This is a genomic window from Microbacterium sp. M1A1_1b, from assembly GCF_053345565.1.
This window is the reverse complement of record NZ_JBKFAJ010000002.1, coordinates 732486-790156: the sequence shown is the minus strand read 5'-3', so window position 1 is coordinate 790156 and position 57671 is coordinate 732486. Positions and strand designations below refer to the sequence as shown.

Here is a 57671-nt window from a genome sequence, read left to right as displayed (position 1 = left end):
GGTCCGGCCAGCAGGGCTGGTCCGGGCCGCAGGGTCCGTCCGGCCAGCAGGGTCCGTCCGGCCAGCAGGGCCCGCCGCCGTCGCAGCGTCCGGTCATCCCGCTGCGTCCGCTCGGGTTCGGGGACGTACTGGCTGGTGCGTTCACCGTCTTCCGCCGGAACCCCCGCGTGCTGGTCCTGTGGGCGGTGCTGCTGTCCGGCGTGCTCGGGCTGGTCTCGACCCTCGTGACGACGTTCGGGCAACGCTCGCTGCAGTCCCGGATGCTGTCGGCGTTCGACGGTGGGGACGACGGCACCAGCATCATCGCGGGCAGTCTGACCCTGTACCTGGTCCTGGCCACCGTGGTGCCCTTCCTGGCCTACCTCGGCCGCGGCTTCCTGGTCGCACCGGTCGCCGTGGACACCGGGCAGCGTGTGCTCGGACGTCGCGGCACCTTCCGCGGACTCTGGTCGCTGCTGGCCGGGCGCCGGTGGAGCGTCGTGTGGTGGATCCTGCTGCAGCTGGCGGCCGGCATCGTCGTCGCCGTGCTGTTCCTGCTGGTCGTCGTCGGGCTGGTCGGTGCCGTCTCCGCGGACAGCGGCGGCACGATCGCGGCCTTCGTGCTCGGCATCATCGGCATGGCGCTCGGGTTGTTCGTCCTGCTGGCGTTCCTGAGCACCCGGTTCGCCTTCACCGTCCCCACCATCGCGCTCGAGGGCCGCGGCGTGTTCGCGGCGGCCGCGCAGTCCTGGCGGCTCACGCGCGGCGCGTTCTGGCGCACGTTCGGCATCCTGCTGCTCGTGCAGATCGGGTTCGGCATCGCGGCGGGCATCGCGGGCATCCCCCTGTCGCTCGGAGCGAGCCTGGTGTCGGGGGTGTTCGACCCGCTCGGCCAGACGAGCACCGGACCGGGTGCGTCGGTCGGAGCGGTCGTCGCACTCGTCGTCGGCAGCCTGCTGGTGATCGCGGTGCAGTGCGTCACCGACGTGCTCAGCGCCGCTGTCACCACCTTCCTGGCGATCGACCGGCGCATCCGGACCGAGGCCCTCGACCAGCGCATCGCGTCGCACCTGGAGACCGGGTCGCCGAGTGACCCGTTCGCCCCGGCCGAACCCGTCGCACGCCCGCCGTGGGGCGGACCGCAGCCGAGCCAGCAGCAGTGGCAGCAGCAGCCGGGCCCGTGGCCGCAGCAGCCTCCGCAGCAGCAGTGGCCCCAGCCGCCGCAGCAGCCGGGCCCGTGGCCCCAGCAGCAGCCGCCGTGGGGACCCCCCGGTGACGGCGGGCGCGGATGACGGGCGTCGACCCGGACCAGGCTCGCCGACTGCTCGAACGCGAGCTCGCCAAGCAGGACTACAGCGGCGCCCACGTGACCTGGTGGGACCGTGCCTCGCGGTCGTTCCTCGACTGGCTCGGTTCGCTGCGCCCGGACGGGCTGGGCTCCGAGGGCTTCGGCCGCACGGTGCTGGTCATCGCCGTCGTGGTGCTCGTGGCGGTCGTCGTGCTCGTCGTCGTCGCGCGCGGTCTGCCCCGGCGTCGGGCGCGGCTCGCTGCCGAGGGTCCCGGCGGGGTCTTCGACGGCGACGACCAGCGCAGCGCCGCCACCATCGCGGCCGCAGCTCGCGCGGCACTGGCAGCGGGCGACCTCGACCGGGCCGTGCTCGAGGGCTACCGAGCGCTGGCGCGCGGCCTCGGCGAACGCGACCTGGTCCCCGACGTCCCGGGAGCCACGGCGCGGGCGATCGCCGTCCGTGCCAGCACGCCGTTCCCGGCGCTCGCCGATGCCGTGCACACCGCCGCGACGACGTTCGACCGGGTCCGGTACCTCGACGAGCACGCCGACGACGCCGCGGCCCGCCAGGTCCTCGAGACGACACGCGCGGTGCAGGACGCCCGACCGACACGGGTCGACGGTCCGGTGGTGCCCGCATGAGCGCGCCGACGGTCGCACCCCGACGCACCGACGAGCGGCCACACGACACCGAGAGCGCCGAGGCGCCGGTGCGGGCGGGCCGTGGACTGCGCATCGTGTCCTGGGTCGCGATCGTCCTGATCGGGGTCGTGCTCGCCGCGCTCACGGCCGCCATCGGCGGCGGCACGGGCCCGACGGACACACCGCTCGACCCGACCTCGACCGCGGCGAGCGGGTCCCGCGCGCTCGTCCGGGTCCTCGAGCAGCAGGGCACCGACGTCGACGTCGTCCACGACGCCGACCGGCTCGGCGCCGACCCCGGCACGGTGTTCGTCGACGACTCGGCCGGTGTGCTGGCCCCGTCGGTCGCCCGGCGCATCGCCCGCACCGTGCCCGACGTCGTGCTCGTGACGACGGACAGTGCCGTGCTCGAGGCCTTCCGCACGCGGGCCACCCCCGCCGCACAGGTCGAGTCGGACGACACCGTCAGCACCGCGTCGTGCGGCATCCCGGCAGCCGGCTCGGCGCGCCGGGTGTCGACCACCGGGGTCGCCTACAGCGTGCACGGGAGCGGTGTGGTGCGCTGTGCCCCCACCGGGACCGGGAGCGACCGGGCGTGGGGACTCGTCCAGGCGTCGACGCCTGCCGGTCAGGTCACCCTGGTGGGCACGACCGGTGCCTTCCGGAACGACTCGATCACGACCGCCGGCAACGCCGCCCTGGCGCTCGGACTGCTCGGTGGCGACGACCGGCTGGCCTGGTACGTCCCGACCGCGGGCAGCACGGACGCGGCGCCCTCGCTCGGCGAACTCGCACCGCCGTGGGTCCCGAGCGCGATCGCGCTGCTGGCAGCCGTGGCGGTCGCCGCCGGGATCTGGCGGGGCCGTCGGCTCGGCCCGCTCGTGGTGGAGCAGCTACCGGTCGTCGTCCGTGCGTCGGAGACCACCGAGGGTCGCGCTCGCCTGGCTGCGCGGACCCGCGACCGCACCCACGCCCTCGACACCCTGCGGATCGCGGCGGTCCGTCGCCTGGGTCGTGCGCTCGGGCTCCCCCGCTCCGCCCACGTCGACGAGGTCGTCCGACGGGTCGCGGCGGCCACCGGTCGTCCGGCCGACGCGGTCGGGGCCGTGCTCGTCGGTGGTCCGGCCACCGACGACCGGAGCCTCGTCGGCGGCGCGCGGGCACTGGACGAACTCGAGCACGCCGTGACGCGCGCCGTCGCCGGGGACGCACCACGGGCCTCCCGTCCGACCGACCACACGACCGGACCACCGCAGCCGGAACCGCCGACCGACCCCCGACCAGGAGGACGACCATGACCGACCTGCCCACCACCACCAGCACCACGGACCTGCGCGACGCCTTCGGCCAGGTCCGCGCCGAGGTCGGCAAGGCCGTCGTCGGGCAAGAGGGGGCGGTCTCCGGCATGATCGTCGGCCTGCTCGCCCAGGGCCACGTCCTGCTCGAGGGCGTCCCCGGCGTGGCGAAGACGCTGATGGTCCGCAGCCTGGCCGCCGCGATGTCGCTCGACACCAAGCGGATCCAGTTCACGCCCGACCTGATGCCCGGCGACGTCACCGGTTCGCTGGTCTACGACGCCTCGACGGGGACGTTCCCGTTCCGCCAGGGGCCGGTGTTCACGAACGTGCTGCTGGCCGACGAGGTGAACCGCACACCTCCCAAGACGCAGTCCGCCCTGCTCGAGGCGATGGAGGAACGCCAGGTCAGCGTCGACGGGTCCCCCAAGCCGCTGCCCGACCCGTTCTTCGTCGCAGCGACCATGAACCCGATCGAGTTCGAGGGCACCTACACGCTGCCCGAGGCCCAGCTCGACCGGTTCCTCATGAAGCTCACGCTCGAGATCCCGCCGCGGGACGTCGAGTGGCAGGTGCTCCGCCGCCATGCCGACGGTTTCGTGGCACGCGACGTCCGGTCGGCGGGCATCACCCCCGTGGTGGGTGTCGACGAGGTCCTCGCCGCACAGCGCGCCGTCCGCGCCGTCGGAGCACGCGACGACGTGCTGGCGTACGTGGTCGACCTGGCCCGTGCGACCCGCGCGGCACCGTCGGTGCGGGTCGGCGTGAGCCCGCGCGGCGCGACGGCGCTGCTGGCCGCCGCCAAGGCCTGGGCGTGGCTGACCGGCTACGACGCGATCACGCCCGACCACGTGCAGGCCATGCTGCTGCCCGTGTGGCGGCACCGGATGCGGGTCGCCGCGGACGCCGAACTCGAGGGAATCGGCGCCGACGGCGTCCTGCAGCAGGTGCTCGAGCAGGTGCGGGTGCCGATCTAGTGGCGATCTCCGGCCGGTTCGTCGCGCTGCTCGCGGTCGCGATCGTCCCCACCGTGCTGCTCGGCAGCGGGTGGGGGGCTCTGGCGTGGGTCGGTGTCGTGCTCGTCGCCGCGGCGGTCGACGTCCGGCTGGCTGCCGACCTGCGCTCGGTCCGCGTCGAGCGACGGATGCCCCGGCTGGCCCGGCGCGACACCACCGCCGAGGGCACGCTCGTGCTGGCGAACGACGGCGGGCGTCCGCTGCGTGCCCTGGTCCGCGACATGTGGGAGCCGTCGGCCGGGCACACCCCGAACCGGATGCGCCTGACGGTGCCGCCCGGCGAACGACGGACCGCACGCATGCGGTTCGCGCCGTTCCGCCGCGGCCGTCGTCGGAGCGCCGGGGTCGCCGTGCGCGCGTTCGGTCCCCTCGGGCTGGCCGCACGGCAACGCGTCCTGGTCGCTCCCGCCGAGCTGGTCGTCACGCCGCCGTTCCGGTCGCGCCGACACCTGCCCTCGCGGTTGGCACGGCTGCGCGAGCTCGACGGTGAGACGACCCTGCAGCTGCGCGGGCACGGCACCGAGTTCGACTCGCTGCGCGACTACGTGCGCGGCGACGACGTCCGCTCGATCGACTGGCGGGCCACGGCGCGGCGGCAGGACCTGGTCGTCCGGACCTGGCGACCCGAGCGCGACCGCCGCGTGGTGGTCGTCGTCGACGCCGGTCGCGCGGGTGCGGGCCGGATCGGTGACGAACCCCGGCTCGACACCGCGATCGAGGCCGCGCTGCTCATCGGGGCCCTGGCCGCGGCGGCGGGCGACCGGGTCGACCTGGCCGTCGTCGACGACCGGGTGCGTGGCCGCGTGCACGGCGCCACCCGCGTCGACGTCGTGCAGCGGTTCGGCGAGACCCTCGCGCTCGCCGAGCCGGGCCTGGCCGCGACCGACTGGGCCGGCGTGCCGGCACTCGTCGACGCCGTCACGACGCAGCGTTCCCTGGTGGTGCTCGCCACGAGCCTGGACTCCGTCGGGGCCTCGGGCGACCTGCTCGCGGTGCTCCCGACGCTGGCGCGGCGGCACGCCGTCGTCGTGACCGCCATCGAGGACCCGGCCGTGACGGCGATGGCGAGTGCCGGCGGCGGCGCGGGGCGGGTCGGGGCTGCACCGGGCCTCCCGACCGCTGCCGGACGTGATGTCTACCGCCGGGCCGCCGCCGCACGCACGCTGCTCGATGCGGACGGGGTGGCCGACGTCGCCCGCCGCGCGGGCGCGGAGGTCGTCAGCGGCACGCCGGAACAGGTGCCGCCGCTGGTCGCGGACGCCTACCTGCGGGCCAAGGCGGCCGGGAGGCTCTGACCGGCCCCGGTACGCCGGCTGCCGGCCGGGCGCGGGGACGGGTCGTGCCGTGTCGCGCCCCGCTGCGGACGTCGCGCCCCGCTGCGGACGTCGCGCCCCGGTGCGCGGGGGCGCGATGTCACCCAGGGGGTGCGATCCCCGGCGGACCGCTCAGCCGGCGACGATGGCCGACGCGCCGCGCTCGAACTCCTCGACGTCGCCACGCTCGCCCGCCCGGGCCGCGCGCCCGCCGATCACCCACTGGTAGTACAGGACGAGCGCCAGCGCCACGGTGCCGATGCCGATCTTCACGGGCCAGGGCCAGTCCTGCCGCGTCACGGTGCCCTCGACGATGCCCGAGAGCAGCAGCGTCAGCACGAGTCCGGCGGCGACGGCGATGAGCGCTCGACCGTCCTGCGCCAACGCGTCGGCGCGGGTGCGGGCACCGGGTGCGACCCACGACCAGAAGATCATCAGCCCCGCGCCACCGGCCAGGAAGATCGAGTACAGCTCGAGCTGCCCGTGCGGGGCGATGTACAGGAAGAAGTCGCCGAGCCGGCCCTGCGAGTGCATGATCGACGCCGAGACGCCGAGGTTCAGCGCGTTCTGCACGATCGAGTACGGCACGAACAGCCCCGTGATCCCGAACGCCACCATGCTCGCGGCGATGTACGCGTTGTTGGTCCAGACCTGCGCCGTGAACGCCCCGAGCCCGTGGGCGGAGTAGTAGTCGACGAAGTCCTGCGTGGCGTACTGCCGCAGCGCCGCATCGGTGCCGAACGTCGCCACCGCGCCGGGGGTGGTGCTGATCCAGACCGCGGTGATGCCGGCGATGGCGAACGTCGCCACGGCGACCCAGATCGTGACCCAGCGGATCCGGTGGAGCGCCGCGGGCAGCTGTCGGCCGAAGAACGTGGTCAGCACGGTCAGGGGGTCGGTCGGGGTCCCGGTGAACCGCAGCCGGGCGCGGTGCAGCGTCAGCGAGAGGCGGTCACCCGTGGTCGAACGGGGCGCGACACCGCGGATCCGCGCCAGGTCGGTCGCGGCGGACTGGTACCCGGCGACCAGGCGGTCGACGTCCTCGCCCGTGCGGGGCCGCCGCGCGGCCAGCGCGTCGAGGTCCTGCCACGCGTCGCGGTGCACCTCGGAGTACGCGTCCAGGTCCATGCGGCTCCCCCTCGTGCGCTGTGCGGTCCTTCCGCCAGTATGGTCCCATGCCGAAGCGATCGACGCCCCGTGACCTGACGGACGCCCGGTTCGTCCGGGCGCTCGACGACGCCGGGGACGAGCTCGTCGTCGGCGAGGCCGTGGCGCTCGACGTCCTGCCCGCCGGCATCGTGCTCCGCCTGGCCGCAGCGCTGCTCGACGGCCTCTGCCTGGTGGTGCTGTACGTGATGCTGCTGCTCGGGCTCGCCCGGCTCTGGCCGCGCGGGCTCGACGACGCGTGGCTGGCGGCGGCCCAGATCGCGTCGCTCGTCGTCGTGCTCGTGCTGGTGCCGGCGGCGGTCGAGACCGTCACGCGCGGCAAGAGCGTCGGCCGGTACGCGTTCGGCACCCGGGTCGTGCGGCTCGACGGGGGTGCGGTGTCGTTCCGGCACGCCGTCACCCGGGCCCTCGTCGGCCTGCTCGAGCTGTGGAGCACGTTCGGCTCGGTCGCGCTGCTGGTGGCACTGTTCGGGTCACGGCCCCGGCGGCTCGGGGACCTGCTCGCCGGCACGGTCGTGCAGCACGAACGCCTCCCCCGCACCCGCGACCCGATCGTGCTGATGCCGCCGACCCTGGCGGGGTGGGCCTCGGTCGCCGACGTCCGGGCGCTCCCCCAGGGTCTGGAGAACCGGCTCGGGGCGTTCTTCCGCGGGGCCGCGACGGTGCAGCCCGCGCTCCGCGACGCCACGGCCCGGTCACTGGCCGCCGAGGTCGCCGCCTACGCCCACCCGGTGCCGCCGGTGCCCGCCGAGGAGTTCCTGGCCGGTGTCGTCGCGCTCCGCCGCAGCCGCGATCGCCGGGCGTTCGAGACCCGCGCGCGGGTGCTCGCCGACGCTGCCGTCACCGCCACGGCCCGCCCGCCGGGCTTCCCGCGCTGACGCCGGGGCCACCGCGGGGCCGGCCCGCCGTCAGTAGCGGTAGTGGTCGGGCTTGAAGGGGCCCTCGACGGGGACGCCGATGTAGGCGGCCTGCTCCGGGCGGAGGGTGGTGAGCCGGACGCCGAGCGCGTCGAGGTGCAGGCGCGCGACCTTCTCGTCCAGGTGCTTCGGCAGCACGTACACGCCGGTCGGGTACTCCGACCGCCGGTTGTGCAACTCGATCTGCGCCAGGACCTGGTTCGTGAACGAGTTGCTCATCACGAAGGACGGGTGCCCGGTGGCGTTGCCGAGGTTCATCAGCCGGCCTTCGCTGAGCACCAGGATCGACCGGCCGGTCGGCAGCCGCCACTCGTGCACCTGCGGCTTGATCTCGACCTTCTCGGCACCGGCCAACGACTCGAGCCCCGCCATGTCGATCTCGTTGTCGAAGTGCCCCACGTTCGCCACGATCGCCAGGTGCTTGAGCGCCAGCATGTCGTCGACGCCCACGACGCCGAGGTTGCCCGTGCACGTCACCACGATGTCGACCTGGTCGGCGACGTCGGCCAGCCGCGCGACCTGGTAGCCGTCCATCGCGGCCTGGAGTGCGCAGATCGGGTCGACCTCGCTGACGATGACCCGGGCACCCTGGCCGCGCATCGCCTCGGCGGCACCCTTGCCGACGTCGCCGTAGCCGACGACGAACACGACCTTGCCGCCGATCAGCACGTCGGTGGCGCGGTTCAGGCCGTCGGGCAGCGAGTGCCGGATGCCGTACTTGTTGTCGAACTTCGACTTCGTGACCGAGTCGTTCACGTTGATCGCCGGGAACTTCAGCTCGCCGGTGCGGAACAGCTCGTACAGCCGGTGCACGCCCGTCGTGGTCTCCTCGGTGACGCCCTGCACGTCGGCGGCGATCCGGGTCCAGCGGTCGGGCGACGACGCGAGCGACGCGGCGATCGTGTCGAGCACGATCCGGTACTCGGCGCTGGCGTCGGGGCCGGCGTCCGGCACACGACCGGCGGCCTCGGCGTCCGCACCGGTGTGCACGAGCATCGTCGCGTCGCCACCGTCGTCGAGGATCAGGTTCGGGCCGGTCCAGGACGCCCCGGCCGCGGCGGCCTCGGCGCTCCAGTCGAAGATCCGGCTGGTGCACCACCAGTAGTCCTGCAGGGTCTCGCCCTTCCAGGCGAACACCGGCACGCCCGCGGGTGCGTCGGGGGCGCCGGTCGGTCCGACGGCGACGGCCGCGGCTGCTTCGTCCTGCGTGGAGAAGATGTTGCAGCTGGCCCACCGCACCTGGGCGCCGAGCGCCGTCAGGGTCTCGATGAGCACCGCGGTCTGCACGGTCATGTGCAGCGACCCGGCGATGCGGGCACCGGCGAGCGGCTGCGTGGGGCCGAACTCCTCGCGCAGGGACATCAGCCCCGGCATCTCGTTCTCGGCGAGGCGGATCTGGTGACGACCGGCCGCGGCGAGGCCGAGGTCGGCCACGCGGAACGGTGCGGCCTGGGTGTCGGTGGTCATGCCGCAAGTCTGGCACGGGCACCGTGCCGGGGGCCCTGGACTGCGTGGGATGACGGACAGGAGGCCCGTGGCGGGCCCGGCCCGTGCCTCCCGTCCGGCCGTGGCCCGGTCCCGGTCCGGCAGTCCGGCCGTGGCCCGGTCGCGGACCGGTCGTGGCCAGGTCAGTCGGCGGTGCGCTCCTCGCGCAGTGGCGCTCGGCGGATGACGTGCCAACCCTGCGGGACGCGCAGGCCGGCGGCGTGCCGTGCGCAGAGGTCGTAGCCGTGCGGCTCGACCCGGGTGGAGAGGGGCCCGACGACGACCATCGAGTCGCCGTAGTCGTACGTCAGGGTCGCCGATGCACTCGCGCCACACGCGACCTTGCTGCAGATCCGTACGTCCATCCCGACCTCGACCCTACCGGCCCGGCCTCGGCGCGCCCGCCGCGTACGATGTGGGGATGCGCCGCAAGCCCCGACTCGTCATCCCGGTCGACCGCGGACGCGGACGCTCCCGTCACGGCCGCGGCTCGCGCTCGAGCGTCACGGGGCCCGAGCTCGCGCCGATCATCACGCGGGCCGAGGCCTTCGACCGCATCGTCGGCGACACCGCCCACTACCTGCTCGGGCTCTGGCCGGAGGAACTGCACGGCGTGGTGTTCCAGGTGGCGGACATGCCGACCGACACCGCCGTCCCGGACGCCATGCCCCGATGGCGGGTCGAGCACGACGAACGCCGTGTGACGGTGTTCCGGATCCCGGTCGAGCGGGTCACCCGGTCGCCGGAGAAGGACGACACCGATCGTCGGGTGATCGTCGAGACCGCGGTGTTCCGCGCCGTCGCCGAGCTGCTCGACAAGGACCCGTGGGACCTGGCGCCGGACCGCTACCGCCACTGGTGACGACGCGGTTCCGGGCCGGAGAGCTCCGCCGTGTCCGCCCCGTGCAGGACGACGGCGTCGCGGGTCAGGGGTAGACGCGCAGGGGGGTCGAGACCTCGCTGGCCGGCCGGACCGGGAACCCAGCGACCCCGTCGCGTCCGGAGTAGGTCACCCCGACCGAGAGTCCGCGCGCTCCGGTGATGACGAGCTGCTTCGACGTCGGCACGGACACCGACGCGGTGGACTGCGACGGCACCTCGACGCGCTGTCGGTCGTCACCGGAACGGATCGTGACCTGGGCGTCGCGCGTGGTCGGGTTGACCAGGTTCATCCGGCTGGTGTCCCCGGGGGCGACCGCCGTGATCACGCGGCTACCGAGGGGCTCGGCCGATGCGAACCACCCCACGTCGGTCGCGCCGTCCTCGGTCGGGGTCGTGGTGCGCGCACCCGTGACGACCGGCTCGGTGGAGCTCACGGTGAACGAGTACCGACCGTCGGGGAAGTCGTCGAGCGCGACGTCGGTGACGACACCCGGCTCGGCGGTGGTGTTCACGGTCGTGCCGCCGCCGTCGGCCGTGGTGATGCCGAGGGTGACCCGCGCCGCGGTCGTGCCCGGCACGAAGATCCGGACGACGGGCGCGGCGTCGGCGGTGTCGTCGCCGCGCTGGGACTCCTGCGCACCCCGCAGTGCGACCGCGGGGATGACCTGGTTGCGTGACGGTGCGGCGCCGCCCGAGACGATGTCGAACCCGCCGGGGGTGAGCGTGCGCACGACGCTCTCCTGCATGTGGGCGACGATCTGCCCGCCGGACGAGGTGACGTGCACCACCGTCGAGCCCTGGTCCGAGACGAAGCCGGACAGCGGCACGACCTTCTGCGAGTTCGGTGCGACGACGATGCCCGTCGTGCCCGGGGCGCTGACGGAGCCGGTCGCGTCGTAGATCGCCAGGTCGACCGTCGCGTTGACGTCCGTGGGGTTGGACAAGGTGATCAGGCTGGTGCGCCCGGTCTCGGTGGAACCGCCCACCAGCCAGGTCGACGGCGACGGGTCGTCGCAGGACGCTGCCGCGATCCCGACCAGGTCGCCGTCGGAGACGCTCTGGTAGCTCGACCCGGCGACCTGCGGGGTGGTGTCTCCCGCGGGCGCGGTGAGCAGGGTCGGGTCACTGCTGCCGGTCGATCCGGCCTGCAGGTCGGTCCGGTCGACGGTCTGCCCGGTGGTCGCCGTCGCGATCGTCGGGCGGCCCACCGTGCTGGCCGTGGTCGCGTCGTTGCCCGACTCGTCGGAGAGCCGCAGCGCGCTGCCGGCGCAGACACGCTCGGCGTCCGCGGGCACCGGCGTGACGGTGCGGCCGGCGGGGCGACCAGGGGTCTCGGTGGTGCCGAGCGTGTGCGCGGCGGCGATGGTGCCCGCCGCGACGACGACGGCGATCGCGGTGGCCGTCCCGCGGAGGACCCAGCGGCGAGCGGTGGAGGTCATTCGTCGCGCTCCTCGTCGAAGGTGGTGGCGGGTTCGTCGGCCTCGAGGACGTTCGAGGTGGCGCGGCGTCGGCGCGGTGCGGTCGGCACGGCGAGCAGTGCCGCTGCGCCGAACACCACCCCGAGCACGACCAGGTACAGCGCGTGGGTCGCCTTCGACGCGCTGGAGCCACCGCCCGTGCGGTCGACCGTGCCGTCGTAGTGGAACAGCTGACCGTTCGTGGTGTCGCCGATGCTGGTGAACCGGGCGTCCTGCCCGATCGCACCGGCAGCACGGTCGTGCACCTGTTGGGCGAGTGCGTCGTCCGAGGCGTCGTCGAGCAGCACGAAGCTGATGCCGAGCTCGCGGAGCGCGGGTTCCGGGTCGTAGCCGCTGCGGCTGGCCAGGTTGCCCGCGAGCGTCGCCAACCGCGACCCGGACGGGCTCAGCGACAACGCGGTCGCGTCGAGCGTCGACTGGTCGTCGAGGGTGGACCCCTGCCCACGCTCGAGCGACACCGCGAGGGAGCCGTCCGACTGCGGTTCGACGACGAGCGTGCCGACGTCGGGGTTCGCCTGCGCCTCGGCGTTGACGTACGCGCTGAGCACGCGGCCGGTGGTCGGCTGGATGACCGCGGTGCCGAGGTAGAAGGCCGCGAAGGCCGGCGCGACCGCGACCCCGGCGAAGACCGTCGCGACGAGGCCGACCACGGGCGCCTGGCGTGGCACGGTGTCCACGCCGATGCAGGCCGCGACGACGATCGCGAGCCAGTACACGCTGAGCCCGCTGCCCGGCCAGACGATCGTGGTGGTCGACCCGACGCCGGTGACGGTCACGTGGGTCGCGGCGAAGGCGGTCGCGAACCCGAGCAGCGCCGCGAGCAGCGCCGTGCCGGCGACCGACCAGCGGTGCCCGAGCACCGCACCGATCGCGGTCGCGGCGATGGGCAGCGCCAGGACGGCCAGGGCGACGGGGAGCGCCGCGGCGACCAGGTCGAGCGGGGAGCTCGCCGACAGCCAGCCGTTCCAGTCGGGCAGGGGCTGACCGATCGCGAGTTGCAGCGCCGAGGGCGCCCGGGTGGCCGAGGGCACGCCCGGGTCGGCGAAGACGCCGAGCAGGTTGCCGCGGGCGACCTGGGTCAGGACGAGCGGGACGAACAGCACCGCGGCCGGCACGGGGATGAAGACCCGGCGGTGCGCGTGACGCCATCCGGCAGCCAGCGCGACGAGCCACCCGATCAGCAGGACGGGCAGCAGCGACGGAGCACTCGCTGCGACGGCGGCGAACAGCAGCGCGGCGCCCGAGGCCGAGGCCCACGACCGGTGCGCCTCGAGCACGGTGAGGAACAGCCACGGCAGCAGCACGTGGGCGATGACCGCGCCGAGGTGCCCCGTGGTCACGGCACCGACCAGCGCGGGAGCGATCGTGTAGAGCGCCGCGCCGATGACGGGCACCCACGTGCGGGTGGTCAGCTTCCGCACGACGAACCACGCGCCGAGCGCGGACACCGGGAACGCCAGCAGCACGACGACCACGACGGCGGTCGACGGCGACCAGAACACGATCGAGCCGAGCACCGCGAGCACCGCGGCGAAGGGGTCGCTCGGCCCGGTGAACCCCGTGCCCAGCGAGTGCCAGCCGTAGCCGACGTTCTGCCACAGCTGCGCGACCGAGGTCGACAGCGGCAGCAGACCCCCGCCGGTCAGCGCCGGCGAGCCGAGCAGCGGGAAGAGCGTGACGACGCTGAGCAGGGCGGCCGCCAGCACGACCCAGATGCCGCCGTCGCCCAGGAACGACGCGCGGGCCACCGGTGCGTCCTCGACCCGCGCGAGTTCGACGTCGCGCGAGGTCGTCCGCCGCTCGTGCACCCGCCGCCAGCTGATGCGCAGGGGTTCGACCGCGGCCCACCCGAGGCGCTTCGAGCGCGCGAGTGCCGTGCGGGACCGCGCGGTGCCACCGCCGAACGCGACCGCGAACGCCGCGGCGAGTTCGCCGGACACCGCGGCCGGGTGCTTCGCGACGAGGTGCCCGACCGCGCGTCCGACCGCGAACGGCACGAGCGTCAGCCAGTGCAGCCACAGCAGGCCGGCGGGCGCGTAGGTCATGCGACGGTGCAGCTGCGCCTGACGGTGCAACCGGACCCGGCGGGCCTCGGACACGCGCTTGCGGCCGAACTCCTCGATCGGGCCGGCGGTCGTCGCGCGGGCGTCCGGGACGACGGCGACACGGTGGCCGGCGAGTCGGACGCGCACGCAGAAGTCCAGGGCGGCGTCCACGTCGGGCAGCGCGGGGTCGAAGCCGCCGAGCGCCTTCCAGACCGAACGACGCACGAGCATGCCGCCGGCGGCGACGGCCATCACATCGGTGTTCCGGTCGTGCTGGCCCTGGTCGAGCTCGTCCTGCACCAGGACGAGCGACCGGCCGAACCGGGTCATGCTCTCGCCGAACGCCCGGATGCGGGACGGGTCGTCGACCGCGGTGAGCTTCGGGCCGGCGACCGCGACGGACGGAGCGATCTCGACCGCGGCAAGCATCTCGGCGAGCGCGGTCGGCGCGGGCGCGTTGTCGTGCCCGACGAGCCAGAGCCACTCGTCGACGGACTCGTCCGACTCGGGGTGCGGTGCGGCCTGTTCGCCGACGGCGACCGCGTCGCCGAACGACCGTCCGGCGGGGATGCGCGTCAGCTGGGCCGAGCCGCCGAACTCGAGTTCGGCGGTGGAGCCGTCCGTGGACCCGACGTCGACGACGACCAGGTTGTCGGGGTGGCGGGTCTGGCTCGCGAGGGCTGCCAGGGTCCGGTCGAGGTGGTCGGCCCCGTTCGCGACCACCAGGACGGCTGTGACACGGGGCTGAGCGGAACTGGGCTGCATGACGGGCGTCACTCTACGGTCTGGAGGCTCGGCACCGGCCCGCCGTGGCGGCGCGCCGTGAACCTGTGGAGACGATCACCGCACGGTGCGGGGCGGGCCCGCACCGGGCCTCCACGGCGGGTTCCCGGCGCGCTGAGCGCTCAGGCGCGCTTGCGCAGCTTCCGGCGCTCGCGCTCGGACAGGCCGCCCCAGATGCCGAACCGCTCGTCGTTCTCGAGCGCGTACTCCAGGCACTGCGACCGGACCTCGCACGACGTGCAGATCTTCTTCGCTTCGCGGGTGGAGCCGCCCTTCTCGGGGAAGAAGGCCTCGGGGTCGGTCTGCGCGCAGAGCGAGTCGACCTGCCACGCGAGGGCGTCGTCCTGGTCGGTGTCCGCTCGTCGGACACCGGGGACGCCGAGCGCCACGGGGTCGACGTGCCAGTCTTCCGGAACTCCGGCGTGGAAGTCGGAACCGCTCACCCTGATCACCCCTTGGTTTCTCGCTCGCAACGCAGCGCCCCGGACCCTGTCGGACGATGTCGTTGCCTGTAATTACAGCGGTGTGATTCCGAAAGGTCAAGTCGCGGATCATAGAACGCACTGACCGTTCCGGCGTGTCATGTCCCCCGTACGGGCGTGTCGCGCCGGTTCTGTCGGCCGAGCGGGGGACAGATCGCGTCCCTCACCCCACGCGGCGGCGGGCTTCCCAGGCACTCGTGACCATCTGGTCGAGCGTGTGCCGCATCGCCCAGTCCAGGTCGCGCGCCGCTGCCTCGCCCGTGGCGACGATGCGGGCGGGGTCCCCGGCGCGACGCGGCGCGACCTCGGGCTCGAAGGCGATGCCGGTGCCCCGCGCCATGGCGTCCATGATCTGGCGGACGCTCACGCCGTCTCCGCTGCCGAGGTTGTAGGCGCGGTCGAGGGGCGCACCCGCCTCGAGCTTCGCGGCCGCGACGGCGTGCGAGTGCGCCAGGTCGGCCACGTGCACGTAGTCCCGCACGCACGTGCCGTCGGGCGTCGGGTAGTCCGTGCCGTTGATGCGGGGCGTGCGACCGGCCAGCAGCGCGTCGAACACGAGCGGGAACAGGTTGTGCGGGCTGGCGTCGTACAGGTCGGGCTCGCCCGAGCCGACGACGTTGAAGTAGCGCAACGACGTCGTGGTGAAGCCCCGGGCGACCTCCATGTCGCGCAGCAGCCACTCGCCGATGAGCTTGGACTCGCCGTACGGCGACTCCGGGGCCTTCGGCGTGGACTCGACGACGTTCTCGACGTCGGGCGTGCCGTAGACCGCGGCACTCGACGAGAAGACGACCTTGTCGACGCCGACCTCGGCCATCGCGCGCAGCAGCGTCGCCATGCCCGTGACGTTCTGCTCGTAGGTGTGCAGCGGGCGCTCCACCGAGACGCCGGCGTACTTGAAGCCCGCGACGTGCACGACGCCGGTCACCGCGTGCTGGCGCATCGTGTCGGCAAGCAGCGCGCCGTCGAGGATCGTGCCCTCGACGAACGGGACGTCCCGGGGCACGAAGCCGCGGAACCCGCTCGAGAGGTCGTCGAACGCGACGGTGTCGATGCCGGCGGCGCCGAGGGCGCGGACGACGTGGGACCCGATGTACCCGGCACCGCCGGTGACCAGCCAACTCATGCTGGTCACGGTAGCGGACCCGGACGACGCGGTCGGCGTCCGTGCGTCAGTCGGTCGGCGTGCCGGTCGCGATGAAGACCGTCGAGGTGAGGCCGGCCGCCGAGTCGGCCTCGACCGTGACGTCGCCCTCGTCCGGCGTGATGAAGCAGGACTCCCCCTGGCGCAGCAGGGTCGCCGACGTCGCGCCCACCAGCGTGACGACCCCCTCGGTGCAGACGGCGATCGAGGGACCGGACAGCGGGGCGACGCCGCCGGTGCTCAACCCGACGGGCGCACCGTCCCCGGTCACCCGGACCAGGGCGAACCCGACGCCGTCCGGGGCGAAGCGGTCGACGCCGACGGCGAGCTGCTCGGGTTCGAGCAGCGGCGCCGGGTACGCGGTGAAGTCGAGCACACGCAACAGCTCCGGCACGTCGACGTGCTTGGGGGTGAGACCGCCGCGCAACACGTTGTCCGACGGCGCCATCAGCTCGATGCCGAGTCCGTCCAGGTACGCGTGGATGTTGCCCGCCGGCAGGTACATCGCCTGGCCGCGGGTCAGGGTGACGCGGTGCATCAGCAGCGAGACCACGATGCCGGGGTCACCGGGGTACGACGCAGCGAGCGACGCCACCGTGGCGGTGTTCGGGCTCGGGTCCGGCGCGTCCTGGGCCAGGTGGCTGGCGGCGTCGACGACCGCCTGCGCCGACGGGTCGGCCGTCTCGAGCCAGCGGACCGTGTCCTCGAGGCCCTGCTGCAGGTGCGCCACCAGTGGGCCGAGCCGCCCGCTGCCGGCGTCGAGCGCCCGGACGTCGGCCAGGGTCTCGGCGACCGGTCGGAAGCCGCTCAGGGCCTCGAACCGGTCGCTCAGGGCCACCACGAGCTCGGGCTTCGGGAACGGGTCCTTGTAGTTGCGCGCCGGGTCGTCGATCGGGACGCCCGCCGCCTGTTCGCGGTCGAAGCCCTCGCGCGCCTGCTCGGGTGTCGGGTGCGCCTGCAGCGACAGCGGTGCCGCGGCGGCCAGGACCTTGAGCAGGAACGGCAGGCCCGTGCGGTCCGCGCCGAGCGCCGTCTGCGGCTCGTCGGCGATCCAGTCGAGGACGGTGTCGGCACCACCGACCATCGCCGGGTTCACGACGACGCTCGGGCTGCCCGGGTGGGCGCCGAGCCAGAGTTCGGCCTGCGGGGCGCCGGTGACGGTCCGTCCGAGCAGCTCCGGGAGGGCCGTGACGGACCCCCAGGCGTAGTCGCGCGGGGTGTTGGTGATGCCGAGGAACATGCCCCGAGCGTATCGGCCGCTCGCGCGGCGTTAGCCTGGACCCCGTGACGAACACCTGGCCGCTGGCCCGCGGAGCCGTGTCCGAGCGCGAGGCCTTCGCCTTCGGCGCCGCCGTGCTGTTCACGGTGTTCGCCGGCGACGCCGTGCCGAACGCGCTGACCTGGTACGGAGCCGCACTCGTGTGGGCGGCCATGGGCGCCTGGGGCGTGGTGCTGACGGTGCGCGCGAAGCCGACCGTCGCCCGGACACCGCGCGCGCTGTGGATCTTCCTGGCGTGGTGCCTGGTCACGGTGGCGTGGTCGCACTGGCACGCCGCGACGCTCGCCAGCATGGTGGCGCAGGTGCTCTGCGCGCTGGTCGCCTTCGTGATCGCCTCGACCCTGACGTGGCGCCGCATCCTCGACGCGGTGAGCCTGGCGATGCGGTGGGTGCTGCTGCTGTCCCTGCTCTTCGAGGCCGTCGTCGCCGTGGTCGTCCGGCACCCGATCGCCCCGATCTGGACCGACTACGGCGACCGGACGGTGCCGGACGCCTTCTACTTCTCGCGCGCCGAGCTGTTCACCGGCGGGCGCATCCAGGGCCTGCCCGGCAACGCCAACCTGCTCGCGATGGTGGCGCTGCTCGCCGCGATCGCGGTGGCGGTCCAGCTCGCCGAGGGCCGGATGCGTCGCGCCCGGGCGATCGGCTGGCTCGTCGTCGCCGCGGTCGTGTTCCTGCTGACGCGTTCGTCCACGGTGGTGGTCGCCGCCCTGGTCGTCGGGGTCGTGTTCCTGGTGGCCGTGTGGATCCGTCGCACGCCGACGGACCGCCGGACACCCCGGTACCTCGCGCTCGCCGGGGTCGTCGTCGTGGTGGCCGGCGTCGGCGTCGCAGCGCGCGGCGTGCTGCTCGGACTGCTCGGCAAGAGCTCGGACCTGACCGGCCGCGGCGAGATCTGGGGGCACGTGCAGGGCCTGATCGACCAGCACCCGGTCATCGGCTGGGGCTGGATCGGGTACTGGTGGCCGTCGATCCCGACGCTCGCCGACCTGGCCCACCGCAAGGGCGTGACCTACCTGCAGGCGCACGACGCGTACCTGGACGTCTGGATGCAGACCGGTGTCGTCGGGCTCGCGCTGTTCGTCGTCTACGTCGCCACGACGCTCGCCCGGTCGTGGGCGTGCGCGACGCGGATCGGGTACGACGCCGCACTCCGACCCCGCTCGTTCGACCCGGTGTCGCTGCTGCCCCTGCTCGTCGTGGTCGCCCTGCTCGTGCAGTCCGTCGCCGAGTCACGGCTGCTGTACCAGGGCAACTGGATCCTCTTCGCGCTCATCGCGATCAAGTCCCGGATCGTGCTGGTCGGCGAAGAGCCGGTGTCGATCGGCGACGGCCCGCGCACACCGCCGGCGAAGCGGGAGTTCCGCTGGGCCGGCACCCGCTGACGCGTCGTCCCGTCAGCGCAGCACGAGGGCGCAGGGGACGGCCGTGCGCCACGGTGCCGTCCGGACCTCGACGGATCCGGACGGGTCCGCCCGGCAGGCGGTCACCCCCGCCTGCACCTGGGGCGCCCAGGCCGGACCGTCACTGCGCTGGGTGACGCCCGGCGCGACGTTCGTGACCGCGGCGGCGACCACCACGGCGATCGCGACCCAGGCCGCGGTGCCGCCGGCCAGCCCGGCGACGACCCCCCGTCGCGAGGCCGGCCGTCGCAGGGACCACGTCCGTGCGTCGGCGAGCACCGCCGCCGCGAGCACGACCGCGGACGTGAGCAGCACCGCCGACGCGGCGCCGTAGCGGGACGGCTCGGCGCCGACGAACTCGGCGACGGCCCGCTCACCCCACCCGCCGTTCGCCGTGACGTTGGCGACGAGCCCCGCGGTCCAGACGGCGACCGACCCGCCCGCGAGTGCGAGGACCTGGATCCGGGCACGCCAGGTGCCGACCACCAGGGCTGCGACGACCAGGACGGCCACCACGGCCACGGGGACCGCCAGGACGACCCAGCCGTGTCTGCCCACCGCGTCGGCGACCGAGCCGACCCCGCGGGTCCAGGCGCCCGCGACGGGCTGCAGCAGGTAGCCGCGCACGACGTCGCGGACGGTCGGGTCACCCGGGTGCGACGGCCGGTACGTGGTGAGCGCGGTGACGACCTGCAGGGTGCCGGCAGCGACGACCACGATCGTCACCGGGAGTGCCCGCAGGCGTTCCGCGGTTGTCGGCCGCCACCACGCGACGGCGAGCAGCGGCAGGAACAGCAGCGTCTGCGGTTCCGTGAGCACCGCGGCGGCCGCCAGCAGCGCGACGACGGCCGACGACCACCACGTGCGCACCCGTGCGCTGACGAGCCACGGGACGAGGACGAGCATGAACCAGTGCAGGTTGGCCGCGTTCCCGCTGATCTCGTACGGCACGACCGGCACGAGCACGGGGACGGCGGCCAGCACCAGCCGGAGTGGCCACGCGGGCACCAGGTCACGGGCCAGGACGAACACCGACCCGGCGACGATCCCGACGACCACGCAACAGGTGGCGGCGACCGTCACCGCGTACTGCTCGATCGGACGGACGAACCCGACGTCGACGACCAGCCGCGGGAGCAGGTGCAGGTACCCGGCATAGGGGTGGAACAGCGACTCGCCGGCGCCGTACGCCACCCGGTCCCGGAAGAAGGGGCCCCCGTCCTCGGCCCAGACCGTCGCACGGGTGAGGGGCCCGAGTCGGTACCAGGCCACACCGGCGGCGCACACCGCGACCACCAGCGCGGCGATCGCCGTCGACAGGGTCCTCGGCGCGCGCTCCATCGCCCGCCGACGCTACCCGAGATATCGCGTCCCGCGATATCGACGCACCGCGATGCCGACTCGGCACGAGCCCGACGCACCGCGATGCCGACTCGGCACGAGCCCGACGCACCGCGATGCCGACTCGGCACGAGCCCGACGCACCGCGTCAGCGGCGGCGACACCCAGAGGGGTGCGAGAGGATGGAGCGGTGACGGACCACCGGGTGACCAGGCGCGCGCTCGCGCGCCGGTACCTGTCCGCGTGGATCGGGTTCTCGGCGGGCGGGCGGTTCAGTCAGGCCCTCGCCACCGTGGTGCTGCTGTTCGCCTTCGGGCAGCCGACGGTGCACGCGCTGGTCGGGACCGCGGGCACGTGGGCGATCCTGGTCACGCTCGTCGTCCTGGCCGGGCTCAGCCTGCTCGGCCAGCGCTACCGCATCGAGTGGCACGGCGTGCTCCCCCTGTCGCTGCTCGCCTTCGTCGGCTACTGCGCGCTGAGCGTCCTGTGGAGCGAGTACTCGTGGGTGGCGCTCCGCGGGTTCGTGGCCACCGTGTGCTTCATCGGCCTCGGGCTCTACCTGGCGCTCGGCCGCGACCTGGTGCAGGTCATCCGCGCTGCCGGCGACGCGTTCCGCATCCTGCTCGTCGTCGCCCTCAGCCTCGAGGTCCTGTCCGGGCTGGTGCTGGACGTCCCCCTCCCCGCGTTCGGCATCCGCGGCGACATCGCGTACGGCGGCCCGATCCAGGGCATCGGGGGCACCCGCAACGTCATGGGGTTCGTCGCCGCGGTCGCCCTGGTGACGTTCGTGGTCGAGTTCCTCACGCGCTCGGTGACGATGTGGCGCGCCGTGACCTCGACGGCACTGGCCGTGATCACCCTGATGCTGGTGCAGTCCCCCATCACGGGCCTGGCGATGATCGCGCTGGCCGTCACCGCCCTGGCACTGTGGTCGCTCCGGCACGCGCAGCCCCGTACCCGACCGGTCGTCAACACGGTGCTCGGGGCCGTGGTCGTGGGGATGGGGATCGTCGGGGTGCTCGCGCGGCACCGGATCCTGGCCGAGATCGGTGCCGCCGGCGGCAGCGCCATCCGCCTCGACCTGTGGGCACAGATCCGGCTGCTCAGCACGCAGTACCCCATCCAGGGCTGGGGCTGGGTCGGCACCTGGCCGCACGAGGCCGTCGTGCCGTACTCCACGTTCATCGGTCCCGATGGGGTGCGCTTCACCTCGGGCCTGAACGCCTTCGTCGACGCCTGGCTGCAGATCGGCCTGGCCGGCATGCTCATCCTGCTCGCCACCGCGCTGCTGGCCTTCGCACGCGCCTGGGTCACCGCCACCACCTTCCCCGGTGTGGCGTACGTCTGGCCCGCGGCGATCCTGGTCCTGCTCGGGGTGACGAGCACCGCCGAGAGCTACCTGCTGCACGGCGCCGGCCTGATGCTCTTCGCCACCGTCATCGTCGTCGCGGCGCGCCGCCGCTCCTGGCGGCGGCACCTGCCGCGCACCGAGCACCCGACCTGACCCGTCGGGTGCGGTCCGGTCCCCGTACCGGACAGGAGGCCCGGGACCCGACCGCCACGGACCTCCCGTCCGGCGCGGACCGGTCCGCGCCGTGAACGGCTACCGTGTTCGGGTGCACCCCCGCCTGCCCGAACGTCTCGCCATGTGCGTGGTCGCCGCCGTCGCCACGGTCCTGAACGTGCTGCTGAAGCTGCCGTGCACGGTCCCGGGGCCACCGGACGTGCCACGTGGTGCCTTCGTGTCACGGTACGGCTGCTGGTCGGACGTGGCCGCGCTGTGGAACTCACGGCAGCTCGTCGGGCACGTGTTCCCCTACGTCACCGGGTCCCAGCTCGGCAACGGCACCGTCGAGTACCCGACGCTGACGGGCGTCTGGGTCTGGTTGACCGCGCTGCCCGTCGGCTCGGCGCACGGCTTCCTGCTGGTGACGGGCGCGGTCGCCGGCGTCCTCGCGGTCGTCGTGACCCTGCTGCTGGTGCGCGTCGCCGGTCGTCGCGCCTGGATCTGGGCGGCCACACCCCCGCTCGCGCTGTACGCCGCGTACAACTGGGACCTGCTGGCCGTCGTCTGCACGGTCGCCGGGCTGGTCGTGATGCTCCGCCCGCCGTCGTCGTGGTCGACCACCACGCGGTACGCCGTCGCCGGGTTGGCCTTCGGGCTCGGGGGCGCGTTCAAGCTCTACCCGCTGATGTTCCTGGCACCGCTGGCGATCGCCGCGCTGCTCGACCAGGACGCCGTGCTGCGCGTCCGCGTCCGGCGGACCGTCGCCGCCCTGGGCTCCGGGGTCGGGGTCGTGCTCGCCGCGAACGTGCCCTTCGTCCTGGTCAACGCCCCCGGCTGGCTGTCGGTGTTCACGTTCCAGGCGTCCCGACCGATCGGCGCGTCGACGATGTCGGTCTGGTACTACGGTCTGCTCCCCTGGTCCGCCGACCTGGACGGACCGGCCCAGCAGGCGATGGGCACCATGTCGACCCTGGCGACGGCCCTCGGCATCATCGCCGTGCTCGTGGTCACGGTCGTGCTCGCCCGGCGCCGTGGCAGCGCACCGTGGGTGCAGTCCGCCGCCGCGCTGCTGGCCGTCTACATGGTCTGCAACAAGGTCGCCTCGCCGCAGTACGTCCTGTGGCTGCTGCCGTTCCTCGTCGTCGTGCGGATCTCCGGGTGGTGGATCGGGGCGTACCTGGTCGCCGACGTCTGCGCCGTCGTGGGGTTCTTCCGGAACACCTACTACCAGGCGATCGGCGCCGGCACGGACACCTGGGCGTACCAGGCGATGACGGTGGGCATCTGGGGTCGGGCGGCACTGCTCGTGGTGTTCGTGGTGTTCTTCCTCAGGTCGACGGTCGTGACACGGCCACCAGGCCCCAATACACTGCCGGTGGCCGTCAGGGGGACGGTCGTGACCGAAGGAACGCCATGACGCGTCTGCTCCACAGCTCCGCCGTCCGCCCGCTCGTCACCGCCGTCGTCGCGGTCGTGCTCGTCGCCCTGGCCGTCCTGGCGGGCCCACCGGCACCGGCGCACGCGGCGGCACCGTCGACCGGCCGGTACGTCCCGCTCGACACGTCCCGGGTCTTCGCCGGCACCGTCGGCACGACGCCCCGGGTCGTCCCCGTCGCCGGGACCGGTGGCGTGCCGGCGAACGCGACGGCCGTCGTGGTGAACGTCGAGGTCGCGAACCCGACCGCAGCCGGGTACGTCCGCGTGACCGCCGCTGGGACCGACGCCCAGGTCGCGACGCAGGAGTTCGGCGCCGGGCAGAGCATCTCGAACCTGGCGACGGTCAAGCTCGCTCAGGGCGGCGTCCAGCTGAAGCTCTCCGCGGGCTCCGCCACCGTGTTCCTCGACGTCTCCGGGTACTACGTCGACGGAGACGGGGCGACCTACACGCCCGTCGCCGCGTCCCGTGTGTTCCGGCAGCAGGTCGGCACGAGCCCGGTCGCGGTCCCGCTCGCCGGTGCCGGTGGCATCCCCGACGACGCCACCGCCGTGGCCGTGAACACGCAGGTCGAGGCCACCACGGCCAACGGCTACGTCCGTGTCACCCCGGCCGGTCAGGACCCTGCCGTGGCCGCCCAGGTGTACACCGCCGGCGCAGCCGTCTCGAACCTCGTCATCGTGAAGCTCGTGGGCGGTGCGGCACAGGTGAAGGTGTCGGCCGGCACCGCGGTCGTGTCGATGGACGTGACGGGCTACTACAGCGACTCGGACACGGGCTCGGTGTTCGTCCCGATCGACACCACCCGCGCGTACGCCGGTCCGGTGACGACGACGCCACGCAGCATCCGCCTCACCGGCACCGCGGGCGTGCCCGGCACGGCCACCGCGGTCGTGGCCAACGCCGAGACCGAGAAGACGACCTCGGGCGGGTACCTCCGCATCACCCCGGCGGGCACCGACGCCCAGGTCGCGACGCAGGTGTTCCGCGCCGGCCAGGCGATCTCGAACCTCACGATGACCGGCGTCACCGGCAGCACGGCGGACCGCCGGGTGCAGGCGAAGGTCTCCGCGGGCTCGGCCACCCTCGACCTGGACGTCTCCGGGTACTTCATGGACGGCTCCACCGGCGCCGGGACCGGCGCCGACGTGTCGTGGCCGCAGTGCGACGCCCCCTCCTCGTGGCCCGCCGACGCGGCCTTCGGGATCGTGGGCGTGAACGACGGCATCGCGAACACCACGAACCCCTGCTTCGCCGAGCAGCGCGCCTGGGCCGAGCAGACCACCGGCGGTGCCGGGCAGGCGCGCCTGCAGCTGTACGTCAACACCGCGAACCCGGGCAACAAGGCCTCGGTGTGGCCGCGCAGCAACACCGTCCCGAACGGCCCGACGCTCACCGGCAGCCAGAACCCGTACGGTGTGTGCACGGGCGCCTACGACCTCGCGTGCACCTTCATGTACGGCTACACGCGCGCGTACGAGGACGGGACGGTCCGTGGCGTCGCCGACCCGGGCGCCCACCGCTGGTGGCTGGACGCCGAGACGGACGGCACGTGGCAGAGCAGCACCGCGCTCAACCGCGCGAGCCTCGAGGGGATGACCGCGTACTTCACCAGCGTCGGCGGCAGCGTGGGGCTGTACTCGTCGCCTGCCGAGTGGACGCAGCTGTTCGGCTCCGTGCCGCAGTCCAGCTCGCTGTACAGCCTGCCGACCTGGCGTCCGATCGGCACCGGCACGCTGGCCGCAGCGCAGGCTGCGTGCTCGTCCACGCCGTTCACGGCCGGTGGCCGCGTCGAGATGACCCAGTACCAGTCAGCCGGCGTCCTGCGCGACGTCAGCTGCGTGTGAGGACCGGTGGGGTCAGCCGCGGCGGGTGAACCGTCGCTGCAGGCCCCACTGCGTCACGCGCAGCATGGCCTCGGCCACGATGGCCTGACTCATCTTGGAGACCCCGTGCAGGCGGTCGCGGAACCGGATCGGGACCTCGACGATGCGGCCGCCCAGGTCGTGCACCCGCAGCGTCATGTCGACCTGGAAGCAGTACCCCTTGGAGTCGATGGTGTCGAGGGCCATCCGGGCGATGACCTGTGCCCGGTAGACCCGGAACCCGGCGGTGATGTCCCGCACGTCGATCCGCAGCATCCACCGGGCGTAGGCGTTGCCGCCCCGGCTCAGGGCCTGGCGGTACCAGGGCCAGTCGACGACCGATCCCCCGGGGACCCAGCGCGACCCGATCGCGAGCTGCACGTCGGGCTGCGAGCGGACCGCGTCGACGAGCGCGGGCAGCCGATCGGCCGGGTGCGAGCCGTCCGCGTCCATCTCGACGAGCAGCTCGTAGCCGCGTTCCAGACCCCAGCGGAAGCCCGCGACGTAGGCCGTGCCGAGCCCGAGCTTGCCCGTCCGGCGCAGCAGGTGCACGCGGTCGTCGGACGCGGCGATGGCCTGCACCACGTCGCCGGTGCCGTCGGGGCTGGCGTCGTCGACGACCAGCACGTGCGCATCGGGGACCGCGGCGAGCACGAGGGCCAGGGCGTCCGTGATGTTCTCGGCCTCGTCGTACGTCGGGACGATGACCAGGGCGGACGGCACCGTCATCGGGCCGTGCTGTCGTCTGGTCGCTCACGACCCATCGTCTGCCGCGCGACCTCGGACGGGGTGTCACCCTCGGGTGCGGAGTGTTCCGTCAGCAGCCGTCGGACCGTGCCACCGGGTGCCGAGTAGGTCAGGTAGTTCAGACGGCTGGTCTCGCGACGCAACCGGGTGACGCCCTCGAGGATGAAGCCGAGGGTCCACGTCAGGAAGGCGATGACCATGAGCGACGCGGCCAGGAACGCCGTCGGGAACCGGGGCACGAGCCCGGTGCGGCCGAACTCGATGAACAGCGGGATCGCGAGGACGATCGCGACGACGGCGAACACGGCACCGATGAGACCGTGGAACAGCACCGGGCGCTCGAAGCGGATCAGGTGCGCGATCAGCGAGAGGATCTTGAAGCCGTCGCTGTAGGTGTTGAGCTTGGACTCGGTGCCCTCGGCGCGGTCCTTGAAGCCCACCGGGACCTCGGTGTGCGGGACGCGCAGGTTCATCACGTGCACGGTGAGCTCGGTCTCGGTCTCGAACTCGCGCGACAGGGCGGGGAACGACTTCACGAAGCGGCGCGACATCACGCGGTAGCCGCTGAGCATGTCGGAGACGGGCGTGCCGAACAGCTTGCCGACCACACGGTTGAACATCCGGTTGCCGGCTTCGTGACCGGGCCGGTACGCGGTGGCGTTCGGGTCGTCCTGCCGCACGCCGAGGATGTGGTCGTACGGGCCCTCGAGCAGGGTCCTGATCATCTCGGGTGCCGCGGACGCGTCGTAGGTGTCGTCGCCGTCGATCATCAGGTAGACGTCGGCGTCGATGTCGCCGAACGCGCGGCGGATGACGTTGCCCTTGCCCTTGGTGTGCTCGTACCGGACCTCGGCCCCGGCGCGACGGGCTTCCTCGTCCGTGCCGTCGGAGCTGTTGTTGTCGTAGACGTACACGTGGATGCCCGGCACGGCGGCCTTGAGGTCGGTCACGACCTTGTGGATCGCCGGTGCCTCGTTGTGGCAGGGAACGATCGCGGCGATGACGAGGTCGTCGGGAGTCACGGGATAGGGTCCTTCAGTGGTCGCGGATCCGTCGAGCGGCGGGGCCTGCGGTCACGAAACCCCTGCGAGAGATTAACAGTTCCCCGGGTCGACGGCGCTCGCCACCCGGGACGGGAAGGACAGCGTGTCGAACGCATCGGAGTGGTTCCTCGGGCACCTGAAGCGCGGGGGCTCGTTCCTCGTCGTCGGTGGGATCGGCTTCGTCGTCGACGCGGTCGTGTACAACGCCCTGGTGTTCTGGGGCGGACACGGCCCGCTCTTCGCGCTGCCCCTGGTGGGCAAGATCATCGCGATCGCCGTCGCCAGCGTGGTCACCTACTTCGGCAGCCGGCTCTGGACCTACCGGGACCGAGCGGACGCGCAGACCCTCAGGAGCTTCCTGGTGTTCGCCCTGCTCAACGTCGTCGCGATCCTGCTGCAACTCGGCTGCCTCGGGTTCTCCCGCTACGTGCTGCACCTGGACTCACCGCTGGCCGACAACGTCTCGGGCACGCTGATCGGGCAGGGCGTCGCGACCGTGTTCCGCTACTTCGCCTACGGCAAGTTCGTCTTCAAGGACGACAAGGAAGGCGCTGCCGAGGCGGTCGCCGAGATCGTCTGACCCCGGGCAGGAGAGCGCACCGGTCGACCCGGCGCGCTCCCCGCCGTCAGCGCCGGTCGACCCGGTAGATCCAGAGCGACTGCTGCCCCTGGGTCACCTCGCGCACCTCGGAGACGCACTGGTCGGTGACGGGCTGGTCGGAGAGCACGTACTGCACGTTCTGCTGCGCGAACCGGCTGCAGCCGTCGAAGCTCACGCGGATCTGGTCGCGGACCGGCAGTGAGAGCTTCGGCGCGCCGTCACCGTCGAGCCAGTTCACGTTGGCCAGGCGGTTCCAGATCGGTTCGTACCGGCCACTCGGGTCGATCTCGTGCCACATCTCCTCGGGCGGGTAGGTCTGCACGCCGTTGTACGAGTGCGCCCCGGTCTCCAGGAGCATCGCCGTCGGCACGTAGCCGCCGATGCCCACCCAGCGGGCATCCGGCTGCCGGTCGACGATCCGGCTGACGGCCTTGCCCGCCGTCGTCTGCGTCGCCAGGTCGAACACGCCGCGGTACAGCGGGTTGACGCCCCCACCGACCACGACCGCCGCGACGAGCAGCAGCAGGGCGCCCGGGGCGATCCACCGCCGGGCGACCAGCAGGACGCCCACGGCGAGCAGTACGACGACGATTCGCCATGCGTGCGAGGCGCCGAGGACGTTCGAGCCACCGATGCGCAGGCCGATGTAGACGAAGCCGGCGCTCACCAGGACCAGGACCGGGCCGTAGCCGGCGGTCCCCCACGGCACGCGCGAGCGCACGGGTGCACCGACGTCCCCGGTCGGTGCGTCCTCCACCGGACGCGCGCCCACCCCGGCGTCGAGCCGCGCCGCGACGAGCGCCACCGCGACGAGTCCGAGCAGGTCGAACGCCAGCCGGATGCGTGCGTCCGTGCTCCGGTCGAGCAGCAGCAGGTGGGCGACGGCGTCCCAGTGCGGGACCAGCAGGAAGGCGAACAGCACGCCGAGCACGACGACGGTCGCCAGGACCGGCCAGTCCATCGCGCGGCGGCGACGGAGGCCCGCCCACAGGACCCAGAGCAGGGCCGGCAGCAGGAACACCACGACCATCAGGGGTGCAGCGGCCTCGGACTGGTTGACGGACAGGCCGCCGACCGCGCCGTACTGCAGCGACCGCTGGAACGGGCCGCTGAACAGGGAGCCGAGCGCCTCGACGCTCGTCGCCCCGGTCAGCTCGAGGCGCTGCCCGGGGTAGACCGTCCCCAGGACGGCCTTGATCGTGTCGAGCCGTGTGAGGGCCCAGACGCCGATGACGACGACGGCGCCCACGGCGGCGAACGCCAGGGGCACGAGGCTGCGGACCGTGCGCCACCACGTCGTGCCGGGGGTCCGGAGCCGCTCGACCAGGAACCCGACCGCCACGGCGACCAGGACGACCGCCGCCGGGACCATGTACGGCACGTAGATGCTCATGACCATCGTGACCGTCAGGTACCCGGTGACGACCGCCGCGACGACCGCCGGCCAGCGCCGTGACGACCGGAAGGCCCAGAGCACCGCCGTCAACCCCGCGAACGCCCAGGCCACCGGCCAGATCGTCGTCGGCAGGAACCACCACTGGATCATCGGCGACAGGCAGAGCGCGATCGCCAGGAACGCGGCGGTCGCGGGGCGGCGCGGCATCACGGTCACGGCGAAGACGTAGGCCGCGATCAGCGCGGACACCACGGGCAGCCACCAGCGGACCGCCATGCCCTGGTCGAGGGGCAGGAACAGGAAGCCGACGACGTGCGGGCGGAACAGGCTGGACCAGTCCCACGTGGGCAGGTCGTTCTGGATGGTGGCGTCCATCCCGCCGGGGAACGACTGGTTGACGACCGGGAAGCCCTCGCGGACCTGCGAGAGGATCCAGCTCGACTGCACCAGCCACTCGTCGCTGCGGATGCCCTGCGGCCGCCCGGCGAGCAGGTCCGGGTCAGCGCCGCCCGTCCCGAAGGACTGCCAGTACACGCCGCTGGAGTTGCCCGAGACCCCGAGGGCGACGAGCACCACGACGATCAGCAGCGCGACCACCGGGAAGCCGACCAGCACGAGCAGGTTCGGCAGACCTGACGGCCGCGGTGCGACCACGCGCTGCCAGGCGGTCTCCGTCCGCATCCACAACGCGAGCAGACGGTTGTCGGGTCGAGGTCGGTCGACGGTGGGACGGCTCACGCGGTGGGTCTCTCGGTTCGGGGGCGGTGGTCGTCGCCGACCGCCGGCGTCACCGAACGGTGACGACCTGGCAGCCGAGCAACACGTTCTTCCCGGCCCCGACATTTATCGCATACGAGCAGACCGTGTGCGAACCGGCTCGCGCAGCGAAGGACTGGTTGATGCCGTGCGCGGCCCCGGCGGCCGGGTACTTCCGTCCGATGTCCGACCGTGCGGCGTTCGCGGGCCCGGACGCGACGCCCACCCCGTCGAGGTAGGTGTCGACGCGCAGCGCGGTGGCCTGCTGGTCCGGGTCGATCGTCCACCCGTTGACCTGCACACGACCGGCGACGCTCGACGCCGCGTCCATGCCGCCGAACGGCGACGAGCTCGCGCCGATCGTGACGGTGTCGCACCCGAGGGCCTTGTCCGCGCCGCCGGCGACGTTCACCGCGGTGACACAGATGGTGTGCGCTCCGGGACGCAGGTCGTAGACGGCCTTGATCCCGTGGTTCGGACCCGCCGCCGGGTACCGACGACCGACGTCGCCACGCGGGGCGTTCGCGGTCGAGGTGCCGACCTGGACGCCGTCGATCGCGACCCGGACCTGCAGTGCGTTCTTGGTGTCGGGGTCGATCGTCCAGCCGTTCACGGTCGCGGTCGACCCGCTCGTGGTGACGTCCATGCCGCCGAAGGGCGAGGTGTCCGCGACCGTCACGGTGTCGCAGCCGAGCCGTGTGGTCGCGCCCGTCCCGACCATGTTGAAGGCGTAGGCGCAGACCTGGTGCGTGCCGCCGGTCGCGGCGACCGTGGTCGCGATCCCGTGCGCGTCCCCGTAGTTGACGTAGCGGCGGCCGACGTCCGGGCGCGAGGCGTTCGCCGTCGTCCGGCTGGCCATCACGTCGTCGACGTACACGTCCACCACCACGGGCGACGCGGTGTCGGGGTCGATCGTCCACCCGTTCACGGTCACCTGGCCGGCGGTCGCGGACGCCGCGTCCATGCCACCGATCGGCGAACCGCTCATCACGGTCACGGTCTGGCAGGCACCGATCTGGGCGTTCGACCCGGCGCCGATGTTCACGCCGACCGCGCAGATGGAGTGCGTGCCGCCGCCCACGGTCAGCGTGCTCAGGATGCCGTGGTTGTTCCCCGTGCCCGGGTAGCGCCGTCCGACGTCGGGTCGGGACGCGTTCGCGGGCAGGGTGCCGAGGAGCTTGCCGTCGGAGTACCACTGCACTTGCACGGTCTGCGTGCCGGCGTTCGGGTCGAGCGCCCAGCCACCGACCTGCACGTAGCCCGGGCCGAACTGCTTGGCGTCGATGCCGCCGAAGGGGTTGTCGGCGGTCGAGACGCCGAACCAGTCGTTGTACAGCCGCCAGAAGTTCCGGTTGCCGTACGCCGAGCACGAGTCGCCCGAGCCGTAGAGGTTGGTCAGCGCGGCCTGGTTCGGCGTGTAGGGCGTGTAGTAGTACAGCGCCGCGGTGGCCTTGTTCTGGATGTAGACGGTCTTCGTGCCGCAGCCGGCGTTCGGGTTGTACTGCACGGCGCGGTTCGCTCCGGGGCCGAACCACGTGAAGTAGTTGCTGGTGCCGGCGGGGTTGCCGTACCGCTTCCACTGCCACGACGCCCAGAACACCTGGTTGCCGACGCCGCCGTACGCCGGGTCGCAGCCGCCGTTGGCGCTGTCCGGGCAGGCGTAGCCCATCGCGCGGTCCAGCCGACCGGCCGACGGCCCGCGAGCAGTGGAGCCGTTGATGAGCGTCTGCTCCTTCTGGAGCGTGACGATGATGACCTTCGGGTTGATCCCGCACGCGGCACCGACGCGGGCGATGATCTGCGCGGCGGAGAGCGAGGAGCCACCCGTGAGCGCGTTGCACATCGCGTCGGCGCCGTGACTGTTCAGCGAGAAGCGTCCGACGTTCAGGCAGGATGAGTTCGAGCACGTGCCGATCTGCGCGTTCAGGAACGTCTGGATCGCGGACTCGCTCATGCCGGAGCCGTTGTAGAACTCGGAGTCCGGGATGATGTTGCCCGGGTCGAACTGCGATCCGCTCAGGGCGGAGGCCGGTTCCACGGACGCCTGTGGTCCGGCGATCTGGAATCCGACGAGGATGCTCGCGACTGCGAGCACGCTCGCGACGGCGGCGATGGCCTTCTTCACGACGGGGTGCCTCCCTGGGCGGCGACGCGGTGTGGTGAGCACGCGGGCTGTGGGGTGCGGTCGGTCTGGCCCTGTCCGGACCGAGTCACACGAGTCACATCAGGCTACCTGGATCACAGCGATCACACAGCCCCCAAGTGCACCCCCGAACGGGAGGGGCGCCGTGCGTCCGCCGCGGACCGCACCTCGAGCGCCTGGTCGCGCCTGAGTGCCCACTCAGTGTCAGCCCGCCAGGAGCGTTTCGACGCGGCGACGCGCCGCCGCGTCGTGACCGTCGTCGCGCCGGGCGCGACGCGCGCGACGGAGGACGGCAGGGGCCTCCAGGACGAGCCGCCGCCACGCGGCCGGTGCGAGCTGCGCCCGACGCGGCTGCGCCAGGTCGCGCACCATCCGCACCAGGGTGCGGACGACGACCCGCGTGACCAGGGCCGGCGAGCCGTTCCGCACCACGACCGCCAGGCGGTTCCGCATGCTCTGGTACCGGACCAGCGGACCGTTGCTGCCGGAGCTGGCGGCGTGGCGGTGCACCACGACCGCGTCGGGCGCATGCCGGATCTCGTACCCGGCCAGGCGGAGTCGCCACGCGACGTCGAGGTCCTCGTAGTACATGAACAGCGTCGGGTCGAAGCCGCCCACCTCGGCCACCGCAGCGCGGCGCAGGAAGGCGGCGCCACCGGAGAACCCGAAGAGCGGCGCAGACTCCGGGGCGTCGTCGATCGGACGCAGCCAGTCGCGGTCACGGCCGTTGCCCGAGCGGTCGAGCACGACGCCGGTGCCGTTGACCAGTGTCTGTCCCACCTCGGCGCGACGCCACCGACGCCCGTCCCCCGCGACCAGGTCGTCCGGGGCGCGCGAGTCCGACGGCGCGGCGACGAAGCGCCCCTCGAGCACCGCCGTGGCGGCGACGACGGCCACGCCGGGTCCACCCGCGGCGAGGACGGCGAGCCCCCGGTCGAGGAACCCGTGGTCGGCGACGGCGTCGTTGTTCACCAGGACGAGCACCGCACCACTCGACGCGGCGATCCCGCGCTCGACCCCACCGGCGAACCCGGCGTTCGTCGGTTCGGCGACCAGGACGACGTCGGGGTACTCGGCACGGTAGGCGTCGACCGTGGCGTCGTCGGCCTCGTTCACCACGAGCACGACCTCGACGGAGGCGTCGACGCGCTGCGAGAGCACCGAGTCGATCGCGCGGCGGGTGAGGTCCGGCTGGTGCCAGTCGACGATGATGACGGAGAGGTCCACCGGGCCAGTCTCCCAGGCGCGCGCCGGCCGACCGGGACCCCGGCGGTCTGGTCGGTATAGTGGTGCCGCCTTCCGAGGCACCACCGCCTGCCGACGTATGGAGTCCTTCCGTGTCCACTTTCGCGCCCCGCGTGTCCGTCGTCGTCATCAACTTCCGCGGCACCGACGACACGCTCGAGTGCATCGCCCGTCTGAGCGAGGTCGACTGGCCGGCGGACCGGCTCGAGATCGTGGTCGTCGAGAACGGCTCCGGCGACGACAGCGAAGCGCGCCTGCGCGCGGCGCTCGGCGGCCAGGCGAACGTGCGCATCATCGTGTCGCCGGAGAACCTCGGGTTCACCGGCGGCAGCAACCTCGGCGCGCGTGAGGCCACCGGGGACATCGTGGCGTTCCTCAACAACGACGCCAAGCCCGACGTCAACTGGGTGAAGGAGGGCGTCGCCGGGTTCGCGCCGAGCCCCCGCGTCGCTGCCGTCGCCAGCAAGGTGCTGGACTGGGAGGGCAAGACGATCGACTTCGTCGAGTCCGGCCTGAGCTGGTTCGGCATGGGCTACAAGAACCACATCGCCGAGCTCGACGACGGCCGTTTCGACGAGCCGCAGGACCTGCTGTTCGGCACCGGCTCGGCGCTGTTCGTCCGTCGCGACGTCTTCTTGGAGGTGGGCGGCTTCGACGAGGGCCTGTTCATGTTCTACGACGACGTGGACCTGGGCTGGCGCCTCAACCTGCTCGGCTACCGTGTCCGGTTCGCGCCGCGCTCGGTCGTCTACCACAAGCACCACGGCTCGATGAAGTCGTTCGGCGACCACCGCGAGATGTACCTGCTCGAGCGGAACGCCCTGCACCTGCTCTACAAGAACCTGTCGGACGAGAACCTCGGCACCTTCCTGCCGGCAGCCCTGGCGCTGCTGGCGCGTCGCGCGGTCGCCAAGAGCGGGCGCGACTCCGAGGAGTTCGACATCCGCCGGTTCACGGGTGCGCCGGACGAGTTCGACCCGACGACGCCGATGTCCAAGGAAGCCGTCGCGGGGCTGTACGCGCTCGACCAGTTCGTGTCCGACTTGCCGCGGCTGTCCGAAGAGCGCCGCCGGATCCAGGGACAGCGCGTCAAGACCGACAAAGAGGTCTTCCGCCTGTTCGGGGACGCCTTCAAGCCACTGTTCGAGGACGGCTACTTCCTGGAGGGCTACCAGGCCATCATCGAGGCCTTCGACGTCGAACAGCCGATGCACCGCACCCGCGTGCTCGTCATCACCGGCGACGCGCTCGGCGAGAAGATGGCCGGTCCGGGCATGCGCGCGTGGAAGATCGCCGAGGCCCTCAGCGAGCACAACGACGTCCGACTGGTGACCTGGAACGTCGCGAACCGCAAGTCCACCGCCTTCGAGGTGTCCCGCGTGCCGCTGCAGCACGAGCGCGCGATGCGGGAGCACGAGGAGTGGGCCGACGTCATCTTCTTCCAGGGCTACGCCCTGCACCACTTCACGACGCTGCAGCACTCGAACAAGATCATGGTCGTCGACCTGTACGACCCGATGCACCTCGAGCAGCTCGAGCAGGCCCGCGACAACGGCGACGTCGGCTGGCGCAACCAGGTGACCTCGACCACCGACGTCATCAACCGGCAGCTCGAGCGCGGCGACTTCTTCCTCTGCGCGTCCGAGCGGCAGCGCCTGTTCTGGCTCGGACAGCTGGCCGCCGTCGGTCGCGTCAACCCGGACAACTACCTGGCGGACGACAACCTCAACAAGCTCATCGCGATCGCGCCGTTCGGCATGGACTCCACGCCGCCCGAGCACACCCGCAAGGCGATCCGCGGCGTCACGCCCGGCATCGGCGAGGACGACAAGGTCGTCATCTGGGGTGGCGGCATCTACAACTGGTTCGACACCCCGTCGCTCGTCCGCGCGATCGCCAAGGTCGCCGAGACGCACGACGACATCCGGCTCTTCTTCCTGGGTGTCGCGCACCCGAACCCGGACGTGCCGGAGATGGCGATCGTCTCCGAGACCCGCCGGATCAGCGAGCACCTGGGGCTGACGAACAAGCACGTCTTCTTCAACGAGCAGTGGGTCGCCCTCGACGACCGCCAGAACTACCTGCTCGAGGCGGACGCCGGCGTCAGCACCCACTTCGCGCACATCGAGACCACGTTCTCGTTCCGCACCCGCATCCTCGACTACATGTGGGCGAACCTGCCGATCGTCACGACCGACGGCGACAGCTTCGGCGACCTGATCGGTGCCGAGGGCATGGGCGTCGCGGTCAAGGAGCGCGACGTCGACGGACTCGCCGCCGCGCTCGAGTCGATGCTGTACGACCCCGAAGCGGCCCAGGCGGCTCGCGACGCGGTCAGCCGGGTCCGCTCCGACTTCACGTGGGAGCGCGCCCTGGCGCCGCTGGTCGAGTTCTGCAAGGACCCGCACGTGGCCGCCGACCGCGCCCACGACGCCGCCGTGCCGGCCGGATCGCTGTCGGCCGCGAGCCGTCCGCGGGTGGCACTCAGCCCGGCACGGCAGCGTGAGCTGCAGTTCCACCAGATCGCCAACAGTCGTCACGGGATCTCCCGCGACGTGCGCCTCGCCACGTGGTACCTCCGCGAGAACGGCGTCTCGGGGCTGCGGAACAAGGTGCAGAACCGCGTGCGCATCATGCGCGAGAGCAAGAACGGGCGCTGATGCCCCGGTGGCCGTCCCCGGCCGCCGATGTACAGTTGTCCGTCGCCCGCGTCGAACGTAAGGACCCCCTTTGAGCAACATCGTCACCGAGCGGTTCGAGCGCCTCCGGGAAGAACGGATGGTCCCGGCCGGCCGCCCGGCCACCGCCGTCATCGGGTCGATCCGCGAGATCTTCGCCCACCGGCAGCTGCTCGACCTGCTGATCCGCCGCGACCTGAAGTCCCGGTACAAGGACAGTGCGCTCGGCTTCGCCTGGACGCTGATCCGCCCGCTCGTGCAGCTGGCGATCTACTACTTCGTCCTGGGCCAGATCCTCGGCGCGTCGCGCAACATCCCGCAGTTCGCGATCTACGTGTTCTCCGGCCTGACGCTGTACGGGCTGTTCAGCGAGATCGTCGCTGCCGGCACGGCCTCGATCGTGGGCAACGGCGGGCTGATCAAGAAGATCTACCTGCCGCGCGAGATCTACCCGCTCGCCAGTGTGGGTGCTGCGCTGTTCAACTTCGGCGTGCAGCTCGTCGTGCTGCTCGCCGCCGCGATCCTGCAGAGCGGCTTCGCCTGGGTCCGGCTCGACCTGCTGTACTTCTTCCCCGCCACGCTCGTGATCCTGATCTGGGCGACCGCGCTGGCCCTGCTGCTCGCCGCCGCGAACGTGTACCTGCGTGACATGCAGTACCTGGTCGAGGTGCTCGTGCTGCTGCTGATGTGGGGCTCCCCCATCGTCTACGCCTGGCAGATGGTCGCGACGCGCGCCCCCGAGTGGCTGCTCACCCTGTACACGTCCAACCCCATCACGCTGGCGGTGCTCGGCATCCACCGTGCCTTCTGGACCGCCGGGCCCGACGCCGAGTACCCGTCGCACCTGCTGCTGCGCATGGGCGTCGCCGCGCTCGTCGGTCTGGTCGCACTGCTGCTGTGCCAGCGCGTGTTCGCCAAGCTGCAGGGCAACTTCGCCCAGGAGATCTGACCCGATGAGCATCGACAGCAACATCGCCACGCAGGAGACCGCGTCGCCCTTCAAGGACGCCCCCGCCGTCGTCACGGTGAAGAACGTCTCGAAGCGCTTCACGATCCGCAAGGACAACTCGCTCAAGGAACGCATCGTCACGCTTGGCCGCGCCGGTCGCCGCCACAGCGAGGACTTCTGGGCGCTGCGCGACATCAACCTCGACATCCCCGCCGGCACCACGATCGGCCTGCTCGGCCCGAACGGTTCCGGCAAGTCGACGCTGCTGAAGACCATCGGCGGCATCCTCGAGCCGACCACCGGGTCCGTCGAACGCCGTGGCCGCCTGGCCGCGCTCATCGAACTCGGCGCCGGGTTCCACCCCGACCTGACGGGGCGTGAGAACGTCTACCTGAACGCGGCGATCCTCGGCCAGACACAAGAGGAGACCGAGGCCCGGTTCGACGACATCCTGCAGTTCTCGGGCATCGGCGACTTCATCGACACCCAGGTGAAGTTCTACTCGTCCGGCATGTACGTCCGACTGGCCTTCGCGGTCGCGATCAACACCGACCCCGACGTCCTGCTGGTCGACGAGGTCCTGGCCGTCGGCGACGAGCAGTTCCAGAAGAAGTGCCTCGACAAGATCCGCGAGTTCCAGGCGCAGGGTCGCACGATCATCCTGGTGTCGCACTCGCTCGGCCAGGTGCAGGAGCTCTGCGACTCAGCCGTCGTGCTGCACCACGGCGAGGTCAAGTTCCAGGGCTCGGCCCGGCTGGCGGTCAAGAACTTCCGTGAGATCCTCGAGGGCCGTCGCATCGCCGAGGCCGAGGCCGCGCACCCGGAAGAGGACGCCAAGCCCGGCAAGGTCGAGCACGTCACGCTCGAGATCCCCGGTCGCGCCCCCGGCGCCGAACACCACCACGGCGACGACCTGGTCATCCGCGCGACGTTCTCGCACAAGGACGTCCTGCCCGAGTGGCGTGCCGGCATCAAGATCGAGAACCACCTCGGCAACCCCGCGTTCGGCGTCGACAGCCGCCAGACCCAGGTCCGGCACGACCCCCTGCGCGGTTCGGCCACCATCGAGTGGCGCCTGAGCGACCTGCGCCTGGGCGGTGGCCAGTACTTCGTGCACGTGTTCCTGGCGAAGCCGAACGGTGAGCACATCGTCATGGAGCGCGAGGCCGCACGGTTCGTCGTCGCCGACGAGGACACGCAGTCGGGCATCGCCTGGACGAAGAACACCGAGCGACAGGTCAAGGGCTGACGTTGCGGGACCTGCCGGTGCTGGTCGACGCCACGTCGATCCCGCCGAACCGCGGAGGCGTGGCCCGGTACATCTCCGGCCTGCTCACCGGGCTCGCGGAACTCGACGTGCGCGTGCAGGTCGTCGGCAAGGCGGCCGACCTCGACTGGCTCCGCGGGCTCGCACCCGTGCACGGGTACCACGCGGCCCCGGCGTGGACGTCCTCGCGTCCGCTCCGCCTGCTGTGGGAGCAGACCGGCCTGCCCGCCCTGGTGGGGCGGGTCGGGGCGACCACCCTGCACAGCCCGCACTACACGTTCCCGGTGACCCGGGCCTCCCGAACGGTCGTCACCCTGCACGACGCGACGTTCTTCAGCGACCCGGCCGCGCACTCGCGCCTCAAGGTGCTGTTCTTCCGGACCTGGACGCGGCTCGCCCGTCGACGGGCCCGCGCGACCGTGGCCCCGAGCGCGGCGACCGTCCGCGAGCTCGACCGGTTCGCCGGTCGGCCCCGTCGCCCCACCGTCGTCGCGCACCTCGGGGTCGACGCCACCCAGTTCCACGAGCCGAGCGCAGACGAGGTCAGCGCGTTCCGACGGGCCCACGACATCGCGCCGGACACCGAGTGGATCGCCTTCCTGGGCACCGTCGAACCACGCAAGCGCGTCCCCGAGCTCATCGCGGCGCACCGGGCGCTCGACACGGCATCGGGCGCAGCACCCGCACTGTTCGTCGCGGGCGGCCTCGGGTGGGACGACACCGCCGCCGCCGAGCTCCGCACGGCCGGGGACGTGCCCGGCGAACCGCTGCGGTACCTGGGGTACCTGCCGGTCGACGAGCTGCGGGCGTTCCTCGGCGGCTCGCGTGTCGTGGCGTACCCGAGCATCGCCGAGGGCTTCGGGCTGCCGGTGCTCGAGGCGATGGCCTCGGGTGCCGACGTCCTGACCACCGACCGGCTGGCGATCCCCGAGGTCGGCGGCGACGCCGTCACCTACACCGAACCCGACGCCGGACCGATCCGCGCCGCTCTCGAACGCCTGCTCGCCGACGCCCCCGGGGCCCGCGCCGACCGCGTCGGCCGTGCCCGTGCCCGCGCCGCCGGGTTCACGTGGTCCGCCTGCGCGCGCGCCCACCTCGAGGTGTTCGGATGAGCGGCGGCACCGCACGAGCCGCCATCGTCACCGTGACGTACGACTCGGTGGACGTCCTGCCCGCGTTCCTGGCGTCGACCCAGGACGCCAGCGCCGGACGCGTCGACGTCGTCGTCGCCGACAACGACTCCGCCACGGCCGACGAGCTCCGGCAGATCACCGAGGCCGCGTCCGCACGCTTCTACGCGGTCGGGGCGAACCGGGGCTACGGCACCGCGGTGAACCGCGCGGTCGCGACGCTCGACCCCGACGTCGGGTGGGTGCTCGTGTCGAACCCGGACGTCGTGCTCGAACCGCTGGCCCTCGACCGGATGATCGACACCGCCGCGGCGGACCCGAGCATCGGCGCGGTCGGACCACGGTTGCTCGAGCCCTCGGGCGAGGTCTACCCGTCGGCCCGGGCGGTGCCCTCGCTGCGCACCGGACTCGGGCACGCCCTGTTCGCGAACGTCTGGACGAGCAACCCCTGGACCAAGCGGTACCGGCAGGACGGCGACCACTCCGGTCGGCGCGATGCGGGGTGGCTGTCCGGCGCGTGCGTCCTGGTGCGCCGTGACGTGTTCGACCGCCTCGGTGGTTTCGACGAGGACTACTTCATGTACTTCGAGGACGTCGACCTCGGATGGCGCATCGGCCGGGCGGGGCTGCGCAACGTGTACGAGCCCGCCGCCACCGCGATCCACATCGGCGGCACCGCCACACAGGGGTCCTCGGACCGGATGCGCCGCGCGCACCACCACAGCGCGTACCGGTTCCTGGCGCAGAAGTACGCGGCCTGGTGGCTCTGGCCGCTCCGCGCCGTGCTGCGGGTCGCACTCGCCGTGCGCGCCCGCGCCACGCACACGCGCTGACGCGGTAGCGTCGCTGGGACGCCCCGGCGCCCGCCCCGAACGACTCCTCCCCCGAACCAGCACAGGAGTGCCCATGAACCTCGCCGTCACGCTGATGGTCCGCGACGAAGCGGACGTCATGCCCGCCTGGCTCGACCACCACGTCGCCCAGGGCTTCGACGTGTTCGTGATCACCGACAACGGTTCGGTCGACGGCACCACCGAGATCCTGACCGCCTTCGCCGCCCGCGACGACGTCACCGTGGACCTGCGGCACGACCCGTTGCACCACAAGCAGCAGGGGGTCGTCGTGACCGGCATGGCCCGCGACGCCGCCAACATCCACCACGCCGACTGGGTCGTCAACGCCGACGCCGACGAGTTCATCCTGCCCGTCGACCGGTCGCTGACCGTGCGCCGGGTGTTCGACCAGCTCGACCCGGCGATCGGTGCCTTCACGGTGCCCGTGGTCAACCTGACCGGACGTCTGGCCGAGTCCGGCAGCGGGGTCGAGCGGCTGCACTGGCGGGACGAACGCTCGCTCGACGCGCTGCACGCCGCCGGGCTGCTCGCACCGCCCTCGACGAACGCGGTACACGTCGGCGACCCCGACGTCACCGTCGTGCAGGGCAACCACCAGGTCAGCGTCGCGAACGGCGCCCCGGTGCCCGACGGGCTGCGGCTCGAGGTCCTGCACCTGCCGTGGCGGTCCTGGGCGCAGTACGAACACCGCGTCGAGGTGAGCGGCCGCGCCTACGAGGCGAACCCCGACCTGACGCCGAGCCCGCGCCACCACGGCATGCGCGACTACCGGCGGCTGCACGAGGGCGTCCTGCAGGCGACCTTCGCGCTGCGCTTCGTCACCGACGAGGACGCCGAGGCCGGCCCGTTCACCCGCGACGACGGCATCGCCGAGGTCCTGCGGCGCGCTGGTTCGCCGGTGCTCGACGGTCCGGCCGACCCGCTCGTGCCCGTCGACGACCTTGCACGGCTGCAGGCGCTCGGCCGGGCCGTCGTGACGCGGGACCTGCGCATCGAGGAACTCGAGGACGCGGTCCGCGCCGGCGAGGCCACGGCGGACACGCTGCGCGCCACGGTGCAGTTCGAGCGCGACCGGGCGATGGCCGCGCAGCGCGAGACCGCCGCGCGCGACGCCGAGCTCGCGGCGATGCACGCGCGGCGGGTCGTCCGGCTCGCCGACAAGGTGGGCGAGGTCGCGCGGCGCCTGCGTCGCTGACCTCGCCGCGCGCGGAACGTCTACCGCGCCGCGTGCGCAGCCCGCACGGCGTCGAGCAGCGTCTCCGCCCGGCGTGTGAAGGAGTGTTCCGCGCCGATCCGAGCACCGCGCGCGGCACGGTCGTCCGATGACACGGACTCCCCCGCCCGCACCAGCGCACCGAGGCCCTCCACCGAGTCGTACGTGCGGACCGCCCCGTGGAACAGTTCGTCGACGCCGGGCACCGGGTCCGTGACCACGAGCGCGCCCGAAGCAGCGGCGTCGAACAGCCGGTTCGACAGGAAGCCGTCGCGCGCCATGTCGTCCCAGTGGTCGTTGAGCACCACGCGGGCACTCCGGTACAGGGCCGGCAGCGCGTCGTTCGCCACGAACACGCCCCGGTGGACGCCGTCCGGCAGCAGTCCTTCCCACCCCTCGCCCCACACCGCCAGGTCGACGCCCGCGTCCACCGCGTCGCGGACCACCGGCCGGAAGACCGCGCGCGTCTTGCCGACGAAGGCGGTGTCGAGCCCGGCGTACGCGGGGTCGACCGGGCCCGGGTGGAACCGGGTCGGGTCGGTGGCCTGCAGCAGCGGTGCGACGGGCAGCCCCGTCTGCTCGGCGACCCGGGCAGCCCAGACCGGTCCGGCGGCGAACCGCAGGTCGTACCGGGCGAGCTCGGCTGCGGTCACCAGGTCGGGGTGCGAGATCACCCAGAGCACGTTCACGGCGCCTGGGTGCACCGGGGTGTCGTCGAGCCCGCGCAGCGTCAGGGCGACGTCGTCGAGGTGCTCCGAGAACGGTCGGACGTGCGACTCGCGGTGGTCGACCACCACCTCTTGTCCCAGGCCCCGGAGCGCAGCGGCCAGGTCGCGCGCGAAGAACGTGTCCCCCCAGTCGTCGCCGCGTGGCCCGGGGTGCGCCGCGATGCGGATCGACCACCGCAACCGCTCGCCCCGGTCGCGCAGCGCGAGCCGATCGGCGCCGCGCTCGGCCCGCACGACGGGTTCCCGCAGTGCGACGGGCGCACCGGCGGCGTCGGCCGAGGGCGTGCCCGGGACGAACCCTGCGGCCGCCAGTGCCCGGACGGCCGCGTCGTCCGTGCGCGCACGCCACACGGCCAGGGCCTCGGCAGCGTCGGTGTCGTAGCGCTGCTCGCGCAGGGTCCGCGACCGGTACACGCGGCCGAGGGGCACGACGACGCACCGGCCGCCCGCGGCGTCGGCGGTGTCACGGGTCAGGCGGGCGACCGCGGTGCGGGTGTCGACGGTGCGGATCGGCACGGCCAGTGCATCGGTCCGTGCCGCGAAGCAGGGCTCGTCGGCGGCGAAGACGGCGACCCCCGCCAGCGCCTCGGCGTCCTCCGGCGGGTGCCCACGCAGGAGCGACGCGACCGGCGCCGATCCGCGGACCAGGGCGGCGCCCGCACTGGCGACCACGTCGTCGACGGTCCGGACGACGGCCACGGCGACCGGAGCCTCCTGGTCGGTCGCGGCGACCAGCGCGTCGTACCCGCCCTGCGGCAGGGTCACGGAGGCGTCCTGCACCACCACGACCGCGCTCGCGAGCAGCGGGCGGGCGGCAGCGACCGCGCCGCCCCACGTGGCCGCGACCGTGGGCCGCGCGACGACGTGGTCGGCTCCCCCGGTGACCGCCGGGTAGGTGCTGGTCGGCCCGGCGTGCACGTCGTACGGCGCCACCACCACGATGACGGCACCGGCTGCCCGGGCCGCGGACACCGCGGGCAGGTGCGCGCCGTCGCGGAACGACGACTCGGCGACCGTCACGACGACGTCGAACCCGCCGTCACCGGGGTGCGGCGGGTCCGTCACGAGCGACGTGTCGACCGGGAGGCCCGGGTCGGCTCCGCCCTGCGGCTCCGGTTCCGACAGGGTCGCCTGGACCGCCCCTGGCCGTCCCAGCAGCCGGCCGAGTCGCGACGGCCGCACCATCGTCAGCCGCGCAGCAGGTTCTGCAGGTAGACCCCGTAGCCACCCTTGACGAGCGGTGCTGCGAGGTCGGCGAGCTGCGCGTCGTCGATCCACCCGTTGCGCCAGGCGATCTCCTCGATGCAGCCGATCTTGAAGCCCTGACGGTCCTCGATGACCTTGACGTACTCGGAGGCCTGCATCATCGACTCGAACGTGCCGGTGTCCAGCCACGCGGTGCCACGGTCGAGCACCTGCACGCCGAGCTCGCCCGCGTCCAGGTAGCGCTCGTTGACCGTCGAGATCTCGAGCTCGCCGCGTGCGCTCGGCTCGATGGTCTTGGCGATCTCGATGACCTTGTTGTCGTAGAAGTACAGCCCGGGGACCGCGTAGTTCGACTTCGGCGCGGTCGGCTTCTCCTCGATGGAGACCGCGGTGAAGTCGTCGTCGAACTCCACGACGCCGTACGCCGTCGGGTCGGCCACGTGGTACGCGAAGATCGTCGCGCCCTGCACCCGGGTGTTCTGCTTCAGACTGGTGCCCAGGCCCGTGCCGTGGAAGATGTTGTCGCCGAGCACCAGTGCGACGCTGTCGTCACCGATGAAGTCCTCGCCGATGACGAACGCCTGGGCCAGGCCGTCCGGACTCGGCTGCACGGCGTACTCGATCTGCATGCCGAGGCTGGACCCGTCGCCCAGCAGCGCCTTGAACTGCTCGTTGTACTCCGGCGTCGTGATCACGAGGACCTCGTTGATGCCGGCCATCATGAGCGTCGACAGCGGGTAGTAGACCATCGGCTTGTCGTAGATCGGCATGAGCTGCTTGCTGATGCCCTTGGTGATGGGCCACAGGCGCGTGCCGGAACCGCCGGCCAGGATGATGCCCTTCACTTGCTGCTCCTCAGGGACTCCGTGTAGGCGATGCACTCGTCGTAGGTCGGCAGGAGGCCCTGCTCGGCGGCCTGCACGAGGGTCGGGGCGCTGGTGTCCTTCTCGCTCAGCACCGGCTCGCCGATGCCGTCGGGCAGGACCAGGCCGACCGTCGGGTCGAGGATGCTGATCCCCTTCTCGCGCTGGGGGTCGTAGTGCGCACTGACCAGGTAGTTCACCGTCGACTGGTCCTCGAGCGCGACGATCGCGTGGCCCAGACCCTCGGACAGGTAGACGGCCTTGCGGTCGACGTCGTCGATGCGGACCGAGTCCCACTGCCCGAACGTCGGCGACCCGACGCGGATGTCGATGATGTAGTCGATGAACGCCCCGCGCACGGCGGTGACGTACTTCGCCTGGCTGGGGGCGACGAGCGCGTAGTGGATCCCGCGCGCGACACCGCGCGACGAGATCGACATGTTCACCTGACGGAGGTCGAGGGGGTGTCCGACGGTGGTCTCGAGCACGTCGGCGCGGTAGGCCTCGAGGAAGGCTCCTCGTGCGTCGCCGTGCTGGACGGGGGTGAACTCCCACGCGCCTTGGATCTTCAGTTCGCGGATCTGCACCCGGACACCCTAGCAACCCCGCTCACGGCGGAGACCTCGGTCCGCAGCGCGTCCCGGGAACGCGGGCCGACGGCCACCACGATCGCCACGGCGAGCAGTCCGGCCGAGCCGATCACGTCCAGGGCGAGCCACGGCGCGAGGCCGTGCGGCGCCTGCCATCCGCCACCGCGCCACACGACGTCCCATGGCCCCCCGACCCCCACGGAGTACCGGTGGTAGACCATCACGAACGACGTCACCTGCGCCACGCCCCAGGCGGTCCACAGCACGGCGGTGAGCGGTACCGGTGAGGTCCGGACGGAGGCCGCACGTCCGCCGAGCGCGACGGCGACGAGCACCAGGGCGACCAGGACCGGCAGTCCGTAGCGGCCCTGCCAGACGTACCCGAGCCGGTGCGCGGACGTGGCCTGCAGCAGAGCCGGCAACAGCAGCACCGAGGCCGACAGCAGCGCGACCGGAATCCAGGCCCGTCGGATCGTCACGAGGCCGAGCACGACGGCAGCGCCGATGCCCGCCGTCCACCCGGTGAGGACCGGTCCTGGCGCAACCGAGTCCTGCCATCCGAAGACGCCGATCATCCCCTGACCGTAGGAACCCAGGCTCCAGAGCGCGTGCCAGACCGCAGCACGGATGCCCGGGCGGGCGGGGTCCGACGAGGGGATGTACCCGCCGGGCACCGCCACGGCCACGGTCCACACCAGCGCTGGGACCACCAGCACCGCAGCCACGATCGCCGCGCGCCAGACCGTCCGCGTACCGGCGACCGCGAGCAGACGCGCCCAGGGCACGGTGCAGCACAGCGCGACGAGGACGATGACCACGAAGAGCGGTGAGGTCGTCCTGGCGCTCGCGGTCAGGACGACCGCGACGGCGAACAGCACCACCTCACTCGTGGCGGGTCGTCGTCGCCCGTGCAGGATCGACCAGCCGAGCGCCGTGACGGCCGCGGTGCCGCTGACCTCGAGGCCGCTGGCGTTGACGACCGCACCCAGGTACAGCACCATCGGCGTCGTCGCGATCGCCGCACCGATCACGAGCGGCCGCGAACGGTCGGACCGTGCCGCGACCCAGAACACGATCGCGAGCAGGAACGTGCTGAGCAACGCCGACGTCGCGCGCATCGCGAAGAACGAGTGCGCGCCGTGCAGCACCAGGGACGGCCAGCCGACCAGCGCGTAGTACAGCGGGTCGTAGGAGCCGACACCGGAACGGACCACGTGCGCCGCGCGGGACAGGCTGTCTGCCGACGGCGCGCACGCCGCCCACTGGTTCGGGTTCCCGGCGAAGCACGTCATCGCGCCGCCGACATCACCGACGTCGGCGGGGACCCGGAACGTCGTGACGCCCGCGCTGGAGGTCGGAGCGCCGTCGAGCTGGCCGCGGACCACGCCGGCGGCCTTCGCCACGTGCCCGCTCTCGTCCGGGCCGGAGGACAGCGGACTCGCGACGACCCAGGCCATGGCGACGACGAAGAGCGCCGCCCAGGCCCCCAGGAAGACCAGCGTCGACCGGGCGGCGAGCCGGCGGCGGAGGCCGACCCGTCCCCGGACGGCGAGCGAGGACCTGGTCATCCCCAGAACGGTGTGACGGACTGGTAGAAGTGCAGGTCGATCGTCACGATCGCCGCGACGAGGGACACGGCCGCCACCGCGAACACGACGACCCGCACCCCTCGCGTGGACACCAGGCGTCCGCCGATGAACAGCAGCATCACCGCCGGGACGACCGGCAGGAAGTACCGGCCCTGCAGGCCCTGCAGCCACTGGCCACGGTCCTCGGTGTAGTAGACGTACAGCGCCAGGCAGACACCGGCGACGACGATGGTGATGGCGACCACGACGACGACCCGCCAGAGGACGCCGGACCGCAGGCGTGCGACGGCGCCCCGCTCGTGCCGCTCGACGACGAGCATGGACAGCACCAACGTGATGACCAACAGGATCACGAAGGCCATCGGCAGGGGGGCGCGCAGCCACGAGAAGGACCCGAACACGCCGCGCCAGATCTCGCCCTTCTGCGTGGTGAGCCCGGTCGGGTAGTCGAGGACGATCGACCGGAACACGGCCTTGACGAAGACGAGCGGGTGGTCGAGCAGGAACGCGCGCTGCTGGTCCGGGTGGTTCAGCGGGTTGACACCCTGCGTCACCCACGAGGTCGCGCGCAACCAGCCGAGCGTCACGCCCGCTGCGATCGCGATGACGGCCCCGGCGCCGACCAGGTGCCACAGCCGACGAGCCGCCGGGTTGAGGACGGGGATGACGGCAGCCACCACGGCGATGGGCGCGTAGGTCGGTTTGACGAGCGCCACGGCGACGAACAGCACCCCGAGCAGCACCCATCGCCACCAGGTCGGTGCGCCTTCGCGCAGGGCCCACCGCAGCGCCAGCGCCGTCGCCAGGAAGCACAGCGCGATCGTGACGCCGTCGGCACTGAAGGACGCTGCCTGCCCGACGACCGACGGCAGCAGACCGACCGCGAAGAACGCCAGCCGTCCGACCGGGGTGAGCCGGGCTGCGGCGAGCAGCAGGCCGGCGACCGCGAGGAGCCCGAGGGCACGGCCGAGTTCGAGCTGGGCGAGCACACCGAGGCCCAGCGCCTCGCCGACACGGAGCGCCACCGCCTGCGGCACGTACGCGACCGGGGGGTACTGCACCGTGTTCGTGAAGGTCTGCCATCCCGTCGTCCCGTCCTCGTGGAGCGCGGCGAGCGCCGACCAGTCCAGGTCGCGGAAGGAGGTCTCGTCGTCGAACCCGCGGGTGAAGTGGGACTCGGAGAAGAGCTTCGGCCACGCCGTGGGGATGTACCCGCCCGGGTCGCCGTCGTGGATGCCCTCGATGCCCTTCGCCTCCTGCGCGACGAGCCCACCGTGTGCCACCTGGTAGGCGCGGTAGACGTGGGCGGGCTCATCCGGGTTCAGCCCCGGCGGGGTCACCGCGATGAACGTGGCGCCGCCGAGCACGAAGAGCAACAGGAACGCGATGTACTGCCAGAGCGCGCCGGGTCCGGTGAACCCGCTGCGGACCGGAGTGCGTCGTCGGGGGTCGTCGACACGGTGCGCGGTCGTGGGTGTCTCGGCACCGAGGGGGATGGTCGGGCTCGTCGCGGGCGTCGACTCCGTCGCCGGCACCGGGTGCGAGGACGTCTCCCCGGGGGTCGCGGTCGTCGACGCCATCGGCGTGGGTGCGGTGTCGGACAACGGTTCTCCTCTGTCGGGCGGCGCGCAGGCAGCGCGGTCGGGCAACCCGGACGACGATACCGGCTGCGCGCCTCAGATCCCGAGCGCCACTCGCCACTGCGGCTCGGCGCCGTCGACGACGACGCGTTCGGCGAGCACGTGCTCCCGAGCGCGCGCCACCAGGGCGTCGGCGTCGCGGAAGGCCGTGCGGAGCGCACGCCGCCACGACTCCGGATCGTCGGCCGCCAGCAGACCGCCGACAGCGTCCACCCCGGCGTAGGACGGCCGGTCCGATCCGACGAAGGGCAGTCCGAGCATCGTGTACTCCAGGAACTTCAGGTCGCTCTTGGCGTCGTTGAACCGGTCGTCGGTCAACGGGGCGACGCCCGCCGACCAGCGGCGCGTGTGCTGCCGCAGGAACGCGACGAAGTCCGGGTAGTGCGTCCCGCCCTCGGGCACCGGCAGGCGGTCGTACCACCCGTCGTCATCGGAGGTGACCCCGACGACCTCGAGCCGCACCGGTCGGCCGTCGTCGTCGACGAAACCGTCGAACACCGGCCGCAGCAGGTCGAGGTCGCCACCGTGCGTGGCCGTCCCCATGTAGAGGACCCGCCGAGGGCCGTCCGTGTCGGGCCGGACCGGCTCCGTCGACCACAGGCCGGGCTGCACGGCGTTCGGGACGACGACGGATGCGATGCCCTCGGCCGCCAGGACCTCCTGCAGCGCGGTGGTGGAGACCACGACGGCGTCCGCGGACCGGACGAGCCGGTCGACCGACGCGAGCCGCTGCGGGTCGTACTCGGCCCGCGCGAGCCGGGCACGGGCCTCCTGGGAGAAGAAGTCGTCGTCGACCTCGGCCACGATGCGGGTGCCCTCGGACCGGGCGCGGGCGAAGGCCGCGTCGAGGGCGGCCACCGGGAACGCGTCCCGTTGGACCAGGACGGCGTCGAGGTGCGCGGTGTCGGTGCCGTCTGCCCAGCGGACCGGGTCGACCTGGGCGACGCGGGCGGCGCCCGAGGCGGCCAGCGCCGACATCCGACCGGTCACGCGGATGTGGGCGGACGCCGGGTGGACACCGCCTGCGCCGTGCACCACGAACCCGATCAACGGGGTCGGCGGCGGCGTGGGCGCGGTGGGACGGGCATCCCGTCCGAGCAGGCGAGCGAGACGGGAACGCATGGTCGACACCGCGTCATCCTGCCACGGCATCCCCCTTCGGGATGATCTCGCATAGGGTGTCGGTGGCCATGTGACCACCAGGGACGACCATGACGCTGCGCAGCCGCCCACCCGAGACAGAACGAGACCGCAGAACTCCGTGAAGCTCTTCATCCAGATCCCGTGCCTGAACGAGGAGCAGACGCTCCCGTCCGTGCTCGAGTCCATCCCGACCGTGATCGACGGCGTCGACGAGATCGAGATCCTCGTCATCGACGACGGATCGACCGACCGCACCGTCGAGGTGGCCCGTGCCCACGGGGTCCGGCACGTCGTCCGACACACGACGAACATGGGACTCGCCCGGTCGTTCCGGGACGGCGTCGACTACGCCCTGCTGCACGGTGCGGACATCGTCGTGAACACCGACGGGGACAACCAGTACCCGCAGGCGCAGATCGCCGACCTCGTCCAGCCGATCGTGCACGGCGACGCGGAGATCGTCATCGGCGACCGGCAGACCCGCACGATCGAGCACTTCTCCGGCTTCAAGAAGGTCATGCAGCGGTTCGGCTCCTGGGTCGCCAGCCGTGCCGCGGGGCTCGACCTGCCCGACGCGGCCAGTGGGTTCCGTGCCTACTCGAAGTACTCGCTGATCCGACTCAACATCGTGACGCGCTTCAGCTACTGCATGGAGACCATCGTGCAGGCCGGCTACAAGCGGCTGGCCATCGCGAGCATCCCGATCACCACGAACGCGAAGACCCGCGAGTCCCGGCTCTTCAAGAACATCTGGCAGCACATGTTCCAGTCCGGATCCGCGATCGCGCGCGTCTACCTGATGTACCGACCGATGGCCCTGTTCGCCGGGGTGAGTGCGGTCTTCGGGGCGGCGGGGCTCATCCCCTTCGTGCGGTACCTGGTGCTGCTGTGGACGGACAGCGGCGGCAACCACCTGCAGTCGCTGATCCTCGGCGTCACCCTCGTGATCGCCGCCCTGCTCTCCATCACGATCGGTGTGGTGGCGGACCTGACCCGGCTGAACCGCACGCTGGCCGAGGAACAGCTCGACCTGCAGAAGCTCCAGCGGTACGGTGACTGACCGGCCGGCCGTCGGGCGCCGCGAACGTCTCGCGGTCGCGTCGCTGACGGTCGTCTTCGTGCTCGTCCTGCTGCTGTACGCGGTCGTCACGAAGCCGTACGACGCTGCTGACGAGATGGCGCACTTCGACGCCGTGATGCAGCTGGCCCTCGGCAACGGGTGGGGAACGCCCGGGACCGTGCACGTCCTCGACGCCGTGCGGGCCAGCGTGACGTCGCCCTCGGCGGCGACCGCGACCTGGGGCGACCTGCTGCGGGCCTACCCGGGCGCGTCGGACCCGGCGGTCGATCAGATGACCCAGCACCCGCCGACCTACTACCTCGTCGCCGCGGGCTTCCTGCACCTGATCAGGTTCCGCGACCTGCTGTGGTCGGACGCGTTCCTGGCCGTCCGCTTGCTCGACGTCGCGATCGTCGCCGCACTGCCGGTGATCGCCTGGGCCACCGTCCGCCGGCTCACCCGGTCCGCACGCGGCGGGGTGGTGGCCGCAGCGGCGGTGCTCCTCGTGCCGCAGATCGCCGTGGTGGGCAGCGTCGTGACGAACGACGCACCCGTCCTGCTGCTGGCCGGCCTGGTGACCCTGGTCACCGTCCGCGTCCTCACCGGGGACGACCGACGGCGCACGCTCGTGCTCCTCGTCCTGCTGCTCGGCGCGCTCGTCTGGGTGAAGGGGACCGGCCTGCCGGCGGTGCCGTTCGTCCTCGTCGCGGTGTTCGTCGCCGGCCGCCGTGTCAGCTGGCGGCGCGCGCTGGTCCGCACGGTCGCGGTCGGCGCCGGGACCGCTCTCGTCGGTGCGTGGTGGTGGCTGCGGAACATCGTCGTCTTCGGGCGTCTGCAGCCCGACGGGTTCGTCGGGCGCACGGACCAGTCGTTCCCGAAGGGACAGGGGCCCGACCTGGCCGAGTTCGTCCAGGTGAGCTGGGACACGATCACCCGGACCTTCTGGGGCAGCAGCGGCCACAACGCCGGTCACGCGGTGTCGCCGGTGCTGAGCGACGTCGCCACCGTGCTGACCGTCGTCGTCCTGGTGGCCTACGCCTTCCGACGTGGACGCACCCTCGTGCCGGCCGTCGTCCTGGCGGTGTTCCCGCTCCTGCTCATCCTGCTGCAGACCGCGACGACCTGGTCCTCGTACCTGCGGACCACCGGCGTGAACGGCACGCAGGGCCGGTACTACTTCCCCGCACTCATCGCACTCATCGCACTCAGTGCGCTCGCCTGGCGGCGCCTGCCGCGGACCGACGCCGGACGCGGGCGACTCGCGTCCGGCCTGGTGGTCACGTCCCTCGTCGTCGCCGCGTACGGCGTCTGGTTCCAGTGGCGTGTGAGCTGGGAAGGCGGGACCATCCTGGTCACCAGGGGCGGCATGGACGCCTACGCCGACGCGGGTCCGGTGCCCGGTGCCGTCGTCCTGGTGCTCGTCGTGCTGCTGGCCGTCGGAGCCGTCGTCGCGGGCGGACTCGCCCTGCGGGTGACCGGCGGGACCGCGACCACGTGCCCGCCCGACACGCCCGCGCCGTCGACGTCGACATCGGCCTCGACGTCGGCAGCCGCGTCGACAGCGGCGTCGGCGTCGTCCGGCACGTCCCACTCGGAGGCCCCCCGGTGAGCGCCGCGACGACCCGCCGTCCCGTCGACGTCCGCCGCGCCACCGTGCTGCTGCTCGTCGTCACCACGCTCCTCTGGGTGGCGCTCCTGACGCTCTGGGCACTGGTCACCCCGCTGTTCGGAGCACCGGGAGAGACCGACACCGTCGACGCGGTGTTCCGGACCGCTCTCGGCGCCGGCTGGCCGCCGCCCGGTTCCATGCACGCGCTGGCCGCCAGCCGCTGGGTCATCGACAACCCCGGCGACCGGTCGACCTTCGCAGCCGTCCTGGCAGCGCACCCGGGCGAGACGTCGATCGTGAACCCGCTGTCGCAGAACCCGCAGACCTGGTTCCTCGCCGCCGGCGCGGTCCTGCGCGTCCTGCACTTCGAGACGCTGCGGTGGGACCTCGCCGTCCTCGCGCTCCGGCTCGTGGACGTGGTCCTGCTGGCCCCGGTCCCCGTGCTCGTCTGGGCGATCGCCCGTCGGTTGTCCGGCATCCGGCTGCTCGCTGCCATCGCACCGGTCCTGATGCTCGCGATCCCCAAGGCGGCGCAGTTCGGTGCGGCAGTCACGATCTGGACCGCCGTCGTCCTGCTCGCGACCGTCGCCGTCTGGCTCGCGGCACGGGTGCTCACCGGCGACCGCTCGTGGTGGGCGTCGATCGGGCTGGCACTGGTGGCTGGGGCTGCGGCGACCCTCAACGCGATGGGCCTGGTGCTCCTCGGCTTCGCCCTCGTCGTGCTCGTGGTCGCGCGACGTCCCCGTGCTCGCCGGCTGGTCGACACGGCCGTCGCCGTCGTCGTCGACCTGGTCGTCGTGCTCGCGCTGTGGCGGTCCCTGCGCTCGGGGTGGGTGCCGGACGGCGCGCCGGCCCCGGCGACTCCCCCGGCCGACGTCCCGGGCGGGCTGAACATCGGGACCTTCCTCGACGTCCAGTGGCGTGGCGGCATCGGGTCCTTCTGGGGCTCGCTCGGACTCGAGACGTACGGGCTCACCCCGCCGCTCGTCACCGGCCTGTCCGCGACCGCGCTCGGGCTCCTCGTCTGGGCTGCGCTGCGCCGGGACCGAGCACTCCGACCCACCTGGACCGTGCTGGTCTGGCCAGCGTCGGTCGTGGTGGCGACGCTCGTCTACGCGTGGCGGAACGCCGTCGCCGACGGGCAGATCGCGACGTCGAACGGCAGCGTGCTGCTCGTGGCAGCGCCGGTGCTCGCCGCTGCGTTCGCGGTGGTGACCGCCAGCGTCTGGCCCGCACGACGGACCCGGCGGCGCGCCGCGGTGGTGGGGACCATCGGGTCCGTGCTGATCGCCGGGTACGGCCTGGCGGTCGGTGTCGCCGGCGCCTACCAGGGCGGACGGCTCACGCCCACCACTGCCGGCCTGCACGCCCTCGCCGCCGCGACACCGCTCGGCATCCGCCCCGTCGCGGCCGTCGGCCTGGTCGTGGTCGTGGCGGCGGTCGCGCTCGTCACACTCGTCGTCCTCGCGACCCGCCCCGCCCACCAGTCCGAGGACACCGTCACCGGCACCGCCGCCGATGCTGGTCCGGCTGCCGATCCGGACGCGGGTGCGGCCGGCGAGACCGACGCCGATCCCGGGCACGTGGCGGCCCAGACCACCGACGACCCCGCGGACGGCGCCCCGCTAGACTCTCCGCCGACCGTGGAACCGACCAGAAGGAACAACGCGTGAAGATCCTCGTCACCGGAGGGGCCGGTTTCATCGGCTCGAACTTCGTCCGCCGCACCCTGCAGGACGCCTACCCCGGCCTCGAAGGCGCCGACGTCGTGGTGTACGACGCGCTGACCTACTCGGGCAACCTCGAGAACCTGGCGCCCGTCGCGGACTCGCCGCGCTACTCGTTCGTGCAGGGCGACATCACCGACGCCGCGAAGCTCGACGAGGTCGTGCCGGGCATCGACGCAATCGTGCACTTCGCCGCCGAGTCCCACGTCGACCGCTCGGTCCGCGACTCCGGCATCTTCGTCGAGACCAACGTCGTCGGCACGCAGCGTCTGCTCGACGCGGCGCTCCGGCACGGCACCGAGCGCTTCGTGCACGTCTCCACGGACGAGGTCTACGGCTCCATCAGCGAGGGCTCGTGGGCCGAGGACCGTCCGCTCGAGCCGAACTCGCCGTACTCGGCGTCGAAGGCCGGCAGCGACCTGCTCGCCCGCAGCTACCACCGCACGCACGGGTTGAACCTGTCGATCACACGCTGCTCGAACAACTACGGGCCGTACCACTTCCCCGAGAAGGTCATCCCGCTCTTCGTCACGAACCTGATCGACGACCGGCACGTCCCGCTCTACGGCGAGGGCAACAACATCCGCGACTGGCTGCACGTCGACGACCACACCCGTGGCATCGCGATGGTGCTCACCAGGGGCCGCGCGGGCGAGATCTACAACATCGGCGGCGGCACCGAGCTCACCAACAAGGAGCTCACCGAGATGCTGCTCGAGGCGACCGGCAAGGACTGGTCGTACGTCGACCGCGTCGCCGACCGTCTGGGGCACGACCTGCGCTACTCCGTCGACATCTCCAAGATCCAGGCCGAGCTCGGCTACGAGCCCCAGGTGCCGTTCGACCAGGGCCTGGCCGACGTCGTGCAGTGGTACCGCGACAACCGTGCCTGGTGGGAGCCCCTCAAGGAGCGCGCGGCGCTCGCCTGAGCCGGACGCACACCATGACCCGCTACCTGATCACCGGCGCTGCCGGCATGCTCGGCCAGGACCTCCAGCAGGCCCTCGCCGGGCGTGACGTCACCGCGCGCTCCCGCGCCGACCTCGACATCACCGACCCGGACGCCGTCGCTGCGGCGGTCGCCGGACACGACGTCGTCATCAACGCCGCCGCCTACACCAAGGTCGACGACGCCGAGTCCCACGAGGACGACGCGTACGCCGTGAACGCCCGCGGCCCCGAGGTGCTCGCGACCGCCGCGGTCGCTGCCGGTGCGAAGCTCGTGCATGTGTCGACCGACTACGTGTTCGACGGCAACGGCACATCGCCGTACGCCGAGGACGAGCCGACCGACCCGATCGGCGCCTACGGTCGCACCAAGGCCGCCGGCGAAGCCGCTGTTCGCCGGATCGCACCGGACTCGTCGTACATCGTCCGCGCCGCCTGGCTCTACGGGGCCGGTGGCCCGAACTTCGCGAAGACCATGATCCGGCTCGCCGGCTCGCACGACACCGTCAGCGTCGTCACCGACCAGGTCGGCCAGCCGACGTGGACCGGCGACCTGGCACGGCAGATCGTCGCGATGCTCGACGCCGACGCACCGGCCGGCATCTACCACGGCACGAACGCCGGCCAGGGGTCGTGGCTCGACTTCACGAAGGCGATCTTCGCCGAGGTCGGACTCGACCCCGAGCGGGTGCTGCCGACCGACAGCTCGGCGTTCGTCCGACCGGCACCCCGACCGGCCTACAGCGTCCTGGGGCACGACGGCTGGGCACGCGCGGGCGTCCCCCCGATGCGCGACTGGCGCGAAGCCCTGCACGCCGCTGCCCGGGCTGGGGTCCTCGCCGCGTGACGGCGTCCACCGCACTCGTCGTCGGGGGCGGCGGCTTCCTCGGTCGCGCCGTCGTCCGCGCACTCGTGGCCGCGGGCACCGACGTGGTCGTCCCCCGCGTCCGCTGGTCGGTGACCGCGGACGCGGCAGCCGACCTCGTCGACGCGATCCGGTCGATGCGTGCGGGCGGCCGCCCGTGGTCCCTGGTGTGGTGCGCCGGCACCGGCATCGTGGCGACCGGCGCCGACGCGTTCGCCGCCGAGGCCGAGCTCCTCGAGCGGGTGCTCGACCCGGTGGCCACCGCACCCGCGGCAGCCGGCGCCCCGGGCGCCGTGTTCTTCGCGTCCTCCGCCGGGGCTGCCTACGCGGGGTCCATCGGTGTCCCGTTCGACGAGACGAGCGAGCCGCGCCCGCTGGCGCCCTACGGGTCCAGCCGGCTGCTGGCCGAGCAGCGGTTCCGTGACTGGGCCGAGGCCGTCGGTGCCCGTGCGCTGATCGGCCGCATCGCCAACCTCTACGGGCCCGGCGCGAACCTGGGCAAGCCGCAGGGACTGGTCTCACAACTCGCGCTCGCCCACGTCGAAGGTCGCCCGTCCTCGCTGTACGTCCCGCTCGACACCACCCGCGACTACCTGTTCATCGACGATGCCGCCGCGATGGTCGTCGACGCCCTGGACCGCGTGCGTGCGGAGCCCGGCGCACCGGTCACCAAGATCTTCGCGTCGCAGCAGGGCCGCACCATCCGCGAGGTCCTCGACGCCGTCGGGGCCGCCGTCGGCGAGGACCTCGACGTCCGCTCGGGCGAGGACCCCTCCGCGTCGGCCCAGGGCCGGGACCTGCGGTTCCGGTCGGTCGTGCTGCCGGAGGTCGACGACCGCCTCCTGACGCCGTTCGACGCGGGCGTGCGACGTACCGTCGACGACGTCCGACGCACCGTCGACGTCCAACGCACCGTCGACGACGTCCGACACGCTGCCCGAGCCGACGGCCACCCGCCTGCCGGACCCGTGCCGCCGCACCGAGGAGACCTGTCACGATGACCCGCACCGAACCCCGCTGGGCACGGACCACCGCCTGGATCGCACGGCACCCGTGGGCCGGCGTCACCGTCTGGGCCGCCGTGGTGTTCATGCTGGCGGCCTCCGTCGCCCGTGCGTTCACCTACCCCCCGCTGAACGGCGGTGACGAGCCCGCACACCTCGACTACGTCATCAGCGTGTGGCACCTGCACCTGCCGGTGTTCGAGAAGGGCATCACGTACCACGCCCCCTTCGGCGAGACGACGCCCGTGCAGTGGGTCTCCCAGCACCCGCCCCTGTACTACCTGGTGCTCGCGCCCGTCGTCGGCCCGCTCTTCGACGGCGGTCACCCGCTCGTCGCGGTCATCGCCGGACGCCTGATGAGCGGCCTGATGGCCGGCGGTGTCGTCGTGGCGTCCGCCTGGGCGGCCTGGCGGTGCTTCCCGGGATCACGTCGACTCCCCGGTGCGGTCGCGGTCGTGACCGCCTTCGCGGGCATGGTCATCCAGCAGGGCGGTTCGATCTACAACGACATCCTGTTCGTGCTGCTCCTGGTGCTGGCCTGCGGCGTCGCGGGCGCGGCGATCCGCACCGGCATGGGGCCCGGTCTCGCCGTCGCCTCGGCGGTCGTCGGCGCCGCGGGCATGACGACCCGTCTGTCCTTCGCGCTGTGGCTGGTCGCGCTGGTCGTCGCCACCGTGCTCGCCCGTCGGGTGCAGCTCTGGGGGCTCGGTGGCGTGTGGGCGAGGATCGTCGCCGCGGCCGCCCCCGTCGTCGCGGCGGGGGCTGCGTCGGGCTGGTTCTACCTGCACAACAAGGCGACGTCGGGCAACTTCAGTGGCCGGCACGCCGAGTGGGGCATCGAGAACATGGGCCGTGTCGTCCGCCCCGTGCGCGAGGTCGCACTCGACGGCGGCTTCTGGACCGGCCTGTTCGGCATCTACCGCGGCGTGCTCCCCCCGAGCACCCCGGTGCAGTGGGTGCTCATGATCCTGCCGATGCTGCTCGCAGCGGTCGTCGGCGTGGTCGTGCTCATCCGACGTCGCCGCTCCCCCGCCGTCGGCCGCGCCGCCGCACGGTCCCGGCGTCGCGACCGCCTGTCCACCTGGCTGATCGTGGCGATGTTCGTCGTCGTCTCGGCCCTGCTGACGGTGATCGAGATCGACTACGTGCACGGCGGCGGCGCGGCGAACACCCGCTACGCCCTGACGATCCTGCCGGTGATCACGATCGCGATGGCAGCGGGACTGACCGGCTTCCGCCGTGCCTCCGGCGCGCTCGTCCTGCTCTGGGTGGCCGTGTCGTTCGTGCCGTACCTGTCCCTGGTCGACCTGCACGTGGCGGGGATCGTCCCGCATGCCGCTCGCGTGGTGCAGCTGATGTTCGCCGTCTCGGTCCTCGCCGCGGTCGGCTGCGTCGTCGGTGCCTTCGTCGACCAGCGCCACCGGGAACCGGCCGCGCTGCCCGCCGGACCGCGGGCCTTCCGCCACACCCCGCCGGCGTCCGCGGTCGATCAGGAGGCGCGGGCCTCGGCCAACAGCGTTCGGTAGCGGTCGGCCACGGCGTCCACGGTGTGCGCTGCCGCCGTCCGCGCGGCCGCCGCCCCGAGGGACGCGGCCCACTCCGGGTCGCCCAGCAGTCGGTCCACGGCGGCTGCCAGGGCGTCGGCGTCCCCGGGCGTCACGAGCAGCCCGTTGACGCCGTCCTCGATGACGTCGACGATGCCGGGGACCGCGGACGCGACGATCGCGCACCCCGCGCTCATGGCCTCCAGGAGCGCCACGGGCAGTCCGTCACGGTCGCCGTTCGCTGCGGGGACGGACGGGTAGAGCGCGACGGCGGCACGGGCGTACTCCGCGGCCAGGGCGTCCTTGCCCTGCGCACCCACGAAGGAGACCTCGGCTCCGGCGCGACGTTCGAGGTCCGCCCGGAGCGGCCCGTCCCCCACCACGACG

The 57671-nt window shown here is 72.6% G+C and carries 46 protein-coding genes (2 of these 46 cut by a window edge); 25 read left to right on the top strand and 21 right to left on the bottom strand.

The features are described from left to right. The 5 genes in view from ACLBWP_RS08380 to ACLBWP_RS08360 are tightly spaced (each overlapping or abutting the next) and all read left to right on the top strand, a layout consistent with a single transcriptional unit that may run on beyond the window. A protein-coding gene (locus tag ACLBWP_RS08380; RefSeq protein ID WP_447654808.1) for a glycerophosphoryl diester phosphodiesterase membrane domain-containing protein crosses the window boundary here: on the top strand, window positions 1-1271 show its 3' portion. It extends 118 nt beyond the left edge of the window; the window shows 1271 of its 1389 coding nt (coding positions 119-1389); the start codon falls outside the window, past its left edge; it ends in the stop codon at window positions 1269-1271. Further along, window positions 1268-1909, top strand: coding sequence for a DUF4129 domain-containing protein (locus ACLBWP_RS08375; protein ID WP_243561516.1), 642 nt, complete (start codon window positions 1268-1270; stop codon window positions 1907-1909). The genes ACLBWP_RS08380 and ACLBWP_RS08375 overlap by 4 nt, the downstream gene beginning before the upstream one ends. Further along, window positions 1906-3207, top strand: a complete 1302-nt coding sequence (locus tag ACLBWP_RS08370) for a DUF4350 domain-containing protein (RefSeq protein WP_447654807.1) — start codon at window positions 1906-1908, stop codon at window positions 3205-3207. Before ACLBWP_RS08375 ends, ACLBWP_RS08370 begins: the two co-directional genes overlap by 4 nt. Continuing rightward, window positions 3204-4181: an AAA family ATPase gene (locus tag ACLBWP_RS08365; protein WP_243561520.1), complete on the top strand. Its 978-nt coding sequence runs from the start codon at window positions 3204-3206 to the stop codon at window positions 4179-4181. The genes ACLBWP_RS08370 and ACLBWP_RS08365 overlap by 4 nt, the downstream gene beginning before the upstream one ends. Next, complete coding sequence (locus tag ACLBWP_RS08360; protein WP_447654806.1) at window positions 4181-5515, top strand: DUF58 domain-containing protein; 1335 nt, start codon at window positions 4181-4183, stop codon at window positions 5513-5515. The genes ACLBWP_RS08365 and ACLBWP_RS08360 overlap by 1 nt, the downstream gene beginning before the upstream one ends. Window positions 5516-5665: 150 nt before the next feature. Here ACLBWP_RS08360 and ACLBWP_RS08355 read toward each other — a convergent pair whose 3' ends face one another. After that, window positions 5666-6661 carry a stage II sporulation protein M gene (locus ACLBWP_RS08355; RefSeq protein ID WP_243561523.1) on the bottom strand — a complete coding sequence of 332 codons (996 nt, stop codon included), beginning with the start codon at window positions 6659-6661 and terminating at the stop codon, window positions 5666-5668. A gap of 47 nt (window positions 6662-6708) precedes the next feature. On the opposite strand from ACLBWP_RS08355, the gene ACLBWP_RS08350 reads away from it, so the two are divergent. Beyond that, a complete protein-coding gene (locus ACLBWP_RS08350) occupies window positions 6709-7578 on the top strand; it encodes an RDD family protein (RefSeq protein WP_243561524.1) in 870 nt (289 codons plus the stop codon). A 30-nt stretch (window positions 7579-7608) separates the two neighbouring features. On the opposite strand, the gene ahcY is transcribed toward ACLBWP_RS08350, so the two are convergent. Both ahcY and ACLBWP_RS08340 read right to left on the bottom strand, forming a co-directional pair. Then, the gene (gene ahcY, locus ACLBWP_RS08345) at window positions 7609-9084 is read right to left on the bottom strand and encodes an adenosylhomocysteinase (RefSeq protein ID WP_447654805.1); all 1476 of its coding nucleotides are present in this window, start codon (window positions 9082-9084) and stop codon (window positions 7609-7611) included. Between the two features lie 161 nt (window positions 9085-9245). After that, window positions 9246-9467, bottom strand: coding sequence for a DUF3499 family protein (locus tag ACLBWP_RS08340; RefSeq protein WP_243561526.1), 222 nt, complete (start codon window positions 9465-9467; stop codon window positions 9246-9248). A gap of 56 nt (window positions 9468-9523) precedes the next feature. Between ACLBWP_RS08340 and ACLBWP_RS08335 the strand changes: the two genes are divergently transcribed. Beyond that, window positions 9524-9964 (top strand): metallopeptidase family protein, encoded by a 441-nt coding sequence (locus tag ACLBWP_RS08335; RefSeq protein WP_243561528.1) that lies wholly within the window; start codon window positions 9524-9526, stop codon window positions 9962-9964. Window positions 9965-10028: 64 nt separating this feature from the next. On the opposite strand, the gene ACLBWP_RS08330 is transcribed toward ACLBWP_RS08335, so the two are convergent. The 5 genes from ACLBWP_RS08330 to manA form a co-directional block, all read right to left on the bottom strand. Then, entirely contained in the window at window positions 10029-11423 is a 1395-nt protein-coding gene (locus tag ACLBWP_RS08330; protein ID WP_447654804.1) for a DUF5719 family protein, read from the bottom strand. Further along, window positions 11420-14272: a glycosyltransferase family 2 protein gene (locus ACLBWP_RS08325; RefSeq protein WP_447654803.1), complete on the bottom strand. Its 2853-nt coding sequence runs from the start codon at window positions 14270-14272 to the stop codon at window positions 11420-11422. Before ACLBWP_RS08325 ends, ACLBWP_RS08330 begins: the two co-directional genes overlap by 4 nt. 140 nt (window positions 14273-14412) lie before the next feature. Beyond that, window positions 14413-14742 carry a WhiB family transcriptional regulator gene (locus ACLBWP_RS08320; protein WP_374202500.1) on the bottom strand — a complete coding sequence of 110 codons (330 nt, stop codon included), beginning with the start codon at window positions 14740-14742 and terminating at the stop codon, window positions 14413-14415. Window positions 14743-14935: 193 nt separating this feature from the next. Beyond that, window positions 14936-15898 (bottom strand): UDP-glucose 4-epimerase GalE, encoded by a 963-nt coding sequence (gene galE / locus ACLBWP_RS08315; protein WP_447654802.1) that lies wholly within the window; start codon window positions 15896-15898, stop codon window positions 14936-14938. 46 nt (window positions 15899-15944) lie between these two features. After that, a complete protein-coding gene (gene manA, locus ACLBWP_RS08310; RefSeq protein WP_447654801.1) occupies window positions 15945-17156 on the bottom strand; it encodes a mannose-6-phosphate isomerase, class I in 1212 nt (403 codons plus the stop codon). Window positions 17157-17200: 44 nt separating this feature from the next. On the opposite strand from manA, the gene ACLBWP_RS08305 reads away from it, so the two are divergent. Next, the gene (locus ACLBWP_RS08305; RefSeq protein ID WP_447654800.1) at window positions 17201-18580 is read left to right on the top strand and encodes an O-antigen ligase family protein; all 1380 of its coding nucleotides are present in this window, start codon (window positions 17201-17203) and stop codon (window positions 18578-18580) included. A gap of 12 nt (window positions 18581-18592) precedes the next feature. Here the strand turns inward: ACLBWP_RS08305 and ACLBWP_RS08300 are convergent, their stop codons facing one another. Beyond that, the gene (locus tag ACLBWP_RS08300; protein ID WP_447654799.1) at window positions 18593-19939 is read right to left on the bottom strand and encodes a hypothetical protein; all 1347 of its coding nucleotides are present in this window, start codon (window positions 19937-19939) and stop codon (window positions 18593-18595) included. Between the two features lie 190 nt (window positions 19940-20129). On the opposite strand from ACLBWP_RS08300, the gene ACLBWP_RS08295 reads away from it, so the two are divergent. The 3 genes from ACLBWP_RS08295 (at window position 20130) to ACLBWP_RS08285 (ending at window position 24728) form a co-directional block, all read left to right on the top strand. Then, window positions 20130-21443 (top strand): exopolysaccharide production protein, encoded by a 1314-nt coding sequence (locus ACLBWP_RS08295; RefSeq protein ID WP_447654798.1) that lies wholly within the window; start codon window positions 20130-20132, stop codon window positions 21441-21443. A 112-nt stretch (window positions 21444-21555) separates the two neighbouring features. After that, window positions 21556-22863 (top strand): hypothetical protein, encoded by a 1308-nt coding sequence (locus ACLBWP_RS08290; RefSeq protein WP_447654797.1) that lies wholly within the window; start codon window positions 21556-21558, stop codon window positions 22861-22863. Beyond that, on the top strand, window positions 22860-24728 hold the full coding sequence (locus ACLBWP_RS08285) for a hypothetical protein (RefSeq protein ID WP_447654796.1): 1869 nt from the start codon (window positions 22860-22862) through the stop codon (window positions 24726-24728). Before ACLBWP_RS08290 ends, ACLBWP_RS08285 begins: the two co-directional genes overlap by 4 nt. Before the next feature lie 12 nt (window positions 24729-24740). On the opposite strand, the gene ACLBWP_RS08280 is transcribed toward ACLBWP_RS08285, so the two are convergent. Next, entirely contained in the window at window positions 24741-25475 is a 735-nt protein-coding gene (locus ACLBWP_RS08280) for a polyprenol monophosphomannose synthase (RefSeq protein WP_243561548.1), read from the bottom strand. After that, window positions 25472-26515 (bottom strand): glycosyltransferase family 2 protein, encoded by a 1044-nt coding sequence (locus ACLBWP_RS08275; RefSeq protein ID WP_243561549.1) that lies wholly within the window; start codon window positions 26513-26515, stop codon window positions 25472-25474. Before ACLBWP_RS08275 ends, ACLBWP_RS08280 begins: the two co-directional genes overlap by 4 nt. A 124-nt stretch (window positions 26516-26639) precedes the next feature. Between ACLBWP_RS08275 and ACLBWP_RS08270 the strand changes: the two genes are divergently transcribed. Continuing rightward, entirely contained in the window at window positions 26640-27116 is a 477-nt protein-coding gene (locus tag ACLBWP_RS08270) for a GtrA family protein (protein ID WP_243561550.1), read from the top strand. A gap of 46 nt (window positions 27117-27162) precedes the next feature. On the opposite strand, the gene ACLBWP_RS08265 is transcribed toward ACLBWP_RS08270, so the two are convergent. From ACLBWP_RS08265 to ACLBWP_RS08255, 3 genes are all read right to left on the bottom strand, one after another. Continuing rightward, window positions 27163-29271 carry a DUF7657 domain-containing protein gene (locus ACLBWP_RS08265; RefSeq protein WP_447654795.1) on the bottom strand — a complete coding sequence of 703 codons (2109 nt, stop codon included), beginning with the start codon at window positions 29269-29271 and terminating at the stop codon, window positions 27163-27165. Window positions 29272-29320: 49 nt separating this feature from the next. Continuing rightward, a complete protein-coding gene (locus tag ACLBWP_RS08260; RefSeq protein WP_243561552.1) occupies window positions 29321-31414 on the bottom strand; it encodes a hypothetical protein in 2094 nt (697 codons plus the stop codon). A 222-nt stretch (window positions 31415-31636) separates the two neighbouring features. Beyond that, complete coding sequence (locus ACLBWP_RS08255; RefSeq protein ID WP_447654794.1) at window positions 31637-32659, bottom strand: glycosyltransferase family 2 protein; 1023 nt, start codon at window positions 32657-32659, stop codon at window positions 31637-31639. 110 nt (window positions 32660-32769) lie between these two features. On the opposite strand from ACLBWP_RS08255, the gene ACLBWP_RS08250 reads away from it, so the two are divergent. The 6 genes from ACLBWP_RS08250 to ACLBWP_RS08225 all read left to right on the top strand — a co-directional run bounded on the left by ACLBWP_RS08250 (window position 32770) and on the right by ACLBWP_RS08225 (window position 40750). Next, window positions 32770-35337, top strand: coding sequence for a glycosyltransferase (locus tag ACLBWP_RS08250; RefSeq protein WP_447654793.1), 2568 nt, complete (start codon window positions 32770-32772; stop codon window positions 35335-35337). A 70-nt stretch (window positions 35338-35407) separates the two neighbouring features. After that, window positions 35408-36304 (top strand): ABC transporter permease, encoded by an 897-nt coding sequence (locus tag ACLBWP_RS08245; protein ID WP_447654792.1) that lies wholly within the window; start codon window positions 35408-35410, stop codon window positions 36302-36304. Between the two features lie 4 nt (window positions 36305-36308). Continuing rightward, window positions 36309-37553 (top strand): ABC transporter ATP-binding protein, encoded by a 1245-nt coding sequence (locus ACLBWP_RS08240; protein ID WP_447654791.1) that lies wholly within the window; start codon window positions 36309-36311, stop codon window positions 37551-37553. Window positions 37554-37555: 2 nt separating this feature from the next. Beyond that, on the top strand, window positions 37556-38683 hold the full coding sequence (locus tag ACLBWP_RS08235; RefSeq protein ID WP_447654790.1) for a glycosyltransferase family 4 protein: 1128 nt from the start codon (window positions 37556-37558) through the stop codon (window positions 38681-38683). Further along, window positions 38680-39534, top strand: a complete 855-nt coding sequence (locus tag ACLBWP_RS08230; RefSeq protein ID WP_447654789.1) for a glycosyltransferase family 2 protein — start codon at window positions 38680-38682, stop codon at window positions 39532-39534. Before ACLBWP_RS08235 ends, ACLBWP_RS08230 begins: the two co-directional genes overlap by 4 nt. 73 nt (window positions 39535-39607) lie before the next feature. After that, window positions 39608-40750: a glycosyltransferase family 2 protein gene (locus ACLBWP_RS08225; protein WP_447654788.1), complete on the top strand. Its 1143-nt coding sequence runs from the start codon at window positions 39608-39610 to the stop codon at window positions 40748-40750. A 20-nt stretch (window positions 40751-40770) separates the two neighbouring features. On the opposite strand, the gene ACLBWP_RS08220 is transcribed toward ACLBWP_RS08225, so the two are convergent. The 6 genes from ACLBWP_RS08220 to ACLBWP_RS08195 form a co-directional block, all read right to left on the bottom strand. After that, on the bottom strand, window positions 40771-42561 hold the full coding sequence (locus ACLBWP_RS08220) for a glycosyltransferase family protein (RefSeq protein ID WP_447654787.1): 1791 nt from the start codon (window positions 42559-42561) through the stop codon (window positions 40771-40773). Between the two features lie 122 nt (window positions 42562-42683). Further along, entirely contained in the window at window positions 42684-43547 is an 864-nt protein-coding gene (gene rfbA, locus ACLBWP_RS08215) for a glucose-1-phosphate thymidylyltransferase RfbA (RefSeq protein WP_243561565.1), read from the bottom strand. Then, window positions 43544-44152 carry a dTDP-4-dehydrorhamnose 3,5-epimerase family protein gene (locus ACLBWP_RS08210; RefSeq protein ID WP_243561566.1) on the bottom strand — a complete coding sequence of 203 codons (609 nt, stop codon included), beginning with the start codon at window positions 44150-44152 and terminating at the stop codon, window positions 43544-43546. Before ACLBWP_RS08210 ends, rfbA begins: the two co-directional genes overlap by 4 nt. Further along, the gene (locus ACLBWP_RS08205) at window positions 44134-45723 is read right to left on the bottom strand and encodes a DUF2142 domain-containing protein (RefSeq protein WP_447654786.1); all 1590 of its coding nucleotides are present in this window, start codon (window positions 45721-45723) and stop codon (window positions 44134-44136) included. The genes ACLBWP_RS08210 and ACLBWP_RS08205 overlap by 19 nt, the downstream gene beginning before the upstream one ends. After that, window positions 45720-47348 carry a DUF2142 domain-containing protein gene (locus ACLBWP_RS08200; RefSeq protein ID WP_447654785.1) on the bottom strand — a complete coding sequence of 543 codons (1629 nt, stop codon included), beginning with the start codon at window positions 47346-47348 and terminating at the stop codon, window positions 45720-45722. The genes ACLBWP_RS08205 and ACLBWP_RS08200 overlap by 4 nt, the downstream gene beginning before the upstream one ends. Window positions 47349-47420: 72 nt before the next feature. Continuing rightward, window positions 47421-48515, bottom strand: a complete 1095-nt coding sequence (locus ACLBWP_RS08195; protein WP_447654784.1) for a hypothetical protein — start codon at window positions 48513-48515, stop codon at window positions 47421-47423. A 130-nt stretch (window positions 48516-48645) separates the two neighbouring features. On the opposite strand from ACLBWP_RS08195, the gene ACLBWP_RS08190 reads away from it, so the two are divergent. Genes ACLBWP_RS08190 through ACLBWP_RS08160 form a run of 7 tightly spaced genes read left to right on the top strand, consistent with a single transcriptional unit; the run spans window position 48646 to window position 57266 of the window. Beyond that, the gene (locus tag ACLBWP_RS08190; RefSeq protein ID WP_243561570.1) at window positions 48646-49587 is read left to right on the top strand and encodes a glycosyltransferase family 2 protein; all 942 of its coding nucleotides are present in this window, start codon (window positions 48646-48648) and stop codon (window positions 49585-49587) included. Beyond that, window positions 49580-51196: a glycosyltransferase family 39 protein gene (locus ACLBWP_RS08185; RefSeq protein ID WP_447654783.1), complete on the top strand. Its 1617-nt coding sequence runs from the start codon at window positions 49580-49582 to the stop codon at window positions 51194-51196. The genes ACLBWP_RS08190 and ACLBWP_RS08185 overlap by 8 nt, the downstream gene beginning before the upstream one ends. Beyond that, entirely contained in the window at window positions 51082-52869 is a 1788-nt protein-coding gene (locus ACLBWP_RS08180; protein WP_447654782.1) for a hypothetical protein, read from the top strand. Before ACLBWP_RS08185 ends, ACLBWP_RS08180 begins: the two co-directional genes overlap by 115 nt. Further along, window positions 52866-53852 (top strand): dTDP-glucose 4,6-dehydratase, encoded by a 987-nt coding sequence (rfbB, locus tag ACLBWP_RS08175; protein ID WP_447654781.1) that lies wholly within the window; start codon window positions 52866-52868, stop codon window positions 53850-53852. The genes ACLBWP_RS08180 and rfbB overlap by 4 nt, the downstream gene beginning before the upstream one ends. Before the next feature lie 14 nt (window positions 53853-53866). Further along, window positions 53867-54718 carry a dTDP-4-dehydrorhamnose reductase gene (gene rfbD / locus ACLBWP_RS08170; protein ID WP_447654780.1) on the top strand — a complete coding sequence of 284 codons (852 nt, stop codon included), beginning with the start codon at window positions 53867-53869 and terminating at the stop codon, window positions 54716-54718. Beyond that, on the top strand, window positions 54715-55737 hold the full coding sequence (locus ACLBWP_RS08165; protein WP_447654779.1) for an NAD-dependent epimerase/dehydratase family protein: 1023 nt from the start codon (window positions 54715-54717) through the stop codon (window positions 55735-55737). Before rfbD ends, ACLBWP_RS08165 begins: the two co-directional genes overlap by 4 nt. After that, window positions 55734-57266, top strand: coding sequence for a hypothetical protein (locus tag ACLBWP_RS08160; RefSeq protein WP_447654778.1), 1533 nt, complete (start codon window positions 55734-55736; stop codon window positions 57264-57266). Before ACLBWP_RS08165 ends, ACLBWP_RS08160 begins: the two co-directional genes overlap by 4 nt. Here ACLBWP_RS08160 and ACLBWP_RS08155 read toward each other — a convergent pair. Then, a protein-coding gene (locus ACLBWP_RS08155; RefSeq protein ID WP_447654777.1) for a glycosyltransferase crosses the window boundary here: on the bottom strand, window positions 57230-57671 show its 3' end. It continues 740 nt past the right edge of the window; only the last 442 of its 1182 coding nucleotides appear in the window; the start codon falls outside the window, past its right edge; the stop codon is at window positions 57230-57232. The genes ACLBWP_RS08160 and ACLBWP_RS08155 overlap by 37 nt on opposite strands.

What these genes read in the sequence shown, in the direction of transcription:
- ACLBWP_RS08340 (WP_243561526.1), bottom strand. Translation starts at nt 9,467, where the DNA reads ATGGACGTACGGATCTGCAGCAAGGTCGCGTGTGGCGCGAGTGCATCG.
- rfbD (WP_447654780.1), top strand. Translation starts at nt 53,867, where the DNA reads ATGACCCGCTACCTGATCACCGGCGCTGCCGGCATGCTCGGCCAGGAC.
- ACLBWP_RS08285 (WP_447654796.1), top strand. Translation starts at nt 22,860, where the DNA reads ATGACGCGTCTGCTCCACAGCTCCGCCGTCCGCCCGCTCGTCACCGCC.
- ACLBWP_RS08330 (WP_447654804.1), bottom strand. Translation starts at nt 11,423, where the DNA reads ATGACCTCCACCGCTCGCCGCTGGGTCCTCCGCGGGACGGCCACCGCG.
- ACLBWP_RS08365 (WP_243561520.1), top strand. Translation starts at nt 3,204, where the DNA reads ATGACCGACCTGCCCACCACCACCAGCACCACGGACCTGCGCGACGCC.
- manA (WP_447654801.1), bottom strand. Translation starts at nt 17,156, where the DNA reads ATGTTCCTCGGCATCACCAACACCCCGCGCGACTACGCCTGGGGGTCC.
- ACLBWP_RS08350 (WP_243561524.1), top strand. Translation starts at nt 6,709, where the DNA reads ATGCCGAAGCGATCGACGCCCCGTGACCTGACGGACGCCCGGTTCGTC.
- ACLBWP_RS08240 (WP_447654791.1), top strand. Translation starts at nt 36,309, where the DNA reads ATGAGCATCGACAGCAACATCGCCACGCAGGAGACCGCGTCGCCCTTC.
- ahcY (WP_447654805.1), bottom strand. Translation starts at nt 9,084, where the DNA reads ATGACCACCGACACCCAGGCCGCACCGTTCCGCGTGGCCGACCTCGGC.
- ACLBWP_RS08355 (WP_243561523.1), bottom strand. Translation starts at nt 6,661, where the DNA reads ATGGACCTGGACGCGTACTCCGAGGTGCACCGCGACGCGTGGCAGGAC.
- galE (WP_447654802.1), bottom strand. Translation starts at nt 15,898, where the DNA reads ATGAGTTGGCTGGTCACCGGCGGTGCCGGGTACATCGGGTCCCACGTC.
- ACLBWP_RS08280 (WP_243561548.1), bottom strand. Translation starts at nt 25,475, where the DNA reads ATGACGGTGCCGTCCGCCCTGGTCATCGTCCCGACGTACGACGAGGCC.
- ACLBWP_RS08335 (WP_243561528.1), top strand. Translation starts at nt 9,524, where the DNA reads ATGCGCCGCAAGCCCCGACTCGTCATCCCGGTCGACCGCGGACGCGGA.
- ACLBWP_RS08325 (WP_447654803.1), bottom strand. Translation starts at nt 14,272, where the DNA reads ATGCAGCCCAGTTCCGCTCAGCCCCGTGTCACAGCCGTCCTGGTGGTC.
- ACLBWP_RS08225 (WP_447654788.1), top strand. Translation starts at nt 39,608, where the DNA reads ATGAACCTCGCCGTCACGCTGATGGTCCGCGACGAAGCGGACGTCATG.
- ACLBWP_RS08205 (WP_447654786.1), bottom strand. Translation starts at nt 45,723, where the DNA reads ATGACCAGGTCCTCGCTCGCCGTCCGGGGACGGGTCGGCCTCCGCCGC.
- ACLBWP_RS08370 (WP_447654807.1), top strand. Translation starts at nt 1,906, where the DNA reads ATGAGCGCGCCGACGGTCGCACCCCGACGCACCGACGAGCGGCCACAC.
- ACLBWP_RS08300 (WP_447654799.1), bottom strand. Translation starts at nt 19,939, where the DNA reads ATGGAGCGCGCGCCGAGGACCCTGTCGACGGCGATCGCCGCGCTGGTG.
- ACLBWP_RS08230 (WP_447654789.1), top strand. Translation starts at nt 38,680, where the DNA reads ATGAGCGGCGGCACCGCACGAGCCGCCATCGTCACCGTGACGTACGAC.
- ACLBWP_RS08375 (WP_243561516.1), top strand. Translation starts at nt 1,268, where the DNA reads ATGACGGGCGTCGACCCGGACCAGGCTCGCCGACTGCTCGAACGCGAG.
- ACLBWP_RS08160 (WP_447654778.1), top strand. Translation starts at nt 55,734, where the DNA reads ATGACCCGCACCGAACCCCGCTGGGCACGGACCACCGCCTGGATCGCA.